At 64.5% G+C, this 52,628-nt stretch carries 68 protein-coding genes and 1 riboswitch (1 of these 69 running past the window's edge); of the genes, 58 read left to right on the top strand and 10 right to left on the bottom strand.

Annotated elements, in window-relative coordinates; translation table 11 throughout:
* From nifE to KP010_RS10740, 23 genes are all read left to right on the top strand, one after another.
* A protein-coding gene (nifE, locus tag KP010_RS10850) for a nitrogenase iron-molybdenum cofactor biosynthesis protein NifE (protein WP_142862409.1) crosses the window boundary here: on the top strand, positions 1-182 show its end. Its footprint begins 1,489 nt before the window's first position; only the last 182 of its 1,671 coding nucleotides appear in the window; its start codon lies beyond the left edge, outside the window; the stop codon is at positions 180-182.
* A gap of 9 nt (positions 183-191) precedes the next feature.
* Entirely contained in the window at positions 192-1,589 is a 1,398-nt protein-coding gene (nifN, locus tag KP010_RS10845; RefSeq protein ID WP_142862410.1) for a nitrogenase iron-molybdenum cofactor biosynthesis protein NifN, read from the top strand.
* Positions 1,590-1,604: 15 nt separating this feature from the next.
* Positions 1,605-2,015, top strand: coding sequence for a nitrogen fixation protein NifX (gene nifX, locus KP010_RS10840; RefSeq protein ID WP_142862411.1), 411 nt, complete (start codon positions 1,605-1,607; stop codon positions 2,013-2,015).
* The gene (locus KP010_RS10835; RefSeq protein WP_142862412.1) at positions 2,008-2,475 is read left to right on the top strand and encodes a NifX-associated nitrogen fixation protein; all 468 of its coding nucleotides are present in this window, start codon (positions 2,008-2,010) and stop codon (positions 2,473-2,475) included. The genes nifX and KP010_RS10835 overlap by 8 nt, the downstream gene beginning before the upstream one ends.
* 18 nt (positions 2,476-2,493) lie before the next feature.
* Entirely contained in the window at positions 2,494-2,694 is a 201-nt protein-coding gene (locus tag KP010_RS10830; RefSeq protein WP_142862413.1) for a CCE_0567 family metalloprotein, read from the top strand.
* Positions 2,694-3,011 (top strand): ferredoxin III, nif-specific, encoded by a 318-nt coding sequence (fdxB, locus tag KP010_RS10825; protein ID WP_142862414.1) that lies wholly within the window; start codon positions 2,694-2,696, stop codon positions 3,009-3,011. Before KP010_RS10830 ends, fdxB begins: the two co-directional genes overlap by 1 nt.
* A gap of 4 nt (positions 3,012-3,015) precedes the next feature.
* A complete protein-coding gene (locus KP010_RS10820; protein WP_142862415.1) occupies positions 3,016-3,693 on the top strand; it encodes a nitrogen fixation protein NifQ in 678 nt (225 codons plus the stop codon).
* 221 nt (positions 3,694-3,914) lie between these two features.
* Positions 3,915-4,235, top strand: a complete 321-nt coding sequence (locus KP010_RS10815) for an iron-sulfur cluster assembly accessory protein (RefSeq protein ID WP_109027644.1) — start codon at positions 3,915-3,917, stop codon at positions 4,233-4,235.
* A gap of 20 nt (positions 4,236-4,255) precedes the next feature.
* The gene (gene nifU / locus KP010_RS10810) at positions 4,256-5,311 is read left to right on the top strand and encodes a Fe-S cluster assembly protein NifU (RefSeq protein WP_142862416.1); all 1,056 of its coding nucleotides are present in this window, start codon (positions 4,256-4,258) and stop codon (positions 5,309-5,311) included.
* Positions 5,312-5,321: 10 nt separating this feature from the next.
* A complete protein-coding gene (nifS, locus tag KP010_RS10805) occupies positions 5,322-6,524 on the top strand; it encodes a cysteine desulfurase NifS (RefSeq protein WP_109027634.1) in 1,203 nt (400 codons plus the stop codon).
* Positions 6,525-6,537: 13 nt separating this feature from the next.
* A complete protein-coding gene (nifV, locus tag KP010_RS10800) occupies positions 6,538-7,710 on the top strand; it encodes a homocitrate synthase (RefSeq protein ID WP_142862417.1) in 1,173 nt (390 codons plus the stop codon).
* Positions 7,707-8,450 (top strand): serine O-acetyltransferase, encoded by a 744-nt coding sequence (gene cysE / locus KP010_RS10795; protein WP_109027635.1) that lies wholly within the window; start codon positions 7,707-7,709, stop codon positions 8,448-8,450. Before nifV ends, cysE begins: the two co-directional genes overlap by 4 nt.
* Positions 8,447-8,782, top strand: coding sequence for a nitrogenase stabilizing/protective protein NifW (gene nifW, locus KP010_RS10790; protein ID WP_109027636.1), 336 nt, complete (start codon positions 8,447-8,449; stop codon positions 8,780-8,782). The genes cysE and nifW overlap by 4 nt, the downstream gene beginning before the upstream one ends.
* Positions 8,783-8,822: 40 nt before the next feature.
* Positions 8,823-9,674 (top strand): electron transfer flavoprotein subunit beta/FixA family protein, encoded by an 852-nt coding sequence (locus tag KP010_RS10785; protein WP_142862418.1) that lies wholly within the window; start codon positions 8,823-8,825, stop codon positions 9,672-9,674.
* A 13-nt stretch (positions 9,675-9,687) separates the two neighbouring features.
* Positions 9,688-10,794, top strand: a complete 1,107-nt coding sequence (locus tag KP010_RS10780; protein ID WP_142862419.1) for an electron transfer flavoprotein subunit alpha/FixB family protein — start codon at positions 9,688-9,690, stop codon at positions 10,792-10,794.
* Positions 10,795-10,809: 15 nt separating this feature from the next.
* A complete protein-coding gene (locus tag KP010_RS10775) occupies positions 10,810-12,117 on the top strand; it encodes an FAD-dependent oxidoreductase (RefSeq protein ID WP_109027639.1) in 1,308 nt (435 codons plus the stop codon).
* 14 nt (positions 12,118-12,131) lie between these two features.
* Positions 12,132-12,425: a ferredoxin family protein gene (locus KP010_RS10770; RefSeq protein WP_109027647.1), complete on the top strand. Its 294-nt coding sequence runs from the start codon at positions 12,132-12,134 to the stop codon at positions 12,423-12,425.
* Positions 12,426-12,482: 57 nt separating this feature from the next.
* Complete coding sequence (locus tag KP010_RS10765; RefSeq protein WP_166142518.1) at positions 12,483-12,650, top strand: hypothetical protein; 168 nt, start codon at positions 12,483-12,485, stop codon at positions 12,648-12,650.
* Positions 12,651-12,746: 96 nt separating this feature from the next.
* Positions 12,747-12,836: riboswitch (glycine riboswitch) on the top strand.
* A gap of 149 nt (positions 12,837-12,985) precedes the next feature.
* The gene (gene gcvT, locus KP010_RS10760; RefSeq protein WP_142862420.1) at positions 12,986-14,140 is read left to right on the top strand and encodes a glycine cleavage system aminomethyltransferase GcvT; all 1,155 of its coding nucleotides are present in this window, start codon (positions 12,986-12,988) and stop codon (positions 14,138-14,140) included.
* Positions 14,137-14,514, top strand: a complete 378-nt coding sequence (gene gcvH, locus KP010_RS10755) for a glycine cleavage system protein GcvH (protein WP_142862421.1) — start codon at positions 14,137-14,139, stop codon at positions 14,512-14,514. Before gcvT ends, gcvH begins: the two co-directional genes overlap by 4 nt.
* Before the next feature lie 3 nt (positions 14,515-14,517).
* A complete protein-coding gene (gene gcvPA, locus KP010_RS10750; RefSeq protein WP_142862422.1) occupies positions 14,518-15,858 on the top strand; it encodes an aminomethyl-transferring glycine dehydrogenase subunit GcvPA in 1,341 nt (446 codons plus the stop codon).
* Positions 15,858-17,417: an aminomethyl-transferring glycine dehydrogenase subunit GcvPB gene (gene gcvPB, locus KP010_RS10745; protein ID WP_142862423.1), complete on the top strand. Its 1,560-nt coding sequence runs from the start codon at positions 15,858-15,860 to the stop codon at positions 17,415-17,417. Before gcvPA ends, gcvPB begins: the two co-directional genes overlap by 1 nt.
* 727 nt (positions 17,418-18,144) lie before the next feature.
* Positions 18,145-19,122 (top strand): bifunctional riboflavin kinase/FAD synthetase, encoded by a 978-nt coding sequence (locus KP010_RS10740; protein WP_371824206.1) that lies wholly within the window; start codon positions 18,145-18,147, stop codon positions 19,120-19,122.
* Positions 19,123-19,222: 100 nt separating this feature from the next.
* On the opposite strand, the gene KP010_RS10735 is transcribed toward KP010_RS10740, so the two are convergent.
* Together KP010_RS10735 and KP010_RS10730 are read right to left on the bottom strand one after the other, a co-directional pair.
* The gene (locus tag KP010_RS10735; RefSeq protein WP_142862425.1) at positions 19,223-19,507 is read right to left on the bottom strand and encodes a hypothetical protein; all 285 of its coding nucleotides are present in this window, start codon (positions 19,505-19,507) and stop codon (positions 19,223-19,225) included.
* Positions 19,504-20,733, bottom strand: a complete 1,230-nt coding sequence (locus KP010_RS10730; protein ID WP_246659790.1) for a multidrug effflux MFS transporter — start codon at positions 20,731-20,733, stop codon at positions 19,504-19,506. The genes KP010_RS10735 and KP010_RS10730 overlap by 4 nt, the downstream gene beginning before the upstream one ends.
* Positions 20,734-20,935: 202 nt before the next feature.
* Between KP010_RS10730 and KP010_RS10725 the strand changes: the two genes are divergently transcribed.
* Positions 20,936-21,280 (top strand): DUF952 domain-containing protein, encoded by a 345-nt coding sequence (locus KP010_RS10725; RefSeq protein WP_142862426.1) that lies wholly within the window; start codon positions 20,936-20,938, stop codon positions 21,278-21,280.
* Entirely contained in the window at positions 21,277-22,335 is a 1,059-nt protein-coding gene (locus KP010_RS10720; RefSeq protein ID WP_216280870.1) for a quinone-dependent dihydroorotate dehydrogenase, read from the top strand. The genes KP010_RS10725 and KP010_RS10720 overlap by 4 nt, the downstream gene beginning before the upstream one ends.
* A 16-nt stretch (positions 22,336-22,351) precedes the next feature.
* On the opposite strand, the gene KP010_RS10715 is transcribed toward KP010_RS10720, so the two are convergent.
* Together KP010_RS10715 and KP010_RS10710 are read right to left on the bottom strand one after the other, a co-directional pair.
* Entirely contained in the window at positions 22,352-23,380 is a 1,029-nt protein-coding gene (locus tag KP010_RS10715) for an AMP-dependent synthetase (protein ID WP_246659791.1), read from the bottom strand.
* Entirely contained in the window at positions 23,377-25,197 is a 1,821-nt protein-coding gene (locus KP010_RS10710) for an extracellular solute-binding protein (RefSeq protein WP_142862429.1), read from the bottom strand. Before KP010_RS10710 ends, KP010_RS10715 begins: the two co-directional genes overlap by 4 nt.
* 311 nt (positions 25,198-25,508) lie before the next feature.
* Here KP010_RS10710 and KP010_RS10705 point away from each other — a divergent pair, with 311 nt between their 5' ends.
* Positions 25,509-26,243: an invasion associated locus B family protein gene (locus tag KP010_RS10705; RefSeq protein WP_142862430.1), complete on the top strand. Its 735-nt coding sequence runs from the start codon at positions 25,509-25,511 to the stop codon at positions 26,241-26,243.
* Positions 26,244-26,440: 197 nt separating this feature from the next.
* On the opposite strand, the gene hspQ is transcribed toward KP010_RS10705, so the two are convergent.
* The gene (hspQ, locus tag KP010_RS10700) at positions 26,441-26,773 is read right to left on the bottom strand and encodes a heat shock protein HspQ (RefSeq protein WP_108918355.1); all 333 of its coding nucleotides are present in this window, start codon (positions 26,771-26,773) and stop codon (positions 26,441-26,443) included.
* A 107-nt stretch (positions 26,774-26,880) separates the two neighbouring features.
* A complete protein-coding gene (locus KP010_RS10695) occupies positions 26,881-27,924 on the bottom strand; it encodes a CoA ester lyase (protein WP_142862446.1) in 1,044 nt (347 codons plus the stop codon).
* Positions 27,925-28,427: 503 nt separating this feature from the next.
* On the opposite strand from KP010_RS10695, the gene rpsL reads away from it, so the two are divergent.
* The 27 genes from rpsL to KP010_RS10560 all read left to right on the top strand — a co-directional run bounded on the left by rpsL (position 28,428) and on the right by KP010_RS10560 (position 44,831).
* Positions 28,428-28,799: a 30S ribosomal protein S12 gene (gene rpsL, locus KP010_RS10690; RefSeq protein WP_003610013.1), complete on the top strand. Its 372-nt coding sequence runs from the start codon at positions 28,428-28,430 to the stop codon at positions 28,797-28,799.
* Between the two features lie 12 nt (positions 28,800-28,811).
* A complete protein-coding gene (rpsG, locus tag KP010_RS10685; RefSeq protein WP_018266642.1) occupies positions 28,812-29,282 on the top strand; it encodes a 30S ribosomal protein S7 in 471 nt (156 codons plus the stop codon).
* A 35-nt stretch (positions 29,283-29,317) separates the two neighbouring features.
* Positions 29,318-31,393: an elongation factor G gene (fusA, locus tag KP010_RS10680; RefSeq protein ID WP_142862431.1), complete on the top strand. Its 2,076-nt coding sequence runs from the start codon at positions 29,318-29,320 to the stop codon at positions 31,391-31,393.
* 44 nt (positions 31,394-31,437) lie between these two features.
* Positions 31,438-32,628: an elongation factor Tu gene (gene tuf / locus KP010_RS10675; RefSeq protein ID WP_018265311.1), complete on the top strand. Its 1,191-nt coding sequence runs from the start codon at positions 31,438-31,440 to the stop codon at positions 32,626-32,628.
* A 111-nt stretch (positions 32,629-32,739) separates the two neighbouring features.
* Positions 32,740-33,048 (top strand): 30S ribosomal protein S10, encoded by a 309-nt coding sequence (gene rpsJ / locus KP010_RS10670; protein WP_003613511.1) that lies wholly within the window; start codon positions 32,740-32,742, stop codon positions 33,046-33,048.
* Between the two features lie 63 nt (positions 33,049-33,111).
* Positions 33,112-33,825 carry a 50S ribosomal protein L3 gene (gene rplC / locus KP010_RS10665; RefSeq protein WP_108918366.1) on the top strand — a complete coding sequence of 238 codons (714 nt, stop codon included), beginning with the start codon at positions 33,112-33,114 and terminating at the stop codon, positions 33,823-33,825.
* Between the two features lie 6 nt (positions 33,826-33,831).
* Positions 33,832-34,452 carry a 50S ribosomal protein L4 gene (rplD, locus tag KP010_RS10660; RefSeq protein WP_108918365.1) on the top strand — a complete coding sequence of 207 codons (621 nt, stop codon included), beginning with the start codon at positions 33,832-33,834 and terminating at the stop codon, positions 34,450-34,452.
* Complete coding sequence (locus tag KP010_RS10655) at positions 34,449-34,745, top strand: 50S ribosomal protein L23 (protein WP_024881009.1); 297 nt, start codon at positions 34,449-34,451, stop codon at positions 34,743-34,745. The genes rplD and KP010_RS10655 overlap by 4 nt, the downstream gene beginning before the upstream one ends.
* A 22-nt stretch (positions 34,746-34,767) precedes the next feature.
* On the top strand, positions 34,768-35,607 hold the full coding sequence (gene rplB / locus KP010_RS10650; protein WP_142862432.1) for a 50S ribosomal protein L2: 840 nt from the start codon (positions 34,768-34,770) through the stop codon (positions 35,605-35,607).
* Positions 35,608-35,610: 3 nt separating this feature from the next.
* Positions 35,611-35,889 carry a 30S ribosomal protein S19 gene (gene rpsS / locus KP010_RS10645; RefSeq protein WP_142862433.1) on the top strand — a complete coding sequence of 93 codons (279 nt, stop codon included), beginning with the start codon at positions 35,611-35,613 and terminating at the stop codon, positions 35,887-35,889.
* A 5-nt stretch (positions 35,890-35,894) separates the two neighbouring features.
* A complete protein-coding gene (gene rplV, locus KP010_RS10640; protein WP_018266635.1) occupies positions 35,895-36,281 on the top strand; it encodes a 50S ribosomal protein L22 in 387 nt (128 codons plus the stop codon).
* Between the two features lie 12 nt (positions 36,282-36,293).
* Positions 36,294-37,037 (top strand): 30S ribosomal protein S3, encoded by a 744-nt coding sequence (rpsC, locus tag KP010_RS10635; RefSeq protein WP_108918352.1) that lies wholly within the window; start codon positions 36,294-36,296, stop codon positions 37,035-37,037.
* Positions 37,038-37,055: 18 nt separating this feature from the next.
* A complete protein-coding gene (gene rplP / locus KP010_RS10630) occupies positions 37,056-37,469 on the top strand; it encodes a 50S ribosomal protein L16 (protein WP_018266633.1) in 414 nt (137 codons plus the stop codon).
* An 11-nt stretch (positions 37,470-37,480) separates the two neighbouring features.
* Positions 37,481-37,696 (top strand): 50S ribosomal protein L29, encoded by a 216-nt coding sequence (gene rpmC, locus KP010_RS10625; RefSeq protein WP_108918351.1) that lies wholly within the window; start codon positions 37,481-37,483, stop codon positions 37,694-37,696.
* A gap of 10 nt (positions 37,697-37,706) precedes the next feature.
* Positions 37,707-37,949 carry a 30S ribosomal protein S17 gene (rpsQ, locus tag KP010_RS10620; RefSeq protein WP_018266631.1) on the top strand — a complete coding sequence of 81 codons (243 nt, stop codon included), beginning with the start codon at positions 37,707-37,709 and terminating at the stop codon, positions 37,947-37,949.
* 87 nt (positions 37,950-38,036) lie between these two features.
* The gene (gene rplN, locus KP010_RS10615) at positions 38,037-38,405 is read left to right on the top strand and encodes a 50S ribosomal protein L14 (RefSeq protein ID WP_018266630.1); all 369 of its coding nucleotides are present in this window, start codon (positions 38,037-38,039) and stop codon (positions 38,403-38,405) included.
* A complete protein-coding gene (rplX, locus tag KP010_RS10610; RefSeq protein ID WP_108918350.1) occupies positions 38,405-38,722 on the top strand; it encodes a 50S ribosomal protein L24 in 318 nt (105 codons plus the stop codon). Before rplN ends, rplX begins: the two co-directional genes overlap by 1 nt.
* Positions 38,715-39,407 (top strand): 50S ribosomal protein L5, encoded by a 693-nt coding sequence (gene rplE, locus KP010_RS10605; protein WP_108918349.1) that lies wholly within the window; start codon positions 38,715-38,717, stop codon positions 39,405-39,407. Before rplX ends, rplE begins: the two co-directional genes overlap by 8 nt.
* Before the next feature lie 39 nt (positions 39,408-39,446).
* Positions 39,447-39,752 carry a 30S ribosomal protein S14 gene (gene rpsN, locus KP010_RS10600; RefSeq protein WP_003613528.1) on the top strand — a complete coding sequence of 102 codons (306 nt, stop codon included), beginning with the start codon at positions 39,447-39,449 and terminating at the stop codon, positions 39,750-39,752.
* 12 nt (positions 39,753-39,764) lie between these two features.
* The gene (gene rpsH / locus KP010_RS10595; protein WP_018266626.1) at positions 39,765-40,163 is read left to right on the top strand and encodes a 30S ribosomal protein S8; all 399 of its coding nucleotides are present in this window, start codon (positions 39,765-39,767) and stop codon (positions 40,161-40,163) included.
* Positions 40,164-40,198: 35 nt separating this feature from the next.
* Complete coding sequence (gene rplF / locus KP010_RS10590; protein WP_142862434.1) at positions 40,199-40,732, top strand: 50S ribosomal protein L6; 534 nt, start codon at positions 40,199-40,201, stop codon at positions 40,730-40,732.
* Between the two features lie 11 nt (positions 40,733-40,743).
* Positions 40,744-41,106: a 50S ribosomal protein L18 gene (rplR, locus tag KP010_RS10585; protein ID WP_108918347.1), complete on the top strand. Its 363-nt coding sequence runs from the start codon at positions 40,744-40,746 to the stop codon at positions 41,104-41,106.
* A 222-nt stretch (positions 41,107-41,328) separates the two neighbouring features.
* Positions 41,329-41,901, top strand: coding sequence for a 30S ribosomal protein S5 (gene rpsE / locus KP010_RS10580; protein ID WP_018266623.1), 573 nt, complete (start codon positions 41,329-41,331; stop codon positions 41,899-41,901).
* 14 nt (positions 41,902-41,915) lie between these two features.
* On the top strand, positions 41,916-42,104 hold the full coding sequence (gene rpmD / locus KP010_RS10575; protein WP_108918346.1) for a 50S ribosomal protein L30: 189 nt from the start codon (positions 41,916-41,918) through the stop codon (positions 42,102-42,104).
* A gap of 14 nt (positions 42,105-42,118) precedes the next feature.
* Positions 42,119-42,601, top strand: a complete 483-nt coding sequence (gene rplO, locus KP010_RS10570) for a 50S ribosomal protein L15 (RefSeq protein WP_142862447.1) — start codon at positions 42,119-42,121, stop codon at positions 42,599-42,601.
* Between the two features lie 317 nt (positions 42,602-42,918).
* The gene (gene secY / locus KP010_RS10565) at positions 42,919-44,253 is read left to right on the top strand and encodes a preprotein translocase subunit SecY (RefSeq protein WP_108918345.1); all 1,335 of its coding nucleotides are present in this window, start codon (positions 42,919-42,921) and stop codon (positions 44,251-44,253) included.
* The gene (locus KP010_RS10560; RefSeq protein ID WP_142862435.1) at positions 44,250-44,831 is read left to right on the top strand and encodes an adenylate kinase; all 582 of its coding nucleotides are present in this window, start codon (positions 44,250-44,252) and stop codon (positions 44,829-44,831) included. The genes secY and KP010_RS10560 overlap by 4 nt, the downstream gene beginning before the upstream one ends.
* A 112-nt stretch (positions 44,832-44,943) precedes the next feature.
* Here KP010_RS10560 and KP010_RS10555 read toward each other — a convergent pair whose 3' ends face one another.
* A complete protein-coding gene (locus tag KP010_RS10555) occupies positions 44,944-46,242 on the bottom strand; it encodes a metallophosphoesterase (RefSeq protein WP_142862436.1) in 1,299 nt (432 codons plus the stop codon).
* Positions 46,243-46,363: 121 nt separating this feature from the next.
* On the opposite strand from KP010_RS10555, the gene KP010_RS10550 reads away from it, so the two are divergent.
* Entirely contained in the window at positions 46,364-46,654 is a 291-nt protein-coding gene (locus KP010_RS10550; protein ID WP_142862437.1) for a hypothetical protein, read from the top strand.
* Positions 46,655-46,719: 65 nt separating this feature from the next.
* Here KP010_RS10550 and KP010_RS10545 read toward each other — a convergent pair whose 3' ends face one another.
* Together KP010_RS10545 and KP010_RS10540 are read right to left on the bottom strand one after the other, a co-directional pair.
* Positions 46,720-47,421 (bottom strand): phosphatase PAP2 family protein, encoded by a 702-nt coding sequence (locus KP010_RS10545; protein ID WP_142862438.1) that lies wholly within the window; start codon positions 47,419-47,421, stop codon positions 46,720-46,722.
* Positions 47,422-47,609: 188 nt separating this feature from the next.
* On the bottom strand, positions 47,610-48,488 hold the full coding sequence (locus KP010_RS10540) for a GyrI-like domain-containing protein (RefSeq protein ID WP_142862439.1): 879 nt from the start codon (positions 48,486-48,488) through the stop codon (positions 47,610-47,612).
* Positions 48,489-48,690: 202 nt separating this feature from the next.
* On the opposite strand from KP010_RS10540, the gene KP010_RS10535 reads away from it, so the two are divergent.
* Positions 48,691-49,446: a haloacid dehalogenase type II gene (locus KP010_RS10535; RefSeq protein ID WP_142862440.1), complete on the top strand. Its 756-nt coding sequence runs from the start codon at positions 48,691-48,693 to the stop codon at positions 49,444-49,446.
* Positions 49,447-49,449: 3 nt separating this feature from the next.
* On the opposite strand, the gene KP010_RS10530 is transcribed toward KP010_RS10535, so the two are convergent.
* Entirely contained in the window at positions 49,450-50,418 is a 969-nt protein-coding gene (locus tag KP010_RS10530; protein ID WP_142862441.1) for a beta-ribofuranosylaminobenzene 5'-phosphate synthase family protein, read from the bottom strand.
* 193 nt (positions 50,419-50,611) lie between these two features.
* Between KP010_RS10530 and KP010_RS10525 the strand changes: the two genes are divergently transcribed.
* The 3 genes from KP010_RS10525 (at position 50,612) to folK (ending at position 52,359) form a co-directional block, all read left to right on the top strand.
* A complete protein-coding gene (locus KP010_RS10525) occupies positions 50,612-50,986 on the top strand; it encodes a 4a-hydroxytetrahydrobiopterin dehydratase (RefSeq protein WP_142862442.1) in 375 nt (124 codons plus the stop codon).
* 93 nt (positions 50,987-51,079) lie between these two features.
* Positions 51,080-51,853, top strand: a complete 774-nt coding sequence (gene folP / locus KP010_RS10520; protein WP_210244285.1) for a dihydropteroate synthase — start codon at positions 51,080-51,082, stop codon at positions 51,851-51,853.
* Complete coding sequence (gene folK, locus KP010_RS10515; protein WP_142862444.1) at positions 51,850-52,359, top strand: 2-amino-4-hydroxy-6-hydroxymethyldihydropteridine diphosphokinase; 510 nt, start codon at positions 51,850-51,852, stop codon at positions 52,357-52,359. Before folP ends, folK begins: the two co-directional genes overlap by 4 nt.
* Positions 52,360-52,628 lie beyond the last annotated feature (269 nt).

Here is a 52,628-nt window from a genome sequence, read left to right as displayed (position 1 = left end):
GCCACAGCGTGAATGTCGGCGCCCTCGAGGACGCGATCGCCGCCGGTTCTTTGACGACGGTCGATGCGCTGGCGGAGGCGACCCGCGCCGGCACGGGTTGCGGCGGATGTCGCGACACTTTGGAGCAGATGATCGAGGCAGCCAACGCCGGTGGCGCGGTTCCTGCATCGAAAGCCGCGTGAGGCGCTCCGATGGCTAGAGTCGAAGTTTCCAAAAAGGCCTGCGCGGTCAATCCATTGAAGATGAGCCAGCCGATCGGCGGCGCGCTCGCCTTCATGGGCGTGCAGGGATGTATGCCGCTGCTGCACGGATCACAAGGCTGCACATCTTTTGGGCTGGTGCTGTTCGTTCGGCATTTTCGCGAAGCCATTCCGCTCCAGACCACTGCGATGAGCGAGGTGGCGACGGTTCTCGGCGGGTTGGAAAATGTCGAAGAGGCGATCGTCAATATCGCCAAACGGGCGAAGCCTGAAATCATCGGCATTTGCTCGACCGGCGTGACAGAGACCAAAGGCGACGACGTCGACGGCTATATTCAGCTCGTGCGCCAGCGTCACCCCGAGCTCGATCACATGGGAATTGTCTATGTATCGACGCCGGATTTCAAAGACGCGTTTCAAGACGGCTGGGGCAAGGCGGTCGCCAAGCTGATCGAGGTTTTCGTTCCTGCGAGCGAGGCGCCGGTTCAAAGAGCGCCTCAGCGAGTCAATGTTTTGCCGGGCTGTCATCTCACCCCCGGCGACATAGACGAATTGCGCGACATCATCGAGAGCTTCGGGCTGGAGCCGACGTTTCTCCCAGATCTCTCCGGGTCGTTGGATGGGCATCTGCCGGAAGATTTCACGCCGACGACGCTCGGCGGCACATCGCGCGACGCTATGGCCGCTATGGGATCCGCCGCGTGGACGATCGCGGTCGGCGAGCAGATGCGTCTGGCGGCGACGACGTTGGAGCGACGGAACGGCGTTCCGTTCGTGTTGTTCGATCGTCTTACCGGTCTCGCGCCCAATGACGAGCTGATCGGCTTCTTGTCGAAAATCAGCGGGCGGCCGGTTCCTCAAAAATACAAACGGCAGCGTGGCCAGCTCGTCGACGCGATGCTCGATGGGCATTTCCATTTCGGCGGAAAGAAAGTGACGATCGGCGCCGAGCCGGATCTTTTGTTCGCGATCGGCTCCTGGCTGACGGAGATGGGCGCGCATCTGCAAGGCGCTGTGACGACCACCCATTCGCCGGTGTTGGAGAAGCTCGCGATCGAAGAGGTTCTCATCGGCGATCTGGAGGATCTCGAGAATAGGTCGAAAGGCGCCGATCTCATGATGACGCATTCGCACGGGCGCCAGGCGTCCGAGCGCTTGGGGGTGCCGCTCTTTCGGCTCGGGCTGCCGACTTTCGATCGATTGGGGGCGGGGCACGAGCTGACAGTTGGTTATAGAGGCACCCGAACGCTCATCTTCAACATCGGCAATATGTTCATCTCGCAGGCGCATGAGCCCGATCCGGACACATGGCGCCGGGATGACGAAAACGTCACGCATTTCGGCGACGAGCATAAACCCGAGCTCGTTCAAATCACCGCGATGGCCTGACCACGAGGAGGCAGTATGAAAGTCGCATTCGCCACGCAAGACCTCGTAAGAGTCGACGCCCATTTCGGCTGGGCGAAGAATATCGCTCTCTATGAACTCACCGCCGAGGGTTACAGCTTCATCGAAGCGATCGAATTCCAGGGCGATCTGCAGGAAGACGGCAACGAGGACAAGCTCGCGCCGAAACTCGATGCGATCAAGGACTGCGCGATATTGTACGTCGCCGCGATCGGCGGCTCCGGGGCCGCCCGCGTCGTGGCGTCCGGCATACACCCGATGAAGGTTCCGCAGCCCGAGAATATTGTCGATCTGCTGGAGAAGCTCAAGGTGGTTCTGCAGGGCGCGCCGCCGCCGTGGTTGCGCAAGGTCATGACGAAGGGCCAGGAAAGAACCTTCGATTTCGAGGAAGAGGCTGCAAATGGCTGAGACGGAGACGATTACGGCGAATGACGCGGCTGAGAGCGTCTTCATCAAGGAACTCATCAAGCAGTGGCGTGCGCAGGATACACACGGCACCTGGGAGAACAAGAAAGACCTCGATCTCATCAAGCCCTACATCGTCGATAAGGAAGCCCGTAAGGCGCTGCCGCTGATCGGCGATCCGGATCCCGAGATTCTTTGGCGCGTCGAGCTTTTCTACAACGCGGTCGCGCTTTCGATCGAGCGCGCGACGGGCGTCATGGTGCAGCCGATGATCAAGATGAGCCACGAGGGCTTTGGTCGCCAAGTGCTCATCGCAGGTCGCCTCATCGTCGTGAACAAGCAGCTGCGCGACGTTCATCGTTTCGGCTTCGACTCGTTGGAGAAGCTCTCCGACGAAGGCACGAAACTCGTGACCGCCGGAGTCGAGATGATCGAGAAGTTCCCGGAAGTCGCGCGTTATTGATATCGAAGGAGAGAAAAAATGAGCTCCGTCGACGAACTGAAGGCCGAGATCAAGAAGCTCTCGGCCAAGGCGACGAATATGAAAATGAATCTGCACGATCTCTCGGAAGAGCTGCCGATCAATTGGGGCACGATTCTCACGATCGCGCAGGACACCTATGACGCGTATGCGGCTCTCGAAGCCGCGCGCCAGAAACTCAAGGATTTGGAGACGGCGTGATGGGGGCGTTCAAAACCAGAGGCGGCGCCGATTGGACGCCGTCCTATTTGACCAATATCAATCCGGCGACATGCATCGGCTGCGGGCGATGCTTCAAAGTGTGTCCGCAGGACGTCATGGCGCTCTACGGCGTCGATGCGGAAGGAACGATCCTCGGGATCGTAACCGACGACGACGATGACGATTTCGACGGCGAGCTCAACCGCAAGATCATGAAGGTCGAGCGCGAGCAGGATTGTATCGGGTGCTCGGCGTGCTCGAAGGTCTGTCCGAAGGACTGCCAGACGCACGTTCCCGTCGACCAGCTGGTCGGCTGAACCGATGGCCTTTCTCTCCGAAGATCGCCGATCGGAGAGCGGGCTCCGGCCGCCGAAGCCGGATCCGGCGGACATTTACGTGCGGTTACGGTCGCGTCCGAGTGATTTCGGACGCGACGATCCTTTCACGGCGCATGTCTTCTGCTGTGTGCTCGCGCTCGGCGTGAGCGAAGCCGAGGGCCGGCCCGGCGCGCTCGGGCAATCGCTGGCGCTGGGAAGGGCCGAACTCGAACATCTGATCGATCGGTGGGCGCCCGAAGCGCGCGCCATGGTCGATCTTTCTATGGAAGCCGAGATGGTCGGCCTGGATGACGAGGAAGACCAGATCCGCCAGCTTCTGCGGAGATTTAAGGGTGACGCGTCCGAAGAGACGAGCTGGTTGGCCTCCATATTGACCAAACGCGCGATGTCGCCCCGTCATTTATGGCAGGACCTCGGTCTGACCAAGCGCGACGAGCTCGGCCGTTTGATGCGAGAGCGCTTTCCCGGCCTCGCCGAGCGCAATGTCGATCACATGAAATGGAAGAAATTTTTCTATCGCTCTTTGTGCGAGATGGAAGGTTTCGTGCTCTGCGCGGCGCCGACCTGCCGTGAATGCGGCGATTTTCACGATTGCTTCGGCGATGAGACCGGCGAGAGCGCTCTGGCCCGGCTATCGCGCGCCAAGCCTTCCGACTCCTGACTGTCTCGAGTTTTACTCCCATTCGACGCCGCCCGAGCGATCGTTTCGGGCGGATTTCTGCGTATTTCGAAGCAGAATCGCCATCCATGTCGGAACTCTGACATTGTGGGAATGCGAACAGCCATCGGCCCCCCAAATCGACTGATTCACGATAGCAATCCATTTTGGCATAGCGGTTGCTTTCCTCACCACGGGTGATTTTCCGGGAAGAGGTTAAGCAAATGATCGAACTCACAGACAACGCCCTGAACGCGGTGCGTTCGGCAATTGCGGGCGCCGGGCAGGAAGTCGAGGGGCTGCGGATCATGGTCGAGGCCGGGGGGTGCGCCGGTTTCCAATACACCATGGGTCTCGTCAACGAATCCAATCCCGCGGACCATGTGTTCGAGCGCGATGGCGTCAAAGTGTTCGTGGAGGAGGGCTCGTTGGCCTATCTCGACGGGACGCGCGTCGATTTCGTCACCGGGCTCGAGGGTTCGGGATTCACTTTCGAGAACCCACAGGCGAAGTCGAGCTGTTCCTGCGGCAAATCTTTCGGTTGATCGTCTTCGGGAGAGCCGCGATGTGGGAATATTCCGACAAGGTCATGGAGCATTTCTTCGATCCGAAGAATGCGGGCGTCCTCGACGGAGCCAATGCGATCGGCGAGGTCGGGGCCCTGGCTTGCGGGGACGCGCTCAAGCTGATGCTCCATATAGACCGTGTGACGGAGATCGTTCTCGAAGCCAAGTTCCAAACCTATGGCTGCGGTTCGGCGATCGCCTCGTCCTCGGCTCTGACCGAACTCGTGATCGGCAAGACGCTCGAGCAGGCGGGCGCGATCAGCAATCGGGACATCGCGGATTTCCTCGGCGGCCTGCCGCCCGAAAAAATGCATTGCGCGGTCATGGGTCATGAGGCGCTTCAGGCTGCGATCGCGAATTTTCGCGGCGAAACGCGGCGGCCGATGCGTGAAGACGCGCCGCTGGTGTGCAAATGCCATGGGATCGACGCCGTCGTCATCGAGCGCGCGATCAGGGACAATGGGCTGTCGACCGTCGAGCAGGTGAGCGCGCACACGAAAGCGGGAACCGGCTGCACGACCTGTTACGAGCAGATCGAGGACATTCTGCTGCGCGTGACGTCGGAGGTCGCCGCGGCCGCCGCGGTCGCCGTGGAGGCCGCAGAAAGCGCTCGCGCCGAAAAAGCGGCGACGTCGGCGCCGAGGGCGGAAGTCGCCGCCTCTCGCGCGGGCTCGGTCAATCTGTTCACCGCGCCGGTGCGATCGGCGCCCGCGCCCGCGGCGACGGTGCGTCCGGGCGCTTCTGTTCGGCCCCCGGCCGGGGCGTCGCCTTTGTCGCCGGCTTCTCCTCTGCCGCCGCCCTCTGCGGGCATGACCAATTTGAAGAAGATTCGGCTGATCGAAGAGACGATCGAAGATCTCCGCGTCTATCTCCGCAAGGACGGCGGCGACTGCGAGCTGATCGACGTCGACGGCTCCAATGTGCTCGTCAGCCTCACAGGGGCTTGCGTCGGCTGTCAAATGGCGAGCGTCACCGTGTCGGGAATCCAAGAGCGGCTCATCGCCAAATTGGGCGTGCCCGTTCGCGTGATTCCCGTCGGGCGCAACGCTCACTGAGGAGTTCGTCATGAAGGCGATTTATCTCGACAATAATGCGACGACCCGAGTCGATCCGCTCGTGGTGGAGGCGATGCTGCCCTTCTTCACGGAGCATTTCGGCAATGCGTCTTCCGCTCATTCTTTCGGCGCCGAGGTGGGGACGGCGGTGAAGGCGGCGCGGCAGCAGCTCCAGCAGCTGCTGGGCGCAGCGCATGATCACGAGATCATCTACACCTCCGGCGGCACGGAGAGCGACAACGCCGCGATCCTCTCCGCGCTGGAGGCGTTGCCGGATCGCAATGAGATCGTGACCTCCAAAGTCGAGCATCCTGCCATTCTCTCGCTGTGCGAGCATCTCGAGAAGATCGGGCGCGCCAAGGTGCATTTCATCGGCGTCGACAAGTCCGGCCAGCTCGATATCGAAGCCTATCGCGCAGCTCTGTCCGACAAGGTGGCGATCGTTTCGCTGATGTGGGCGAACAATGAGACGGGCACGATTTTTCCGGTCGAAGGGCTCGCGGAGATCGCCAAGGAGCATGGCGCGCTGTTTCATACGGATGCGGTTCAGGCCGCTGGCAAGACGCCGATTTCTCTCAAGGACAGTGCGATCGACATGCTGTCGCTCTCCGGCCACAAGCTGCACGGGCCGAAGGGAATCGGCGCGCTCTATGTGAAAAAAGGCGCGCGTTTCAAGCCGCTCATCCGAGGCGGCCATCAGGAGCGCGCCCGTCGCGGCGGAACGGAGAATGTGCCGGCGATCATAGGTCTCGGCAAGGCGGCGGAACTCGCGCTTCAGAACATGGCGGATGAGCAGGGCCGCGTTCGCGAATTGCGGGATCGCCTGGAAAAGGCGGTTCTGCAACGCATTCCCAATTGCATCGTCAACGGCGATCGGCACGATCGTTTGCCGAACACGTCGAATTTGGCGTTCGAATATGTCGAGAGCGAAGCGATCCTGCTGCATCTCAATCGCGGCGGCGTCGCCGCTTCGTCGGGCTCGGCCTGCACATCGGGGTCGATGGAGCCGAGCCATGTGCTGAAAGCGATGGAGATTCCCGAGGCGGCGCTGCATGGCGCGGTGCGCTTCTCCTTCTCGCGGGACAATGCCGCAGAGGATGTCGATCGCGTGATCGAGGCGCTGCCCGGCATCGTCGAGAAGCTGCGCGAAATGTCGCCCTTCTGGGCGGAGGCCGAGAAGAAGACCTACGACTCCAAGCAAGTGTTTGCGTGAAGGCGCGATTCCCGTGAACAGCGATCAACCCCGCATCTTCATCAACGACACGACGCTGCGCGATGGCGAGCAGGCGCCGGGCGTCGCCTTCACAGGGGCGGAAAAGCTCGCGATCGCGCGGGCGCTGGCGAGCCTCGGCGTCGATGAGATCGAAGCGGGGACGCCGGCCATGGGGCGCGACGAGATCGAGGCGATCGCCGCCATAGCGGCGGACGGCTTGCCTTGCCGCGTCATGGCCTGGTGTCGGCTGAGCGAAAGCGACGTCGACGCCGCGGTCGCCGCCAATGTCTCGCATGTGAACGTCTCGTCGCCAATGTCGCGATTGCAGATCGGCGTGAAGCTCTCGACCGATGTCGAAGGCGCCGCGGCGCGCGTCGAGCGCGTCGTCGCCTATGCGCGATCCAAGGGGCTGACTGTCGCTCTCGGCGGCGAGGATTCCTCGCGCGCCGATCCGCGCGACATCGGCCGGATCGCCCGTGCGGCGGCCGCGGCTGGGGCGACGCGGTTTCGCTTCGCGGACACGCTCGGCACGCTCGATCCTTTCGCGACCTACGAGTCGATTCGTCGCGTGCGCGAGGAGACGGATCTGCCGATCGAATTTCACGGCCATGACGATGTCGGCCTCGCCACCGCCAACACGCTCGCCGCAGTGCGCGGCGGCGCGACCCATGCGTCGGTCACCATGCTCGGTCTCGGCGAGCGCGCCGGCAATGCCGCGCTGGAGGAGGTCGCCGTCGCGCTCGGCCATGTCGCACACGGGCGCACGAATGTCGATCTCAAGCGCCTGCAGGGCGTCGCTCGGCTGGTCGCCGCAGCGGCGCGCCGCAAGATCGGGCGCGCCAAGGCGATCGTCGGCTCCGACATATTCACGCATGAATCGGGCATTCACGTCGCCGCGCTGATGAAGGATGTGCGCACCTATCAGGGGCTCGATCCCTCGCGGCTCGGACGACGGCATCGCATCGTCATCGCCAAACATTCGGGCTTGAGCGCCATTCAGAAGAAATGCGCCGAGATCGGCGTCGATCTCGATCGCGATACGGCGGCGCGGCTCCTCGATCATGTGAAGCGTCGCGCTCTGGACCAGAAGAGGCCGGTCAATCGCGGCGAATTCATCCGCCTCGTCGATCGGGCGCAGGCCGAGGCCGCCCTGGCGGCGCGGCACGACGTCGGAGGCGTGTCATGAGCCCCGTTTCGATCGTCGCGACGCCGAGCGTCGCGGCCAGCAAGAGCCTTTTCGCGCTGATCCGCGAGGACGTCGGCTGCGTCGCACAGCGCGATCCGGCGGCCCGCAGCACTTTGGAAGTCGTGCTGCTCTATCCGGGCGTTCACGCTCTGATATGGCATCGCATCGCCAATCGCTTGTGGCGCGGCGGCCATAAATTCGCGGCGCGGGCGCTGTCGTGGTTCGGCCGTCTCGTCACCAATATCGACATTCATCCGGGCGCGACGATCGGCGTGCGTTTCTTCATCGATCATGGCGCGGGCGTGGTGATCGGCGAAACGGCGACCATAGGCGATGATGTGACGATGTATCATGGCGTCACGCTCGGCGGCACTTCCTGGTCGGTCGGCCGTCGGCATCCGACGGTGGGCGACGGCGTGCTGATCGGGGCCGGAGCGAAAATTCTCGGCCCGATCAGCGTCGGTCCGCGCGCGCGCATCGGCGCCAATTCCGTCGTCATCGAGGATGTTCCGCCAGAAATGACGGTGGTCGGCATTCCGGGGCGTGTGGTGCGAGAGCAGCGTCGCCGATCGGGAGCGGACGGGCGCATCGACCTCGAGCACCACCTCATTCCCGATCCGGTCGGAGATGCGATTTCCGTGCTCATCGACCGCATCGATTTTCTCGAAGCGCGGCTCGCGCATCTGCAAGTGCGCGTCAGCGAAGGCTCCCATCGGCAAGTCGGAGACAACAAGCCATGAGCATATTGGACGATCTGCGCAAATTGTCGGCGGCCGAGGAATTCTTCGACCTTCTCGGCGTCGAATACGACCCCAACATCGTGCGACACTCGAGGCTGCATATCCTGCGACGCATGGGCGAGTATCTTCACAAGGCGGCGCCCGAGGGCGCGTCCGACGACGAGGTGCGCGAAGCCTGCCGCGAGTTTCTCGCGAAGGCCTATCAGGATTTCACGAAATCCTCGCCGATCGAAGAACGGCTTTTCAAAGTGCACAAGGACGCGGTAAAGCCGAAAGAGGAGCCGAAGAAGCCCTTCGTGCCGCTCAGCACGGTCACCACGTCGAACGGATGACAATCGAACGATAGGTCGGGATGGCGAGAGGAAGAATCTCATGAAGATACTGGTCTGCATCAAGCAAGTTCCCGACAGCGCCCAAATCCGCGTGCATCCGGTCACCAACACGATCATGCGCCAGGGCGTGCCGACGATCATCAATCCTTATGATCTCTTCTCGCTGGAAGAGGCGTTGAAGCTGCGCGACAAATTCGGCGGCGAGGTCACGACACTGACCATGGGGCCTCCCATGGCCGCCGATGCGCTGCGCAAGACGCTGGCGATCGGCGCCGATCGCGCCATTCTGCTCACCGATCGCTTCTTCGCCGGCGCCGACACTCTGGCGACCACCTATGCGCTCGCGCAGGCGATCAACAAGATTCAGAAGTCCTGGGGCGATCTCGATCTCGTCTTCACCGGCAAGCAGACGATCGACGGCGACACGGCGCAGGTCGGTCCGGGTGTGGCGAAGCGTCTCAACCTTCTGCAATTGACTTATGTCTCCAAAATCGTGGAAGCCGATGAGGAGAAGCGCGAGGTCGTGATCGAGCGTCGCGCGGAAGGCGGCACGCAAGTCCTCAAGACGAAAATGCCCTGCCTCATCGCCATGCTCGAGGGCACGAACGAAGTGCGTCGTGGCTCCATCTCGGATTCGCTGCGCGCCGCGCGCGCCGAGATCATCACCTGGAGCGCGAAGGACGCCGAGATCGAAGACCTCGGCAAATGCGGACTGAAAGGATCGCCGACGATCGTGAAGAAGGTCTTCGCTCCTCCGGTGCGGACCGATCGCGCCGCCTTCGTGGAGCCGGGCAAGAACGCCGGCGAGTCCGCCGACGCGCTGATCGAGGCGATCTTCAAGCGCCATACGGCGCTCGAGGAAGACATGACGAAATTGGCCAGTGGGTTCTAAAGGAGAAGCGCAAATGTCCGACAAGCCCGCCCCCGCCGCGCCGCAGCAGAGCCGCGCCAGCGCGAAAAAGGAGCTCCCGGAGCATTTCCGCGGCTACAAGCACGTCTGGGTGTTCGTCGAGCTGGAGCGCGGCGAGGTGCATCCGGTGTCCTGGGAGCTGCTCGGCGCCGGCCGCAAGCTCGCGGATCAGCTGAAGGTCGATCTCGCCGCCGTGGTGCTCGGCGCGCCGGGCGAGGCGACGCGCAAGGCCGTCAACGAATCCTTCTTCTATGGGGCCGATCTCGCTTATCTCGTCGAGGATCCGATCCTCGGCGATTATCGCAACGAGCCCTATTCCAAGGCGGTGACGCAGCTCGTCAACACGCATAAGCCGGAGATATTGCTGCTCGGCGCGACGACGCTCGGCCGCGATCTCGCCGGCTCGGTGGCGACGACTCTGCTCACCGGCCTCACCGCCGATTGCACCGAGCTCGCGGTCGACGCCGACGGCTCGCTGGCCGCGACGCGTCCGACCTTCGGCGGTTCGCTGCTCTGCACGATCTATACGTTGAACTATCGGCCGCAGATGGCGACGGTGCGTCCGCGCCAATTGCCGACGCCGTCGCGCGACGAATCGCGCTCCGGCCGCGTGATCGAGTTCAAGGCCGAGCTCGACGAAGAGACGATCATCACCAAGCTGCTGAAGTTCATCCCCGACCGCGAGTCGGCCAAGAGCAATCTCGCTTTCGCCGATGTCGTCGTCGCCGGCGGGCTCGGCCTGCAGAGCGCGGAGAATTATCAGCTCGTGCGCAATCTCGCCTCTGTGCTCGGCGCGGAATTCGGCGGCTCGCGTCCTCTGGTGCAGAAGGGCTGGATCACCTCCGATCGTCAGATCGGCCAGACCGGCAAATCGATCCGTCCCAAGCTCTATATCGCCGCCGGCATTTCCGGCGCGATCCAGCATCGCGTGGGCGTCGAAGGCGCCGATTGCATCGTCGCGATCAACACCGACAAGAATGCGCCGATCTTCGACTTCGCGCATATCGGCATAGTGACCGACGCCATTCGTCTGCTTCCGGCGCTGACGGAAGCTTTCCGCAAACGTCTCTCGCCCGAGAACGCAGACCGGCTCGCCGGCTAACCCGAGGAGATCATCATGATCGAAGAGAAATTCGACGCGATCGTCATCGGGGCCGGCATGGCCGGCAACGCCGCCGCCTATACGATGGCCTCGCGCGGCTTGAACGTTCTGCAGCTGGAGCGCGGCGAATACGCCGGCTCCAAGAATGTGCAGGGCGGCATTCTCTATGCGGACATGCTGGAGAAGATCATTCCCGATTTCCGCGAGGAGGCTCCGCTGGAGCGCCATCTCATCGAGCAGCGCTTCTGGATGATGACCGATCGCTCGCATACGGGGATGCAATATCGTTCGGACGACTTCAACGAGGAGAAGCCGAACCGCTACACCATCATCCGCTCGCAATTCGACCGCTGGTTCAACAAGCAGGTGCAGGCCGCGGGCGCGATCGTCATCAGCGAGACGACGGTCACAGAGCTCGTCAGCGACGCCTATGGCAAGGTGATCGGCGTGCGCACGGATCGCGCCGGCGGCACTGTCTTCGCCGATGTCGTCGTGCTGGCGGAAGGCGTCAACGGCCTGCTCGGCGCGCGCGCGGGGCTGCGTCCGACGCCCAAGCCCGAGCATGTCGCGCTCGCCGTCAAGGAAATGCACTTCCTGCCGCGCGAGACGATCGAGGCGCGTTTCAATCTGCATGGCGACGAAGGCGTCGTGATCGAGGCCGCCGGCACCATCTCCAAGGGGATGACCGGCATGGGCTTCGTCTACACGAACAAAGAGAGCATTTCTGTCGGGATGGGCTGCCTCGTGTCGGATTTCGCCGAAAATGACGAAACTCCGTACGGAATGCTCGAAGTGTTCAAGAAGCATCCGTCGATCGCGCCGCTGCTCGAGGGCTCGGAAGTGAAGGAATATGCCGCGCATCTCATTCCCGAGGGCGGCTACAACACGATTCCCGAGCTGTTCGGCGATGGCTGGGTCGTCGTCGGCGACGCCGCGCAGCTCAACAACGCCATCCATAGAGAAGGCTCGAATCTTGCTATGACGTCCGGCAGGCTCGCGGGCGAGGCGATTTTCCAAGTGAAGTCCCGCCGCGATCCGATGACGAAGCAGAATCTGGCGCTCTACAAGAAACTCCTCGATGACAGCTTCGTCATGAAGGATTTGAAGAAATACAAGGATATGCCGGCGTTGCTGCATACGCAGGCGCAGAATTTCTTCCTCACCTATCCGACGCTCGTGTCGAAGGCGATGGAGAATTTCCTACGCGTCGACGGCACGCCGAAGCTCGAGAAGGAAAAGGCGTCGGTCCGCGCTTTCCGTGAGAAGCGCTCGCTGACGGGATTGTTCGGAGATGCATGGCGTCTGGCGCGCGCCTGGCGCTGAGAGGAGGAATCGCGATGTCGACGCAAGCTGCGCGAGTCGAGGAGAAGCTGTTCCAGAACCGCTATCTCGTCGACCAAGGAAAACCCCATATCGTCGTGCAACCGCACACCACGCCATCCAAGAATCTCTTGGCGATGACGAAGGTCTGTCCGGCGGGCTGCTATGAGCAGAACGCTTCCGGTCAGGTCGAGATCACGCCGGACGGCTGTCTCGAATGCGGCACATGTCGCGTCCTCTGCGAGCCGCAGGGCGACATCGTGTGGAATTATCCGCGCGGCGGCTATGGCGTGCTGTTCAAATTCGGCTGATCGTGAGACCGACGCGCCGCGTGTCGGCGCGTCGGAAAGTAGACGCGAGGATGTTCGATGACGGTCGCGCAATTGATCGAATTGCTGAAGGACATGCCGAGCGAAGCCGTGGTGATCCTCGAGGGAGACGGAGCCTTGGCCCGTCTCGTCGGGGTGAATTTGGAAAAGAGCGTTATGGCGGGACTGCCGGACGAGGTCGTCCTGTCCACCGATTGCGAAGAATGAGGCCGCCCCGAGCGGGGCGCGACCGACCGACGCAGCAGCTCGTAGCCGGCGAGGCTTGACGGGCGCGCGTTTCGATCTCATCTTTTATTCGTCTCGATGATCTTCGCGGGAGAGGCCGGCGCGCGCGCCGGAGCCGAAGGCGCAACCGCCCCGGAAACGCTCAGGCAAAAGGACCGCGAGGAAAGAGACACTCTGGAAAGCGGCGCGGCCTATCCGCGCCCACCGAAGGGCGTAACCTGCGCAGCAGGGAAATCTCTCAGGTCTCCAGACAGAGGGGGCGCGAGCCGGGCGGAGAAATCCGCCCAATGCGGAACGCCGTCTGTCGGGAGCGCCCTTTGAGCGAAAGCTTCGCCCCTCGCATTCCCACACCGCTGGAGAAGACGCCGCTCGATGCGCTGCATCGTCGTCTCGGCGCGCGCATGGCTCCCTTCGCCGGATATGAGCTGCCGCTGCATTATCCGTCCGGCGTCGTCGCGGAACATTTGCATACGCGCGATAAGGCCAGCCTGTTCGACGTCTCCCACATGGGGCAGGCGATCCTCTCCGGCCGCGGCGCCGCGGAAAAGATCGAGGCTCTGGTTCCCGCCGATGTGAGGGATCTCGCGCCGGAGCGCACACGCTACAGCCAGCTCCTCGCCGAGGACGGCGGCGTGTTCGACGATCTGATGATCACGCGCCTCCCTGGGCGCGACGAGCGATTGCTGCTCGTCGTCAACGCCGCAGCGAAGCGACAGGATTTCGACTTTTTGCGGCAGGAGCTGCCCGAGCTCGGCCTCGCCGTGCTCGCCGGCCGAGCCCTGATCGCATTGCAGGGGCCGCGCGCCGCCGCCGCGATCGCGACGCTTCTCCCGAATGTCGCAGAATTGCCCTTCATGGCGTGGCGCGCCGCGGAGTTTCGCGGCGCCGGGCTCTTCGTCTCGCGCTCGGGCTATACGGGCGAGGACGGTTTTGAAATCTCCGTGCCCGACCATCTCGCCGAGCCCTTTGCGGAGGCTCTGCTGGCGCATCCCGACGTCGCGCCCGCCGGCCTCGCGGCGCGCGATTCGTTGCGGCTCGAGGCGGGCTTCTGCCTCTATGGCCATGATCTCGACGTGACGACCGATCCGGTCGAGGCAGGGCTCGCCTGGTCCATCGGCAAGCGCCGGCGCGAGCAGGTCGGCTTTCCCGGTTATGAGCGCATCCGCGCTGCTTTGATCGAGGGGCCCGCGCGCAAGCGCGTCGGCCTTCTTCCTCGAGGCCGCGCCCCTTTGCGCGAAGGCGCGACCTTGGCGGCCCCGGACGGACGAATCGTCGGGCGCCTCACCTCGGGCGGCTATTCGCCGACGCTCTCGCGTCCGATCGCCATGGGCTATGTCGAGACGCCCTTCGCCACGCCCGGCGTCATGCTGGAGAGCCGGCTTCGCGGCAATCTGGTCGCGGTCGAGGTCACGTCCCTGCCTTTCGTCCCCCATCGCTATTTTCGCGGCCCTGCCGGAAAGGACAGATCATGAGCGGCGAACGCTACACCAAGGATCATGATTTCGTGCGCGTCGAGGATGATGTCGCCTTTGTCGGAATCACCGATTTCGCGCAGTCGCAGCTCGGCGACATCGTCTATGTCGAGCTGCCTCTGCCGGGAAGGCGCGTCGCCAAGGGCGAGCAGCTGGCGACGATCGAGAGCGTCAAAGCGGCGAGCGAAGTCTATGCGCCGATTTCCGGCGCGGTGCTGGAGGTCAATGAGCGGCTCGTAACCTCGCCCGATCTCGTGAACAAGGAGCCGCTCGGCGAAGGCTGGCTGCTGACCTTGCGCGTCGCCGACGCCGCCGAGCTCGAGGAGCTGATGGACGAAGACGCTTATCGCGCCTTTGTCGAAGGCGAGGGATGAGCCATGCGCTATCTGCCATTGACGAAAGCCGACCGCGCAGAGATGCGCGCGGCGATCGGCGTCGATCATGTCGACGCGCTCTACGCGGATGTGCCGAAGGAACTGCGGCTCGAAGGGCTGCTCGATCTCCCGCGCGCAAAATCGGAGATGGAGGTGGAGCGTCTGCTCTCCGCCATGTCGAAGCGCAATCTCTCGGCCGCGAGCGCGCCTTTCTTCATCGGCGCCGGCGCCTATCGCCATCATATTCCCGCGAGCGTCGATCATCTGATCCAGCGCTCGGAGTTTCTGACCAGCTACACGCCCTATCAGCCGGAGATATCGCAGGGCACGTTGCAATATCTCTTCGAGTTCCAGACCCAGGTCGCCATGCTCACCGGCATGGAGATCGCCAATGCGTCGATGTATGACGGCTCCACCGCCTGCGCCGAGGCAGCGCTGATGGCGCATCGAATCACCAAGCGGCGCAAGGCCGTGCTCTCCGGCGGTCTGCATCCACATTATGCGCAGACGCTTCAGACGATCTCGCATTTCGCTGGCGACGAGATCGTCGCTCTCGCGCCGGATGTCTTCGCGCGTGAAGATTTCGCCGCGGCGATCGACGATAGCGTCTCCTGCGTCATCGTGCAGACGCCGGATGTCTTCGGCAATCTGCGCGATCTCACGCCCATCGCCGAAGCCTGCCATCGTCACGGCGCTCTGCTCGTCGCCGTCTTCACCGAGGCGGTCTCGCTCGGCCTGCTGACGCCCCCCGGCGAGATGGGCGCGGATATCGTCGTCGGCGAAGGCCAGTCGCTCGGCAATCCGCTCTCCTTCGGCGGCCCTTATCTCGGCTTGTTCGCGACGCGGCAGTCCTATTTGCGCCAGACGCCGGGACGCCTCATCGGCGAGACGGTCGATGCGGATGGGCGCCGCGGCTATGTCGCGACGCTCTCGGCGCGCGAGCAGCATATTCGCCGCGACAAGGCGACGTCCAACATCTGCACCAACTCCAATCTCTGCGCGCTCGCCTTCAGCATTCATCTGAGCCTGCTCGGAGAAGCGGGCCTGCGCCGTCTCGCACGCGCAAATCATGCGAGCGCCGTGGATCTCGTCGACCGGCTCGCGGAGGTTCGCGGCGTCGAGACGCTGAATGAGAGCTTCTTCAACGAATTCACGCTGCGCGTTCCATGCGACGCCGCGCGGCTCGTCGAGGATATGGCGGAGGTGGGCGTGCTCGCGGGCGTTCCCGTCTCGCGACTGCTGCCGGATGCGGGGCTCGATGATCTCCTCATCGTCGCCAGCACAGAGGTCGATACGGCGGAAGATCGCGAGGCTTTCGTCGCGGCAATGAGAGGAGCGATTTGATGCTCGATCATCCGGAAGAAGCCACTTTCGAGACCTTCTCGAAAAATCGCGGGCTCGATCAGGAGGAGCCGCCCATCTTCGAGATCGGCCGCACGGATACGAGCGGCGTCGACATAGAAGAGCCGGCGCATTTGGAGCCGCGTCTCGGCGCGCTCGAGCGCAAAGGGCCGATCGGCCTGCCCGGCCTCTCCGAGCCGGAGGCGATGCGGCATTATGTGCGTCTGTCGCGCAAGAATTATTCGATCGACGCCGGCCTCTATCCGCTCGGCTCCTGCACGATGAAGCATAATCCGCGTCTCGATGAGAAAATGGCGCGGCTCGAGGGTTTCGCCGATCTGCATCCGCTGCAGCCGCAATCGACCGCGCAAGGTGCGCTGGCGCTGATGGAGGAGTTGTCGCGCTTTCTGCTGACGCTCACCGGAATGAGCGCCATAGCGCTCTCGCCGAAAGCCGGCGCGCATGGCGAGCTCTGCGGACTCATGGCCATAGAGGCGGCGCTGGAAGCGCGCGGCGAAGCGGCGACACGCAAGGCGGTTCTCATTCCGCAATCGGCGCATGGCACAAATCCGGCGAGCGCCGCTCTGCTCGGCTTTCAGCCGCGCGTGATCGAGGCGGGCGCCGATGGCGTGGTGAGCGAGGAGGCCGTCGCCAGAGCGCTCGGCCCCGATGTCGCGGCGATCATGCTCACCAATCCCAATACGTGCGGCTTGTTCGAGCGCAATATCGTCGCCATTGCGCGGCGCGTGCATGAGGCGGGCGGCTATTTCTATTGCGACGGCGCCAATTTCAACGCCATAGCCGGGATCGCGCGGCCCGGCGACATGGGCGTCGACGCCATGCATCTCAATCTGCACAAGACCTTCTCGACGCCGCATGGCGGCGGCGGGCCGGGCTCTGGTCCTGTCGTCTTTTCCGAACGTCTCGCGCCTTTCGCGCCGGTTCCGTTCCTGCTGCGCGAGGGCGAGACATTGCGTCTCGTCGAACATGCGCGCGGAACGCGGAGCTTCGGCCGGCTCGCGGCCTTTCATGGACAATTCGGGACCTTCGTGCGCGCGCTCGCCTATAGTCTGTCGCATGGCGCCGACGGGCTCGCGCAGGCGTCGCGCGACGCCGTGCTCTCGGCCAATTATCTGCGCGCGGCGTTGCGCGACGTGATGACGCAGCCATTCGGCGATCGCGCCTGTATGCACGAAGTTCTGTTCGACGACGCTTTCCTCGAGGGCACGGGCGTCTCGACTCTCGATTTCGCCAAGGCGATGATCGACGAGGGCTATCATCCGATGACGATCTATTTCCCGCTCGTCGTTCACGGCGCCATGCTGATCGAGCCGACCGAATCGGAGTCGAAACGCTCGCTCGATCTCTTCGTCGCGACATTGCGCAGCCTCGTCGCTGCGGCGAAGCGCGGCGAGACGCGGCGCTTCACGCAGGCGCCGCGCTACGCCCCGCGGCGCCGTCTCGACGAGACCGCCGCCGCGCGCAAGCCGAGGCTGTGCTGGAGCGCCGCTCGATCCTCGGAGCGGGTCGAAGCTTCCCTCACGGGGCGATCGGGCGAATGAGAATCGGCGCCTGGTAAGGCGTTTCCACCTCCCCCTCGAGGGGCAATCGAATGCACACATCCTCCCCACCCCGCGACGTCTCGGCCAGGACGGCTGCGCGACGGCAAAAATAGGATTATCATCTGCCCGCGCCGAAGCGCCCGGCGCCTCGCGGCGGCGGGGGAGGAGGGGCGGTTCGGGACGCTCCGGCCCCTTCGGCCGCAGCGCTATGAGATATGTGTCGGTTCCGGAGCGTCCCGAAACGCGGCTTTGCCTTCTCGTCGACGTCCCGAGGCGCATTCAGACCCGCGAATCCTGGGCTTTCGCATTCAAGATCCGATCGCTTCCGAAGGCTTGGGCTCACGGAACGGCTCTCGCTCTTCCCTATGGACGGGAGAGAAACGCCGTTCCGGCGACGCGCCGCCTGTCCATGGACGGGGGTCGCCGTCCCGGATGGAGCCGGCCCCCGCCCGCGTTCCCTGACCCGAGAAACGCGCCCTTGCGTCGACGGGAGCGAGGAAGAGATAGGAATATTTTCAGTACATGTCAAGGTCGGGTGAGAGACTATCGGATGCTCACATCCTCCTCGCCTCACGGCGTCCTGGCCGGGCTCATCCCGGCCACCCATGTGGCGCACTTTCGGCGCTCGCCCGATCGCCATGGCTTCCCTCCGCCTCGCTCTGGACATGGCGCGGCTTCCGAACCAAAGTGAGCCGGCTCCCGCATCGCACGAGCCTTGGACGCCGCCTTGTCTTCCGCGCCTTCTTTCATCGTCGCCCGCGATCCGCTCGCCCCGCCGCCGGGGCTCGAGGGGGCTGTCGTCGCCATCGGCAATTTCGACGGGCTGCACCGCGGCCATCGCGGCGTCATCGCCCATGCGCAGGCTCTGGCGCAAAAGCTCGGCAAGCCCTGCGCTCTGCTCACTTTCGAGCCGCATCCGGCCGATTGCTTCGCCGGAAAATCGGTCATATTCCGCCTCACCCCGCCGGACGCCAAGGCCGCGATGCTCGCCCGCCTCGGCCTGGATGGAATGGTGATCCTCACTTTCGACAAGGACTTCGCCGCGCGCCCGCCGCGAGAGTTCACCGAGGAGATTCTCCACAAGAGGCTCGGCGTCTCGGCGGCGGTGGCGGGCTATGATTTCTGCTTCGGCGCCATGCGCGCCGGCAATCCCGCGTTTCTGCGCGCCGAGGGCGATCGGCTGGGCTTTACCGTCGAGATCGTGCCGCGAATCACGCAGGACGAGGCCGGCAGCCTCGAGGCGGTCTCCTCCACCGCGACGCGCGAGGCGCTCGCCGCCGGCGATGTCGCGCTGGCGGCGAAGCTGCTCGGCCATCCCTATTTCGTCGAGGGCGTCGTCGGGCGAGGCCGCCGGCTCGGCCGCACGCTGGGCTTTCCGACCGCCAATATCGCGCTCGATCCTTCGAGCAAGCTGCGCCACGGCATTTACGCGGTGACGCTGGAGGCGGACGGCATGCTGCGCGAGGGCGTCGCCAATTTCGGCCGCCGGCCGACGGTGGAGGCCGAGGGCGCGCCCCTGCTCGAGGTCTTCGTCTTCGATTTCGACGGCGATCTCTATGGCAAGACGGTGGAGGTCGCCTTCATCGGCTTCATCCGCGGCGAGGCGAAATTCGATTCGCTCGACGCGCTCACCGCGCAAATGCGCGCGGATGCGGCGAAGGCGCGGGAGATTCTTTCTCTGAGACAAACAGCCCCCTCATCCTGAGGCGCTTTTTGCGCAGCAAAAAGCCTCGAAGGATGCTCCAGAAGGCGGGGCGTCCGACCCTTCGAGACGCCGGCTCCTCAGTATGAGGGGCCGATCCATTTCATCCGAGCAGAGCGGCGAGAATCGTCTCGAATTCTTGCGAGAGCGGACCGATCGCGGCCGGTTTGCCAGCGCGGGCGTACCAATAGCCGGCGTTGCCGAGATCGCCTTCCGCGCGATGCAGAAAGGCGTGCACCCACATGGCGTTCGCCTCGCTGGAGCTGTCGACGCATTTATGCGCCGCGCCCCAATCTCCTCTGGCGTTTTTCCACAGAGCGAGCAGCGGCGGCGAGAGGGCGGGGGGCGTCTCTGCGGCGAGGGAGGCGTGGAATTGGGCTGGGGTCATGGCGCCGACGCGGGCTCGTGATGGCGCTCTCGCGTCAGAGCGGAAGGCGCCTTCGGAAAGGCGGTGAACGCCAGGATACATGCGGCGGTTCCGCAAGCGGCGATAGCGGCGATCATCGGTAGAGCCGCGCCATTGGCCGTCGCGCCGACGATGAAGGAGGCGAATGTTCCGGCGCCGAACTGAAGCGCTCCCAGCAGGGCCGACGCCGTGCCGGAGATCGCGCCATAGGATTCGAGCGCCATGACGCTGCAAATGGGCATGACGACAGCCCTGGCGGCGATGATGACGAAGAGCGACGCTGCGAGCACAGCGAAACTCGCGCCGCCGGCCATATCGACCGCCGCCAGCGAGACGGCCGTCGCGGCATAGACCGCGACGGACGCGCGCACGATCGTTTGCGGCTGGAAACGGCCCATCAGCCACGGCGCGGTCTGCGCGGCCGCCATCAGGCCGATGGAATTGACGGCGAAGACAGCGCTATAGGCGGCGGGCGTCAGGCCATGCAGCGAAATGAAGACGAAGGAGGAGCCGGCGAGATAGGCGAAAAATCCAGCCTGCGAGAATGCCGTCACCGCCACATAAGGGAGAAAGCGGCGGCTGGCGAGAAGATGCGCGTAGTTTCGCGCGGCGTCGAGCGGGCGGCTGGCGGCGCGAAGCTCTTCCATGCGGGTCTCCGGCAAGGCGATCCACACCAGGACGAGATCGGCGACGCCGAACAGCGCCAGCGCGCCGAACAGAGCCTGCCATGGCGCGACGGCGATGATCGCCGAGCCCAACAGAGGCGCGAGAATCGGCGCGACGCCGAGGACGAGCATCATCATCGCGATGAGCTTGGCGGCCGTCTGCCCCGTGTACAGGTCGCGCACGATGGCGAGGCCCATCACCATGCCGGCCGAGCCGCCGAGCCCATGGATGAAGCGCCAGGCGGCGAGCTGCTCTGCCGTCGTGGCGGTGATGCTGCCGATGGAGCCGACAACGAACAAGAAGAGCCCGGCGTAGATGACCGGCTTGCGGCCGATGGAGTCGGAGATCGGGCCGTAGAAGAGCTGGCCGATCATGAGACCGGCGAAGAAGGACATGAGGCTGAACTGCACCTGTCCTTCGCCGACATTCAGACTCGCCGCGATCTGCGGCATGGCCGGCAGATACATATCGATCGACAACGGCCCAAGAGCGCCGAGAGCCCCGAGAATGGGCGCTATGCGCCTGGAAGATGTGTCTTGCATGAGTGGAGTTTCACCTCTTCGCTCGGCGCGCGTTGCGTCCGCGCCGAGTTCGAAGGCTCGAGGAATGGATCGAGCCGAAGCTTTGGAATGGCAGACCGTTAGTGTTTAGAGCGATCTAAGATATATCTTTATATCGGCAGGGGTCAAGCCTTTCATTCCAGCCCCCTACCGCGGCGCCCCGAACGCCTGCTATCTCTCCAACATGACCCTCATCTACAAGCTCCTCCCCGCTTCCCTCTGGCGTGAGGCCGAGGCGGCGGGCGTTTTCGCCGGCGCCGGGATCGATCTTGCCGACGGCTACATTCATTTCTCGACCGGCGCGCAGGTCGAGGAGACGGCGGCGCGCTATTTCAACGGCGTCGCCGATCTTCTGCTCGTCGCCGTGGAGGCGGAGCCGCTCGGCGACGCGCTGAAATGGGAGCCCTCGCGCGGCGGCGATCTCTTCCCCCATCTCTATGGAACGCTGCCCGTCGCCGGCGTCGCCAAAGTGACGGCCTTGCCGATGCGCGCGGATGGCGGCCATGATTTCGCGGGGCGTCTCGAATGATCGAGGTTCTTTTCGGCGATCTCGCCACCTCGCTGTTTCGCCGTCTGCCGCCGGAGACGGCGCATCAGGCGACGATCGTCGCTCTGCAGCTGATGCCGGCGCCGAAGCCGCCGCGCGACGATCCGCGCCTCGCGGTGCGCGCCTTCGGCCTCGATTTTCCCAATCCGATCGGCCTCGCCGCCGGCTTCGACAAGAACGCCGAGGTTCCCGACGCCATGCTGGCCATGGGCTTCGGCTTCGCCGAGGTCGGCACGCTGACTCCGCGACCGCAGGCCGGCAACGCCCGCCCGCGCGTGTTTCGGCTGGCGGAGGATCGCGGAATCGTCAATCGCTACGGCTTCAACAATGTCGGCCATACGCTCGCCTATGAGCGGCTGCTGGCGCGGCGCTCGCGCGGCGGAATCGTCGGCGTCAACATCGGCGCCAATAAGGACGCCGCCGACCGCATCGCCGATTATGAGCGCGGCATTGCGGTCTTCTCCGAGCTGGCGAGCTATTTCACCGTCAACGTCTCCTCGCCCAACACGCCGGGCCTGCGCGATCTGCAGGAGAAGAACGCACTTTCCGAGCTTTTGGTGCGCGTTCTCTCGGCGCGAGAGCGAGCGCGGCGCCGGCGCCCCGTTCTGTTGAAGATCGCGCCGGATCTCTCGCTCGAGCAACTCGACGATGTGGTGGGCGTCGCCCGGGCGCGGGAGATCGACGGAATGATCGTCTCCAACACGACGTTGGCGCGGCCGCAGACTTTGGCATCGCCTTTCGCGAGAGAGGCGGGCGGCCTCTCGGGCGCGCCGCTCTTCGATCTCTCGACGAAAATGCTCGCCGAGACGTTTCTGCGCGTCGAGGGGCAGTTTCCGCTCATCGGCGTCGGCGGCGTCGATTCGGCCGCGGCGGCGCTCGCCAAGATCGAGGCGGGGGCGAGCCTGGTGCAGCTCTATAGCGCGCTGGTCTATGAGGGGCCGGGGCTGGTGCAGCGCATCAAGAGCGGAATTTTGGAGGCGCTGGAGCGCGAGGGCGAGACGCTGGCGGCGCTCGTCGGACGGCGGGCGCGCGGATAGGGTCGGGGAGGGCCGCTCAATAGACGGAGCGGCCGACCGGCGCGCGCGCGGGCGCGCGCAGGGCGCCGTCGGCGCCGATCTCGACGATCGGGCAGGAATAGGGATGCGAGGGCTCGAAGGCGGGCGCCTCCTCGCCGGCGCGGTGGACGGCGACGCAGGCGAGAAGCGCGCCGCTGGTCAGCAAGCCGGCGGCGTCGAGCTCGGACATGACCGCGCGCGGCGCGACGAGGCGGACCGGGCCGATGGCGTCGAGCGTGGCGAGGAAAGCGGCGCCGTCGAAGGGCGCGAGGAAATGCAGCGCCGCGCCGGAGAGCAGCGCGGCGAGCGGTCCCGCGACGAGCCCGCCGATCGACCCCGGCGAGACCAGCGACAGCAGCGGCGCCGAGCCATTGACATGCGCTTTGGCGATGAGGCCGAGGCTGGCGGAAATGAGCCCCGCCTGCTCGTAGAAATGCGGCGCGCCATATTGGTCGAGCGCGCCGAGCAGCACTTTCTTGGCGGGCGCGGCGCGCGTCGCCGCAAGAGAATCATTCTCGCTGTGCGAGCGCGGGCCGAAATCGACGGCGCCGTCTATGGTTCCGTCGAGTGAGCCGATGAGCCTTATCGAAGGCGCTTGCGAGGCGACGCCGAAGACCAGCTCCTCGAGGCTCTCGCCGCCGATCGAGGCCGGCGCGATGAGCGCCGCGGCGGCGACGGCGCGCGCGCCCGCCGCCAGCGCGCCGATCGAGAGTCCGAGCGGCGCTGCGACGGGCTCGAGGCCGGCGGAGATGATTCCGATGAGCGCGACCAGCGTCGCCATATTCGGCGCGGCGAAGAGCATGATGCGCTCGCCGGGCTGAAAATCGAAGCTGCGCAGATCGGCGCGAAAGGCGGCGACGCGCCGGTCGAATTCGGCGTGGTCGATCTCCGCGCCGCTCGCGGCGTCGGCGGCGGCGAGACGCGCGGGGCGCAGCCGCGCCGCGCCGGCGATCAGCGCGTCGAGACCGAACATGGTCAGCGGATGCGCGCGCGTGAGCGTGCGGCCGGAATTGTCGGCGAGAGTCACGGCTCCGTCCTCCACCATGTCTCGAGCGTGGCGCCAAACAAGGGAGAGTAGCGGGGCAATTTCGACGGCCTCGCGATTTTCGTCGAATGAGCGATCCATTGCGTCGAAGAGTGATAGAGCGGCACGATGTAGAAACCGGATAGCAGCGCGCGGTCGTAGGCGCGCACGGCGGCGACGAAATCCTCGCGCCCGCGGGCGGACAGCAGCGCTCTTATGAGAGCGTCTATCGCCGCAGAGGAGGCTCCGGCGAGATTATAGGAGCCTTCTTGCGCGGCGCTTGCGGAGCCCCAGCGCATCCGCTGCTCGTTTCCAGGCGCGGCCGAGGCGGTCCAGGTCCCGAACATCATGTCGAAATCGAATTTTTGCCGGCGCCGCTGATATTGCACCTCGTCCACGAGGCGCACGCTCGCCGCGACGCCGATACGCTGCAGCGAGGCGGCGAAGAACAGCGCCAGCCGCTCCTGATCGCGATTGGCGACCATGATCTCGAAGGAGAGCGGATCGCCGTTCTTCGCAAGCCGATTGTCGACGAGCCTGTAGCCGGCCTCGCCGAGCAGCTCCAGCGCGCGGCGGGCGGGCTCGCGATCACGGCCGGTGCCGTCATGGACGGGCGGGCGCCAGCGTCCTTCCAGAATGTCCTCGCGCACCGCGCCGGGGAAGGGGGCGAGCAGCGCGCGCTCCGCCTCGCTGGCCGGGCGGCCCGTGGAGGCGAGCTCCGATTCGTCGAAGAAGCTCTTGGTGCGCGTGTAGAGGCCGGAATAGAGATTGGCGTTGATCCATTCGAAATCGAACATCAGGCCCAGCGCCTCGCGCAGCCGCGCGTCCTGGAACATGGGCCGCCGCGTGTTGAAGACGAAGCCCTCCATGCCCTTGGGGCCGGGGCTCGGCAGCGTCTCCACGGCGACGCGCCCGTCGCGCACGGCCGGGAAGTCGTAGCCGCTCGCCCAGCGCGTGGTGCTCGACTCCTCGCGATAATCGACGACGCCGGCCTTGAAGGCCTCGAACAGCGAATTGGCGTCGCGGAAATAATTGACGTCGATCTGATCGAAATTATAGAGCCCGCGCTGCATGGGGATATCCTTGCCCCAGTAGTTCGGGTCGCGCTTCAGCACGAGCCGTGCGCCAGGCTCGACATCCTCGACCATATAGGGGCCGGAGCCGATCGGCGGCTTCAAAGTCGCATCTGTGAAATGCTCGACATCTGTGGCGTGCTTGGGCAGCACGGGTAGAAAGCCGAGGATCAACGGCAGCTCGCGATCATCGGCGCCGGTGAGATCGAAGCCGATCGTCTGCGCGTCCGGCGTCTCGACGCGCTTCACCAGCCCATAGGCGCTGCGCTGCTGCGGACGGCCCTTGGCCTTCAGCAGCTCGAAGGAGAAGCGCACATCCGCCGAGGTGAGCGGCGCGCCATCGGAGAAGCGGGCGCGCGGATCGAGACGAAAGGTCACATGCTCGCGCGAATCATCGACCTCGATCGAGCGCGCGAGCACGCCATAGACGGTGAAGGGCTCGTCGAGCGAGCGCGCCATCAGCCGCTGAATGACATTGCCCTCGAGACCCTGCGCGGTGGAGCCGGCCTTGAGGTTGAAGGGATTGAGGCTGTCGAAGGCGCCCTGCAGGCCGATTCGCAGCCGTCCGCCCGGCTTGGCCTGCGGATCGGCATAGGGAAGATGGTCGAAATCGGGCGGCAGAGCCGGCTCGCCATGCATTGCGAGGCCATGGCTCTCGGCCGCAAAGGCCATTGCGCCTTGCGCCCCTGCGAAGAACAAGGGGAAAAGCGTAGCGAGAACTGCGGCGCGAATCGCTCGAATCGTCATGGGCAGACCATATTTCAGGGCGGGCGGACCGGGACAAGACGTCTCCGACGAACTCGGGATAATCACATATGTTCTTGGAAATACGAGGGCTGCACAGGCTTGGGCGTTCCGTTTTCGCGTTTCCCGAGCTTTCGCTCGAGCTGCGATGCGCCCGCTGGAATTCGGCGCGTCGATTTTGTATGAGGCTAGCCGTCTACCTTTCGCCCCGTCCCAGGGCGAAGACCGAGGACGGGGAGGTAAGAGGCTCTTTCCTCGCGGCGAATGACGCCCCGTGCGCCCACTCGATCGTGCACTACTCGAAAGGACGACTTATGCCAATTCAATTTCCGCGGATCTTCGCTGCGGTTCTGACGGGGGCCCTCCTCGTTACGGCGGGCGTGGCGCAGGCTCAGCAAAAGCCGCCGGCTCACAAGCCCGCCGCTCCGGCTCCGGCTCCGGCCCCTGCGCCCGCTCCGGCGCAGCAGCCGGCTCAGCAACAGCAGCAGCCTCAGGGGCCGATCAAGGCCGATCTCGTCCCCGTGCAGCCGGAATGGACCAAGGTCTGCGGCGCGGACCAGCAGTCGAAGAAGGAAATCTGCTACACGACGCGCGATTTCGGCGCTCAGGCCGACCAGCCGTTGCTGGCGCTCGCGGTCTATGACCCCAAGGGCGACGATTCCAAGATCATCCGTCTGCTGCTGCCGCCGGGCCTGCTGCTGAAGCCGGGCTTCCGCTTCGCCGTCGGCGCCGGCGCGCTCGAGGCCGGCGAGTTCGAAATCTGCTTCCCCAATGGCTGCTTCGCGCAGGCCAAGGTCAAGACGGCGCTCATCGACCAGATGAAGAAGGCCGACAAAATGACCATAGTGGTCAAGAACCAGGTCAATAATGAAGTGACCTTCCTTCTGCCGCTGTCGGGCTTCGGCAAGTCCTATGACGGCCCGCCCGTCGATCCGAAGGTGCTCGAGGAGCAGCAGAAGAAGCTGCAGGAAGAGCTGCAGAAGAAAGCCGACGAAGAGCGCAAGAAGCTCGAGAGCCAGCAGAAGCCGGCCGCGCCCGCCGGGAAGTGACATATGCGGACACCGGCGTTTCGATCTCCCGATGGGGCGAGCGCCGGGGTTCGTCCTCCTCGGACAATTTGCGAGGAGCGAGCGACGAGACGATCCAGGGGCCGCCTCGCGGCTCTGGATCGCTCTGCTCGCAATGACGGAGCTGGATCGAATTCGTCGTCATTCCCGCGGGCGGAGCCGATCGGGAGTCGTCTCTCTCAGTGCCGCTTGACCGATTTCACGCGATAATAGCCGTCGGGCGCCCGCTCGAATGTCTCCTCGACCTGCGGATGCCGCACCGGATCGCCGGAGTTGTCGGGAATGAGATTCTGCTCCGAGACATAGGCGACATATTCCGTCTCCGAATTCTCGGCGAACAAATGATAGAAGGGCTGGTCCTTGCGCGGCCGGACTTCCTCCGGAATGGACAGCCACCATTCTTCGGTATTGGCGAATTCCGGGTCGACGTCGTAGATCACGCCGCGAAACGGATAGCGGCGATGCTTGACGACCTGCCCGATCGCGAATTTGGCGCTACATTCTCTCGTCATAGGATCGACGCCGTTGTTACGCTTCACACCGTTCGAAACGGTAGCGCAGCGCCGCGGCTCGCGTCAACGGCGGAACGCGCGGGCGGCGAACCGCCCGCGCGAGGAGATCAGAAGCCGTAGATCGCCGCGAATTCCGGATCATTGGCGGCGACCTGGCGAGCGAGGTCGACGACGACCTTGCATTGCTTCCAGGTGGCGTCGTCCTGCATTCGGCCGTCGATCATCACCGCGCCGGCGCCATCCGGCATCGATTCGAGAACGCGCAGGGCGAAGGCCACTTCCACGGGATCTGGTGAGAAGACGCGCTTGGCGATGGCGATCTGCGTCGGATGCAGCGACCAGGCGCCCGCGCAGCCGAGCAGGAAGGCGTTGCGGAACTGCGACTCGCAGGCCGGCGAATCCGAGAAATCGCCGAAGGGGCCGTAAAAGGCCTTGATGCCCGCCGAGGCGCAGGCGTCGACCATTTTCGCGATGGTGTAATGCCACAAATCCTGCTGATAGGCGGCGCGCAGGCCCTGGCCCGGATCGGCGTCGGCGAGCACGCGATAGTCCGGATGGCCGCCGCCGACGCGCGTCGTCTTCATCGCGCGCGAGGCCGCGAGATCGGCCGGGCCGAGGCTTATGCCATGCATACGCGGGCTCGCCGCGGCGATGGCGTCGACATTCTTCACGCCCTCGGCGGTCTCCAGAATGGCGTGAATGAGAATGGGTTTGGTCACGCCATTGCGCGCTTCGAGCTGGGCGAGCAGCTGATCGAGATAATGAATGTCCCAGGGGCCCTCCACCTTGGGCAGCATCACCACGTCGAGCTTATTGCCGACGGCCGCCACGATCTCGATGAGATCGTCGAGAATCCAGGGCGAGTTCAGCGAATTGATGCGGGTCCAAAGGCCCGTGGAGCCGAAATCCGTGGACTTGGCCATTTCGATGAAGCCTTTGCGCGCCGCCTCCTTGGCGTCGGCGGGAATGGCGTCCTCGAGATTGCCGAGCACCACGTCCACTTGGCGGGCGAGCTCCGGCACTTTGGCGCGCAGCTTCTCCAAATGCGGCGGAACGAAATGGATCATCCGCTCGACCTTGACCGGAAGCTCGCGCAGCGGCGCCGGCGCGCCGATCGCGAGCGGACGGTAGAATTGATTGGGAAGTTTCATCGTGCGGCTCTTTCTCGTATGGGAGTGGCCGCAGCGATAGCCGGTCTTTTCGGTCGAGGGAATAGGGGGCGCGTCGCGCATGGTCCGATCTCGCGAGGGGAGGCGGATGGCGAGGCTTTCGCCTTAATTTCATTGAATGCTAATTTTCTTCTACATGACACAATCTGCGCTTGACGCGGCGATGGAGCGCCATTAGGTTCCGCCCACTTTCGACAGGCCGTAAGTTCATGTCGTCGCAAGCGCCGCGCTCGCGATCCTTCGAACTTATACGCTGTCGGCCTCACCTGAGACTGCCACGCAGTTGGTAATCATGAGGCGCGCGAGCGTCTCCCAGGAAGGCACGATCCCGGAAACGGGGTCCTCTGCATGAGGAGCGCCTTGGGCCGAAGGGCCGAGGGCGCTCGGCTCGCTTGCGTTCTCGCGAACGTCTGCGGGCGAACGATTATTCGCCAATTCGCCGGGCGCACGAACACATGCGCCTGATCTGGAGCGAAGGAACTGGAATGCCGACGATCAGCCAGTTGATCCGCAAGCCGCGGCAACCGAAGACCTACCGCGAGAAGTCCCGCCATCTCGGGGCCTGCCCCCAGAAGCGCGGCGTCTGCACGCGCGTCTATACGACGACGCCGAAGAAGCCGAACTCGGCTCTCCGCAAGGTCGCCAAGGTGCGCCTGACCAATGGCTTCGAGGTCATCGGCTACATCCCCGGCGAAGGCCATAACCTCCAAGAGCACTCGGTGGTCATGATCCGCGGCGGCCGCGTGAAGGACCTTCCCGGCGTGCGCTATCACATTCTGCGCGGCGTGCTCGACACGCAGGGCGTCAAGGACCGCAAGCAGCGCCGTTCGAAATACGGCGCGAAGCGTCCGAAGTAAGGAGCGAGACAGATGTCGCGTCGCCATCGCGCCGAGAAGCGGGAAATCATCGAGGACGCCAAGTTCGGCGATTCCGTCGTCACCAAGTTCATGAACTCGATCATGTACGACGGCAAGAAGTCGGTCGCCGAGGCGATCGTCTACGGAGCCTTCGACATCATCGAGGCCAAGGCCAAGAGCGATCCTCTGCAGGTGTTCAAATCGGCGCTCGAGAATGTCGCGCCGGCGATCGAGGTTCGTTCGCGGCGCGTCGGCGGCGCCACCTATCAGGTGCCGGTCGAGGTTCGCAACGAGCGCCGTCAGGCGCTGGCGATCCGCTGGATCATCACGGCGGCGCGCGCCCGCAACGACAAGACGATGGTCGATCGTCTTTCGGCGGAGCTGCTCGACGCCTCCAACAACCGCGGCAATGCGGTGAAGAAGCGCGAGGACACGCACCGCATGGCGGAAGCGAACCGCGCCTTCTCGCACTATCGCTGGTAACCCTTTTCGTCGCCCTCTGATCGAGGACATCTCAAATGCCCCGTAGCCATCCCATCGAAGACTATCGCAACTTCGGCATCATGGCCCACATCGACGCGGGCAAGACGACGACGACCGAGCGTATTCTGTACTACTCCGGCAAGAGCCATAAGATCGGCGAGGTGCATGAAGGCGCCGCGACGATGGATTGGATGGAGCAGGAGCAGGAGCGCGGCATCACCATCACCTCGGCCGCGACGACGACCTTCTGGAACGGCAAGCGCCTGAACATCATCGACACGCCCGGCCACGTCGACTTCACCATCGAGGTGGAGCGCTCGCTGCGCGTGCTCGACGGCGCCGTCTGCGTTCTCGACGGCAATCAGGGCGTCGAGCCGCAGACCGAGACGGTGTGGCGTCAGGCCGACAAATATGCGGTTCCGCGCGTCGTCTTCGTCAATAAGATGGACAAGATCGGCGCCGATTTCTATCGCTGCGTCGACGATATCGTCACCAAGGTCGGCGGCAAGCCGGTCTGCTTGCAGCTGCCGATCGGCGCCGAGAATAATTTCAAGGGCGTTGTCGATCTCGTCCGCATGAAGGCGGTGGTCTGGGACGACGAGGGTCTCGGCGCGAAATATCATGACGAGGATATCCCGGCCGATCTCGTCGAGAAGGCGAAAGAGTATCGCACCACGCTGATCGAGGCGGCGGTCGAGCTCGACGACGACGCCATGGCCGCCTATCTCGACGGCCAGGAGCCGAGCGAGGAGACGCTGAAGAAGCTCGTCCGCAAGGCTGTTCGTTATACCGCCTTCCATCCGGTGTTCTGCGGCTCGGCCTTCAAGAACAAGGGCGTGCAGCCTCTGCTCGACGCGGTCGTCGACTATCTGCCGTCGCCCGTCGATCGCGAGGCGATCAAGGGCGTCGACATGAACACCGGCGACGAGCTCGTGCGCAATCCGTCCGACAGCGAGCCTTTCTCCATGCTCGCCTTCAAGATCATGGACGATCCTTTCGTCGGCACGATCACCTTCTGCCGCGTCTATTCCGGCAAGATCGAGTCGGGCACGACCGTGCTCAACTCGACCAAGGACAAGAAAGAGCGCGTCGGCCGCATGTTGCTGATGCACGCCAATAATCGCGAGGATATCAAGGAAGCCTATGCGGGCGACATCGTCGCTCTCGCCGGCCTCAAGGAGACCCGCACCGGCGACACGCTCTGCGACACTCTGAAGCCTGCGATTCTGGAGCGCATGGAGTTCCCGGAGCCGGTCATCGAGATCGCCATCGAGCCGAAGTCCAAGGCCGATCAGGAGAAGCTCGGCATCGCGCTCCAGAAGCTCGCCGCCGAGGATCCGTCCTTCCGCGTCTCGACCGATCAGGAGAGCGGCCAGACCATTCTGAAGGGAATGGGCGAGCTGCATCTCGACATCAAGGTCGATATTCTGAAGCGCACCTATAAGGTCGACGCTAATATCGGCGCCCCGCAGGTCGCCTATCGCGAGCGGCTGACGAAGCGCGTCGAGATCGACTACACGCATAAGAAGCAGACCGGCGGCACCGGCCAGTTCGCCCGTGTCATCATCATTTTCGAGCCGAACGAGCCCGGCGCCGGCAATGCCTTCGAGTCGAAGATCGTCGGCGGCTCGGTGCCGAAGGAATATATCCCCGGCGTCGAGAAGGGCATCAACAGCGTGATGGGATCCGGCATTCTCGCGGGCTTCCCCGTCGTCGACGTCAAGGCGACTCTGATCGACGGCGGCTTCCACGACGTCGACTCGTCGGTGCTGGCCTTCGAAATCGCTTCGCGCGCCGCCTTCCGCGACGCGCTGCAGAAGGGCGGCTCGGTGCTGCTCGAGCCGATCATGAAGGTCGAGGTGGTGACGCCCGAGGAATATACGGGCTCGGTCATCGGCGACATCAACTCGCGGCGCGGGCAGATCCAGGGTCAGGACATGCGCGGCAATGCGGTCGTCGTCGATGCGATGGTGCCGCTCGCCAATATGTTCGGCTATGTCAATCAGCTGCGTTCCTTCACCCAGGGACGCGCGAACTACACGATGCAATTCGATCACTACGACCAGGTCCCCGAGGCGGAGTCGAAGAAGGTTCAGGCCAAATACGCCTGATCGTCTCAACGTCGCGGAATCAGTCTTCTCTAAGGAGTGTGGCCATGGCCAAGGAAAAATTCTCACGCACGAAGCCGCATTGCAACATCGGCACGATCGGTCACGTGGACCATGGCAAGACGTCGCTGACGGCGGCGATCACCAAGGTTCTGGCCGAGACGGGCGGCGCGACCTTCACGGCCTATGACCAGATCGACAAGGCCCCGGAAGAGCGCGCCCGCGGCATCACCATCTCGACGGCGCACGTCGAGTATGAGACCGCCAATCGCCATTACGCCCATGTCGACTGCCCCGGCCACGCCGATTATGTGAAGAACATGATCACCGGCGCCGCGCAGATGGACGGCGCCATCCTCGTCGTCTCCGCCGCCGACGGCCCGATGCCGCAGACCCGCGAGCACATCCTGCTCGCCCGCCAGGTCGGCGTGCCGGCGCTCGTCGTGTTCCTGAACAAGGTCGACATGGTCGACGATCCGGAGCTGCTCGAGCTCGTCGAGCTCGAGGTTCGCGAACTGCTGTCGAAATACGAGTTCCCCGGCGACGATATTCCGATCACCAAGGGCTCGGCCCTGGCGGCGCTCGAGAACAAGACCCCCGAGATCGGCCATGACGCGATCCTGAAGCTGATGCAGACTGTCGACGAATACATCCCGCAGCCGGAGCGCCCGAAGGATCAGCCCTTCCTGATGCCGGTCGAGGACGTGTTCTCGATCTCGGGCCGCGGCACGGTGGTGACGGGCCGCGTCGAGCGCGGCATTGTCAAGGTCGGCGAGGAAGTCGAGATCGTCGGCATTCGCCCGACGGTGAAGACGACTGTGACCGGCGTCGAAATGTTCCGCAAGCTGCTCGATCAGGGCGAGGCGGGCGACAATATCGGCGCGCTGCTGCGCGGCACCAAGCGCGAGGACGTGGAGCGCGGTCAGGTTCTGTCGAAGCCCGGCTCGGTGAAGCCGCACACCAAGTTCAAGGCGGAAGCCTATATTCTGACGAAGGAAGAGGGTGGCCGTCATACGCCGTTCTTCACCAACTATCGTCCGCAGTTCTACTTCCGCACGACGGATGTGACCGGCATTGTGACGCTGCCCGAGGGCGTCGAGATGGTGATGCCGGGCGATAATGTGGCGATGGAGGTGAACCTCATCGTTCCGATCGCCATGGAGGAGAAGCTGCGCTTCGCCATCCGCGAAGGCGGCCGCACCGTCGGCGCCGGCGTCGTCGCCTCGATCATCGAATAAGGAATTTGGACCGCGGGGCGTCTCGCCTCGCATTCGTAGAAACGGCCTGCGAGCCTTCACGGCTCGCGGCCCAGAGCGCGCCGCGGCTCGCGGTCCAAGAGGAAGACGCTGATGAACGGACAGAATATCCGGATTCGCCTCAAGGCGTTCGATCACCGGATTCTCGATACGTCGACGAAAGAGATCGTCTCCACCGCCAAGCGCACGGGCGCTCAGGTGCGCGGTCCGATCCCGCTGCCGACCAAGATCGAGAAGTTCACGGTGAACCGCTCGCCGCACATCGACAAGAAATCGCGTGAGCAGTTCGAGATCAGGACTCACAAGCGCGTGCTCGATATCGTCGATCCGACCCCGCAAACCGTGGACGCGCTGATGAAGCTCGACCTCGCCGCCGGCGTCGACGTCGAAATCAAGCTCTAAAGAACAGAAATGAACCGGGCGCCTCTCGCCAGTAGAGCGATGCGCCTTTCGAAGGAAGAGATCATGCGGTCTGGCGTCATCGCGCAAAAGGTCGGAATGACCCGCGTCTTCACCGAAGCGGGCGAGCATGTGCCGGTCACGGTGCTGAAGCTCGACGGCTGCCAAGTCGTCGCCCATCGGACCATGGAGCAGAACGGCTACACCGCCGTGCAGCTCGGCATCGGCCGCGCCAAGGTGAAGAACGTCTCCAAGGCCGAGCGCGGCCGCTTCGCCGTCGCCAAGGTCGAGCCGAAGCTCAAGCTCGCCGAGTTTCGCGTCGCGGAGACGGAGCTGCTTCCCGTCGGCGCCGAGATCACGGCCGATCATTTCGTCGTCGGCCAATTCGTCGACGTGACCGGCACGACGATCGGCAAGGGTTTCGCCGGCCCGATGAAGCGTTGGAACTTCGGCGGTCTGCGCGCCACCCACGGCGTGTCGGTGTCGCATCGCTCGCATGGTTCGACCGGCGGTCGTCAGGACCCCGGCAAGACCTTCAAGAACAAGAAAATGGCCGGCCATATGGGCGTCGACCGCGTGACCACGCAGAATTTGCGGGTCGTGCAGACCGATGTCGAGCGCGGCCTGCTGCTGGTCGAGGGCTCCGTGCCCGGACATGCCGGCGGCTGGATTTTTGTGCGCGACGCGGTGAAGCGGGCGCTGCCGGCCGAGGCGCCGCAGCCCGGCAAATATCGTCTGGCGGAAGCTCCCGCCGCGCAAGAAGACAAGAAGGAGGACTGAGCCGTGGTGCAGATCAGCGTCACGTCGTACGACGGCCAGGAAGCCGGCTCGATCGAGCTGGCGGACGAGATTTTCGGGCTCGAACCGCGCCAGGATCTCATCTTCCGCATGATCCGCTGGCAGCTCGCCAAGCGGCGCGCCGGCACCCATGCGGTGAAGAACCGCGCCGACATCGCCCGCACCGGCAAGAAGCTGCACAAGCAGAAGGGCACGGGCGGCGCTCGTCACGGATCGCGGCGCGCGCCGCAATTCATCGGCGGCGGCCGCGCCTTCGGTCCGGTGGTGCGCAGTCATGAGCACGATCTGCCCAAGAAGGTGCGCGTCCTCGCTCTGAAGCACGCGCTCTCAGCCAAGGCCAAGGATGGGGCGATCGTCATTTGGGAGAACGCCGATCTGGCCGAGCCCCGGACGAAGCTGTTGAAAGCCGGTTTCGACAAGACCGGGCTCTCGAGCGCGCTCATCATCGACGGCGCCGAGCCGCAGGTGAATTTCGCGCTGGCGGCTCGCAATCTGCCGCGGATCGACGTGCTGCCGGTCCAGGGCGTCAACGTCTACGACATTCTGCGCCGTGAGAAGCTCGTGCTCACCCGCGCCGCGGTCGATGCGCTGGAGGCGCGCCTGAAATGAGCAAGGATGTGCGCCATTACGACGTGATCGTCTCCCCGGTCATCACCGAGAAGGCGACGATCGCTTCGGAGCAGAACAAAGTGGTCTTCAATGTCGCCAAGACCGCCACCAAGCCGCAGATCAAGGCGGCGGTGGAAGGCTTGTTCGACGTGAAGGTCGAGGCCGTCAACACGCTGCTGCGCAAGGGCAAGCTGCGCGCCTTCAAGGGCGTGCGCGGCCGCCAGTCGGATGTGAAGAAGGCGGTCGTCACGCTGGCCGAAGGCCATAAGATCGACGTGACGACGGGACTCTAAAGGCAGGCTCGAGGACAAAACCATGGCGCTGAAGACATTCAAGCCGGTCACGCCGAGCCTTCGCCAGCTCGTCATCGTCGACCGTAGCGGTCTCCACAAGGGCAAGCCCGTCAAAACCCTGACCGAGGGCAAGACGTCCAAGGGCGGCCGCAACAATAACGGCCGCGTGACCGTGCGCTTCCGCGGCGGCGGCCACAAGCAGGCCTATCGCCTCGTCGACTTCAAGCGTCGCAAGCTCGATGTCGTCGGCAAGGTGGAGCGGATCGAATATGATCCGAACCGCACGGCCTTCATCGCGCTCATCCGTTATGCGGATGACGAGCTGTCCTACATTCTCGCGCCGCAGCGTCTTGCGGTCGGCGACGAGGTGGTGTCGGGCGCCCAGGTCGACGTGAAGCCCGGCAACGCCATGCCGATCGGCAATATCCCGGTCGGCACGATCGTCCACAATGTCGAGATCAAGATCGGCAAGGGTGGCGCGATCGCGCGCTCGGCGGGCAATTACGCGCAGATCGTCGGCCGCGATCAGGGCTATGTGATCCTTCGCCTGAACTCGGGCGAGCAGCGCCTCGTTCATGGTCAGTGCTTCGCGACCATCGGCGCGGTGTCGAATCCGGATCACATGAACATCTCGCTCGGCAAGGCGGGTCGTTCGCGCTGGCTCGGCCGTCGCCCGCACAATCGCGGCGTCACCATGAACCCGGTCGACCATCCGCACGGCGGCGGCGAAGGCCGCACCTCGGGCGGCCGTCATCCGGTCACGCCCTGGGGCAAGCCGACCAAGGGCAAGAAGACCCGCACGAACAAGAAGACCGACAAATTCATCGTGTCCTCGCGGCACGCCAAGAAGAAGAAGGGCTGATCCATGGCTCGCTCTATCTGGAAAGGCCCGTTCGTCGACGGCTATCTGCTGAAGAAGGCGGAGACCGCGCGCGCCTCGGGACGCAACGACATCATCAAGATCTGGAGCCGCCGCTCCACCATTCTGCCGCAGTTCGTGGGTCTCACCTTCGGCGTGCACAATGGCCACAAGCATGTGCCCGTGTCGGTCAGCGAAGACATGATCGGGCACAAGTTCGGCGAATTCTCTCCGACGCGCACCTTCCATGGTCATGCGGCGGACAAGAAGTCGAAGAGGGGCTGACGAACATGTCCAAGCCGAGCAATCCGCGCGCGCTGGCCGACAATGAGGCGAAAGCCGTCGCCAACACGCTGCGCGTCTCCCCGCAGAAGCTCAATCTTCTGGCGCAGCTCATCCGCGGCAAGAAGGTCGATCGCGCTCTCGCCGATCTCGAATTCTCGCGTAAGCGCATCGCTCACGAGGTCAAGAAGACCCTGGAGAGCGCCATCGCCAACGCCGAGAACAATCACGGTCTCGACGTCGACGATCTGATCGTCGCGCAGGCCTTCGTCGGCAAGTCGCTGGTGATGCGGCGCTTCGCGGCGCGCGCCCGTGGCCGCTCGAGCCGCATCGAGAAGCCGTTCGCGAATCTGACGATCATCGTCCGCGAAGTCGAAACGCCGGCGAAAGCCTAAAGGGAGCCAACGATGGGTCAGAAGGTCAATCCGATCGGGCTGCGCCTCGGCGTCAACCGCACCTGGGATTCGCGCTGGTTCGCGAGCAAGGGCGAATACGCCAAGCTGCTGCACGAGGATCTCGCCATTCGCGCCGCGGTGACGAAAAATCTCAAGCAGGCTGCGGTGTCGCGCATCATCATCGAACGCCCGCACAAGAAGTGCCGCGTGACCATCCACTCGGCTCGTCCGGGCGTGGTCATCGGCAAGAAGGGCGCGGATATCGACAAGATCCGCAAGCTGGTCGGCAAGCTCACCGGCAGCGAAGTGGTGATCAACATCGTCGAGGTGCGCAAGCCCGAGGTCGAGGCGACGCTGGTCGCCGATTCGATCGCGCAGCAGCTCGAGCGCCGCGTCGCCTTCCGCCGCGCGATGAAGCGCGCCGTGCAGTCGGCGATTCGCCTCGGAGCGCAGGGCATTCGCATCAATTGCTCGGGCCGTCTCGGCGGCGCGGAGATCGCGCGCCTGGAATGGTATCGCGAGGGCCGCGTGCCGCTGCATACGCTGCGCGCCGACGTCGACTATGGCGTCGCCACCGCGCATACGGCTTACGGCGCTTGCGGCATCAAGGTCTGGATCTTCAAGGGCGAGATCCTCGAGCATGATCCGATGGCGCAGGACAAGCGTCTGGCCGAGCAGGCCGCCGGCGGCGGTGAGCGCGAACATCATGGCGAGCGTCGCCGTCGCGAGCCGCGCGAGCCGCGCGACGCGGCCTAATTTCGAGAGTTCGACATCATGTTGCAACCCAAACGCACCAGGTTCCGCAAGGCCTTCAAAGGCCGCATTCACGGAAACGCCAAGGGCGGCTTTTCGCTGAATTTCGGGCAGTTCGGCCTCAAGGCTCTCGAGCCGGAGCGCATCACCGCGCGCCAGATCGAGGCGGCCCGCCGCGCCATGACGCGCCATATGAAGCGCGCCGGCCGCGTCTGGATCCGCATCTTCCCCGATGTGCCGGTCTCCAAAAAGCCGACCGAAGTGCGCATGGGTAAGGGCAAGGGCGCGCCGGAACTCTGGGCCGTGCGCGTCGCCCCGGGCCGCATCATGTTCGAGGTCGACGGCGTCTCCGGCGAGCTCGCGCGTGAGGCGCTGACGCTCGCCGCTGCGAAGCTGCCGATCAAGACGCGCTTCATCGAACGCATCGCCGAGTGAGGATTGCGACCATGAGCACGAACAAGCAACGCGTCTCCGATCTTCGCGCGCTCTCTCTCGATCTGCTGGACGAGGAAGTGCTGAAGCTGAAGAAAGAGCAGTTCAATCTGCGCTTTCAGCGCGCGACGGGACAGCTCGAGAACACGGCGCGCGTGCGCGTCGTTCGCCGCGACATCGCCCGCGCCAAATCCATCGCCGCGCAGAAGCGCGCTGAACAACAGAGTTGAGAGAGCGCCAATGCCGAAGCGAATTCTTCAGGGCGTCGTCGTCAGCGACAAGCAGAACAAGACGGTGGTCGTGAAGGTGGAGCGCCGCTTCACCCATCCGCTGTTCAAGAAGACCGTTCGTCGCACGAAAAATTATCATGCGCATGACGAAGCGCAGACTTTCAAGGTCGGCGACGAGGTCACGATCGAGGAGACGGCTCCGATTTCGCGGCTGAAGCGCTGGCGAGTGGTCGAAGCCGCCGACAAGGCCTGAGGCCACAAGAGACGAGACGAGTGGAATGGTTTTCTCGGACGAAGTCGGGGAACCGAAACCAGACCGAGACGAAAGGCGGGTTGAGCCATGATACAGATGCAGACAAATCTCGATGTCGCCGATAATTCTGGCGCCCGCCGCGTCATGTGCATCAAGGTGCTGGGCGGCTCCAAGCGCAAATACGCCGGGGTCGGCGACATTATCGTCGTCTCGATCAAAGAGGCGATTCCTCGCGGTCGCGTGAAAAAGGGCGACGTGCTCAAGGCGGTCGTCGTGCGCACGGCCAAGGACATCAAGCGCGCCGACGGCTCGGTGATCCGCTTCGATTCCAACGCAGCGGTTCTGATCAACAATCAGAAGGAGCCGATCGGCACGCGCATCTTCGGACCCGTGCCGCGCGAGCTGCGCGCCAAGAACCATATGAAGATCATCTCGCTCGCGCCGGAGGTGCTGTAATGGCCGCGAAAATCAAGAAAGGCGACAAGGTCGTCGTTCTCACCGGCCGCGACAAGGGCCGCTCGGGTCAGGTGATTCAGGTGCTGCCGACCGAAGGTCGCGCCGTTGTCGAGGGCGTCAATCTCGTCAAGCGCCATCAACGTCAGACGCGCACGCAGGAAGCGGGCATCGTCACCAAGCCGGCGGCGCTCGACCTCTCCAACATCGCGATCGCCGATCCCAAGGACGGCAAGCCGACGCGCGTCGGTTTCAAGACTCTCGATGACGGCCGCAAGGTCCGCATCGCCAAGCGTTCCGGAGAACAGATCGATGGCTGAGGAAAAGAAGCCGAAAGCCGCCAAGGCTCCGAAGGCGGAAGGCGAGGCCAAGAAGGCCGGCAAGTCGAAATCCGCTCCCTCCGCGGCGTCGCATGACGGCGAGGGACGTTCCGCCGGACCGAAGACGCTTCCCGAGGGACCCTATGAGGTCCGGCTGAAAAAGCACTATGAGGAAGTGGTTCGCGCCAAGCTCATGGAAGAGTTCGGCTATAAGAACGCTTTCGAGGTGCCGGCGATCGAGAAGATCGTGCTGAACATGGGCGTCGGCGAGGCGGTCAACGACAGCAAGAAGGTGACGGCCGCGGCCGGCGACCTCGCGCTGATCGCCGGCCAGAAGCCGGTGGTGACGCGCGCCCGCAAGGCGATCTCGACCTTCAAGGTCCGCGAGAACATGCCGATCGGCGCCAAGGTCACGCTGCGCAAGACGCGCATGTATGAATTTCTGGACCGCCTGATCACGATCGCGCTGCCGCGCGTTCGCGACTTCCGTGGCCTCAATCCCAAGTCCTTCGACGGACGCGGCTCCTACGCCCTCGGCATCAAGGAGCATATCGTGTTTCCCGAGATCGACTATGACAAGGCCGAGTCGATCCTCGGCATGGACGTCATCGTCGTGACGACGGCGAAGACGGACGACGAGGCGCGCGCGCTCCTGCGCGCGTTCAATTTCCCGTTCCGGCAGTGAGACGATAAGTCTCAAACGCGGAAACCGAAGGCATAGAAAATGGCCAAGAAGAGTTCGATCGAGACCAACAAGCGCAGGGCGAAGCTCGCCAAGGCCTATGCCGGCCGCCGCGAGCGGCTGAAGGCGAAGGCGAATGACGAGGCGTTGACGGCGGAAGAGCGGTTCGAGGCGCGCCTCAAGCTCGCCGAGCTGCCGCGCAATTCCGCGGCGATTCGCATTCGCAATCGCTGCGAGGTTTCGGGACGTCCGCGCGCTTTCTATCGCAAGCTGAAGCTGTCGCGCGTGGCTCTGCGCGAGCTCGGCTCGCGCGGCCTCATCCCCGGTCTCGTGAAGTCCAGCTGGTAAGGGAGAGAGCGAATGTCGATCAGCGATCCGTTGGGCGATCTGCTCACCCGTATCCGCAATGCGCAGATGCGCCGCAAGGACAAGGTCCAGACGCCGGGCTCGCGCCTGCGCGGCCATGTTCTCGACGTGCTGAAGGAAGAAGGCTACATCCGCGGCTACACGACCACGGATTTCGGCAATGGCCGCACCGAGTTCGAGATCGAGCTGAAATATTTCGACGGCGAGCCGGTCATCAAGACGATCGAGCGCGTCTCGCGTCCGGGCCGCCGGGTCTATGCGGGCGTCGATAAGACGCCGCGCGTGGCCAATGGCCTCGGCATCACCATCGTGTCGACGCCCAAGGGCGTCATGGCCGATCACAAGGCCCGCGAGAACAATGTCGGCGGCGAGGTGCTTGCCAAGGTCTTCTGACCGAGGCTCGCAGGAATTGGGATAGGACTTCAACCATGTCTCGTATCGGCAAGAAGCCCGTCATCGTGCCGGCCGGCGTGACCGCGAAGGTCGACGGCCAGCTCGTCCAGGTGAAGGGCGCGAAGGGCGAGCTGCAGTTCCGGGTTCCCGACGATGTCGCGGTGACTCAGGACGGCAATTCGATCAAGGTCGACCCGCGCTCGAGCAGCAAGCGCGCTCGCGCTCTGTGGGGCACGTCGCGCGCTCAGGTGAATAATCTGGTGATCGGCGTCACCAGCGGCTTCGAGAAGAAGCTCGAGATCAACGGCGTCGGTTATCGCGCCGCGGTCGCCGGCAAGAATCTGCAGCTCGCGCTCGGCTATTCGCACGACGTGAACTATCCGATCCCGGCCGGCATAGCGATCGTGACGCCCAAGCCGACGGAGATCACCATCTCCGGCGTCGACAAGCGTCAGGTCGGTCAGGTCGCCGCGGAGATTCGTGCGTTGCGCGGCCCCGAGCCCTATAAGGGCAAGGGCGTGAAATACGCCGGCGAATTCATCTTCCGCAAGGAAGGCAAGAAGAAGTAAGGACGCGAGCCATGGCAAAGGACGTAAATGCAGCCGCCCGGCGCAAGGCCCGGGTCCGTCGGAGCATTCGCGCGCGCGCCTATGGCCGCCCGCGTCTGTCGGTGTTCCGCTCTTCAGAGCAGATCTATGCGCAGATCATCGACGACGAGAAGGGCGTGACCATCGTCTCCGCCTCGACGCTCGAGAAGGCCAATCGCGAGACGCTGAAGACGGGCGCCAACAAGGAAGCGGCGCATCTCGTCGGCAAGCAGATCGCGGAGCGTGCCGTCGCCCAGGGTATCACGGAAGTGGTGTTCGATCGCGGCGCCTATATCTATCACGGCCGCGTGCAGGCGCTGGCCGAGGGCGCCCGCGAGGGCGGCCTGCAGTTTTAAAACCCTTCTCCTGCTCTGCGGGAGAAGGTGTCGCCGCCATAGGGCGTTTGCAAGACGCCCGTCTTTCGGCGGCGACGGACGAGGGCCGTTGCGACTTGGTCGGAAAAAGGGCGCGGGCCCTCACCCGACCTCGCTTCGCGAGGCCACCCTCTCCCGCAGGCGAGAGAGGGAAAAGGACCCCAAGCGAGCGGCGATATTGCCGCGTAAGTGACGGAAGAGAAAATGGCTCGTGAACCTGAAGGCGGCCGCGGCCGCGACCGGGATCGGGACGATCGCGACAATGAGTTCGTGGATCGTCTGGTCCATATCAACCGCGTCGCCAAAGTGGTGAAGGGCGGTCGGCGTTTCGGCTTCGCCGCGCTCGTCGTCGTCGGCGATCAGAAAGGCCGCGTCGGCTATGGCCACGGCAAGGCGCGCGAAGTGCCGGAAGCGATCCGCAAGGCCACGGAAGCCGCCAAGCGCGCGCTGATCCGCGTGCCGCTGCGCGAAGGCCGCACGCTGCATCACGACGTCAACGGCCGCCATGGCGCGGGCCGCGTCGTGCTGCGCGCCGCGCCTCCCGGCACCGGCATCATCGCCGGCGGCCCGATGCGCGCCGTGTTCGAGACGCTCGGGGTTCACGACGTCGTGGCCAAGAGCCAGGGCTCGTCGAATCCCTACAACATGATCCGCGCGACGTTCGACGCGCTCGAGCGCGAGGATTCGCCGCGTTCGGTCGCGGCGCGCCGTTCTCTCAAGGTTTCCGCGCTTCAGGCGCGCCGTCAGGGCGCCGAGGCCGAAGCCGTCGACGCCTGAGGGGAGGGCTTGCGATGAGCGAGAAGAAGATTACCATCGAGCAGACCGGCAGCGCGACCGGCCGTCCGGATCGTCAGCGTAGGACGCTGACGGGCCTCGGCCTCACCCGCATCGGCCGTCGTCGCACGCTCGAGGACACGCCCGCCGTGCGCGGGATGATCGCGAAAGTCGCGCATCTCGTCAAAATCGTCGACGAGAAGTGAGGGCCGGGACAATGGTGAAGCTCAACGATCTCTCCGACAATCCCGGCGCCAGCAAGAACCGTATGCGCGTCGGCCGCGGCATCGGCTCCGGCAAGGGCAAGACCGCGGGTCGCGGCGTCAAGGGTCAAAAAGCCCGCACTGGCGTCGCTGTGAAAGGCTTCGAGGGCGGCCAGATGCCGCTGCATCGTCGTCTGCCGAAGCGCGGTTTCTACAACCCCTTCTCGACCGACTATAATGAGGTCAATCTCGGCCGCATTCAGCAGGCTGTGGAGGCCGGGAAGCTCGACGCCGCCACTCCGGTCACGCTCGAGACGCTGATCGCCGCCGGCGTGATCTCCAAGCCGCGCGACGGCGTGAAGATCCTCGGCAATGGCAAGCTGGAGGCGAAGCTCGCGTTCGAGGTCGCGGCCGCTTCGAAATCGGCGCTGGCTGCGATCGAGGCCGTCGGCGGCTCGATCAAGCTGCTCGTCGTGGCGGAAGAGCCCGCCTCGGCCTGAGGCGCGGCGCGGCTCGCGCGCCGCGGGAAGAGCGAACGATAAATCGAGGCGGCGTATTTTGCCGCCTCGAAGTTAGTCGTATCGACCAAAAAACTGGCGATCCGCCCATCCGTCGTGATACGGAGTCGCCTGTTCGAGCCGGCGAAAAGAGGCTAGACTTTTTTTTCGCCGACATCGTGCGATAGACATGCGCCGGGTCCGGCCCCTTCGACAGGGCTTGGCCGAAAACGGAGCGCGGCGTCGCGGCGGGCAGCGCTGCGTCGCTTCGACGCTCGCTTAAAAGAAACCGCGCGGCGCGCGACGAGGGAGCCTCGCCCATGGCATCGGCAGCCGAACAGCTTGCGGCCAACGTCAATTTTTCCGCTTTCAGCAAGGCGGACGAGCTCAAGAAACGCATCTGGTTCACGCTCGGCGCGCTGATCGTCTATCGTCTCGGCACTTATGTGCCGTTGCCGGGCATCGACCCGGACGCCTTCGCCAAGAGCTTCTTCGGCCAGTCGAAGGGCGTGCTCGAGCTGTTCAACATGTTCGCCGGCGGCGCGGTTCAGCGCAGCGCGATCTTCGCGCTGAACATCATGCCCTATATCTCCGCCTCCATTATCATTCAGCTGCTGACGACGGTCATTCCCTCGCTCGAGCAGGTGAAGAAGGAGGGTGAGCAGGGCCGCAAGGTCCTCAATCAATATACGCGCTATCTCACCGTCATTCTGGCGACCTTCCAGGCCTATGGCATGGCCATCGGCCTCGAGGGGCAGCAGGGCGTCGTCACCGAGCCGGGGCTGTTCTTCCGCCTCACAACCGTCGTCACTCTGGTCGGCGGCACCATGTTCCTGATGTGGCTGGGCGAGCAGATCACCTCGCGCGGCATCGGCAACGGCTCCTCGCTGATCATCTTCGCGGGCATTGTCGCGGCCTTTCCGGCCGCGGTTCTGAGCACGCTCGAGCTCGGCAAGCAGGGCGCGATTTCGACCGGAATCATCCTCGGCGTGATAGCCATGTCCTTCTTCGTCATCGCCTTCATAGTCTATATGGAGCGAGCGCAGAGGCGATTGCTGATCACCTATCCGAAACGCCAGCACGGCAATCGCGTCTATGAGGGCCAGACGTCCTTCCTGCCGCTCAAGCTCAACACCGCCGGCGTCATTCCGCCGATCTTCGCCTCCTCGCTGCTGCTGCTGCCGACGACGATCGCGAATTTTTATCAGACGCAGGGCACGGACAATATTTTTGCGACCATCTCGGCCTATTTCGGGCACGGACGGCCGCTCTACATGCTGTCCTATGTCGGGCTGATCGTCTTCTTCGCCTTCTTTTACACGGCCATCGTCTTCAATCCGACGGAGACGGCGGACAATCTCAAGAAGCATGGCGGCTTCATCCCCGGCATTCGTCCCGGCGAGCGGACGTCGAAATTCATCGACGACGTGCTGATGCGCATCACCGTGCTCGGCGCCGCTTATCTCGCGGTGATCTGCCTGCTGCCGGAGATGCTGATCTCCTACGCCAATCTGCCCTTCTATTTCGGCGGCACCTCGCTGCTCATCGTGGTGAGCGTGACGATGGATACGGTGGCGCAGATCCACGGTCATCTCCAGGCTCATCAATATGAGGGCCTGATCCGTAAGACGAAGCTACGCGGGCGACGCAAATGAGGCTGGTTCTGCTCGGACCGCCGGGCGCGGGCAAGGGCACGCAATCGGCTCGGCTGGTCGCGAAATATGCGATCCCTCAGCTTTCGACCGGCGACATGCTGCGCGCCGCCGTCGAGGCCAGGACGCCGATCGGCCTCGAGGCCAAGGAGATCATGGATCGCGGCGCGCTGGTGCCCGACGCTGTCGTCGTCGGCATCATCGGTCAGCGCATCAAGGAGAAGGACGCCGCCAAGGGCTTCATTCTCGATGGTTTCCCGCGCACCGTGGCGCAGGCGCAGGCCTTGGACGATCTGCTCGTTCGCGAGGGGCTGAAGCTCGACGCCGTCATCGAGCTCAGCGTCGACGAGAATGCGCTGCTCGCGCGTATGCAGAATAGAGTCGACGAGACGCGGGCGCGCGGCGGCGACGTTCGGGCGGACGACAATCCGCAAGCGTTCAAGACGCGTCTCGACGCCTATCGGACGCAGACAGCGCCCGTTTCGCATTATTACGCCGGCAAAGGCGAGCTGAAACAGGTGGACGGCATGGCGCCGGTCGACGCAGTCAGCGTCGCGATCGAGCAAGCTCTGACGCGCTGAGCTCGGGCCCGTCCTTCGTTATCTTCGTGGTCGCGGAAGCCGCGAAGACCAGAAGGGCGCCTCTTTGGGAACTGCGTCGACGGCGGAGCGCGGCGACGCAGCCGACGTCGCGTCACTCGCAATCGAGCTTGCGCCCGCGCAAATGGCAGCGCAGCAGCGGCGCCGCATGGGCGTCGTAATTGGTGACGATCCATTCGCCTTCCCCGCGCTCGAAGATCGCAAAGCCGAATTTGGCGGCGATCCCGCGGCCGTGCTCGACTGTGGCCTCGCCGATCGTCGCGCCATCGAAACGGTCTGGAATATGCGGATCCATCGCCGTGCCGCCGACGCCGACGACGAATTGCGCCGGCCGATCGTCACGAAAGCCGATGGCTTCGAAGGCGTGCAGATGACCCGATAGTATCGCTCGAACATTCGCCGGCAGCGTGTCGTGAGCGGCGGCGGCCAGCGTCTCGTTGACGCCGAGAGTCTCGCCGAGCCGCGAGCGGAACAGCGAAAATATCGGCTTGTGAAACGCATACCAGACGGGGCCGGGAACATTCTTCGCGACGGCGAGCTGCGTGCGCAGAAAGGCCGCCTGCTCGCCGACGACGGTTCGTTCCTCCGCCTCTGTCGTGTCGAGGATGAACAACGTCGGATCGTCGATGTCGACGCGATAGGCCGGCTCGCGTTCGGCGCATTTCGCGTCTTCCGCCGGCGGCAGCGGCGACAAGGCGCGGGTCCATCCTTCGCCGGCGCGCTTGCATATCTCGTGATTGCCTCGGACCATCGCCCAGGGGGCGGCGCGCAGCAGAGCGGCGCCGGGGTCGAAGAAATCGGCTTTCCACGTCTCCCAATTGTCGCCATGCGGCGAGCCGGCGCAGCCCTTCATTCCCGGCGGACAGGCGCTTTCGCGATAGTGATAGTCTCCGACATGGATGACGAGATCGGGCGCGAATTCGGCGGCTATATCCGCCGTGAGGCGAAAGGGCCAGGCGCGGATCGAATTGCAGTCCTGTAGAAATATGCCTTTGAGCCGGCAGCCGGTGTCGCCGAACACGAGAATCCTGTCCACGCGGGCCGGGGGCGGGGCCAATGGCGCGCCGTCTATGGCGAGGCTTTTCGCGCCTTTCGGCACATCCACCGCGCAAATGACGATGGGGAAACCTTCGCCCGCTCGGGCGCGCGGCGTCATTGCGACAGGGCGTCCGTCGATCTCTGCGCTCGGACAGGCGTCGGTCTGCGTGATGGCGCGGGCCTGCCAGCCGCGGGTCGTCGCTTGCAGCCAGCGGTAGGAATCGCCGGCGCGCGCTGGCTCGACCCATGACAAAAAGGCGAGCGCGAGGCCGGGCATGACCAGCATTTTTGTAGCGAGTCCGCGAGCCGCGACGAAAATGTGGGATTTATAGGGATTTGCGTCGATAGGTGTCATCTTTTCGCCGGTTTCCGAAAGTTGTCTCGGGCTCGGCTGCTGCGAATCGCGCGTCGTGTTTTGACGAATTCGCCGCGGGCCGGGCGCCTCGCATGGGCTCACACGGGGGAAGGGACACTCCATGAAGAAGATTTTGGTTCTGGCGGCGGCGTTGGCCATGGCCGCGCCGCTCGCCGGCTGCAATACGCCCGGCGAACGCGCCGCGGGCGGCGCCCTCATCGGCGGCGCGGGCGGAGCGGCGATCGGCGCCGCGGCCTCCGGCGGCCGCGCGGGCGGCACGCTGGCAGGCGCGGCGATCGGCGCGGCGACCGGCGCCGTCGTCGGCGCGGCGACCGCCCCGCCGCAGCGATGCGCCCGCTGGGGCTGGGATTATTACGGCAATCGCGTCTGCGTCGCCTATTACAATTACTGAATGAGAAAGGACGCGGAGCTGCGCGCTTCGCGTCCACTGTTTTTGTGCGGTCGTGTCCGGCGGCCTCAATGCGCCGCCGCGAGGCCGAGCGCGCCGCGCAGCTCGGCGCGAGCCGCCGCCACCTCTTTTTGATAGCTCGGATCGAGCTCCATGATCGCGTGGACGGCATAGGCGACGAGCCGCGCCGCCGCCACATCGCTCGGGAAATGCACGCCGCAGACGAGACGATTATGGCCGTAAGCCTCCGCCCGCGCGAGAATTTCGTCGCGTCGCTCGGGCGCTATGTCGATCAGCGCCAGACCCATCAGATAGCCGACGGTCGTGTGGCCGCTCGGATAGGAATCGTCCTTCGTCTTGGTCTTGCAGACCGGATGCAGCGTCTTGTCGACATTATAGGGTCGGATGCGACGGAACGCCTCCTTGGCGGCGCCCGTATTGGCCGATTCGTCCGCCTTCAGCCGCGCGCCCAGCGCCGCCACCGCCGGCAAATTCTCCTTGCTGAATTTTTCACCGAAGACGGTTTTGAACAGGAAGATCGTCTGGTTCTCGTCATCGGCCTGGGCGCTCGCGACCTGCTCGGCCGTTCGCACGCTTTCGATGCGATGCAATTCGGCGAGCTCGGCGTCGCTCGTCGCGGAATGCGGCGCGGGCGGCGTGGGGAGTATCGCGAGAGGATGGCTCTGTTCCGGCGTGACGAAGCCCTCCCGCGCGGCGGCTGGCGCGCAGAGCAGGGCGAGAAGGATGATCGTCGCGGCTGTCGTCTTCATTCGAGCGGGTTCCGGCGGCCGTCATTGCATGTCGCGCGCGATCGCGGGGCCGCCCGGCCGCGCGCTCGGGTCGGAGCTTTCTAGCCGAAATTTCGTTTCGGCGCGATGACGGCGCGCGGCTTTCCATCGAGCGGCCGCGCGCGGACGAGCCTCGCGACGGCGGTCGTCGGAATGAGCCGGACGCGGCGTCAGATGATCGGCAGGAACAGATCGGTGATCGTCTCATGCTCCGGCGCATCGGGATAAAAGCCGATCCGCTGGCAGAACAGCGGAAAATCGCGCGGCTCTTCGCCGCTCGCCGGCAGCCAGTCGCGATAGAGGAAGAGCGCCGGCCGTTCCAGATTCTCGCTGGAGCCGATGACGCGCAGAACCGCGCAACGTCCGCCCGGCAGCAGCCCGGCGGTCACGCCGAGCGCATTGGCCTCTATCGGGCGATTTGTGGCGGCGCAGAGGTCGAGGCGAAACTCTTCCAGCGGCGTTGTGCGCGGGTCGCAGGGAAAGGTCGTGAATGTCGCGGCGATCTCGCGGCCGAGCCCCGCGGCTCTGCGCCAGTCGATGAAGCGCCGCACCGTCTCATAGACTCGGCCCGGATCGCCTCTATGGGTCAGAATGGCGACGGGCGTCGCGGGAAACTCTCTCACGGTCACATCGTTCAGAGAATAGGTCATCTTCGCGCTCCTGACACGGTCCAGCGGCTCCAAGGCCGCGAGCCACGACTCCCAATCGGGAGATTTGCGGAAGGCCGAAGGCGCCTGCCCGACGCATTCCCGAAAGGCGCGGGCGAAAGCGTCCGGCGCCTCATAGCCGGCGTCGAGCGCGATTTCCGTCACATTGGCGTCGTGGCGAAAGGCCAGCCGATAGGAGGCCCGCTTCATGCGGGCGAGCTGGACATAGCGATGCGCCGACATGCCGAAAGTCGCGCCGAACTGCCGGTGGAAATGATGTTTCGAGAAAGCCGCAACGCCGCTGAGAATGTCGAGGCTCAGATTTTCGTCGAGATGCCGATCGATATGATCCAGCACGCGCCGCATCCGGGCCTGATAATTCTCGAGCGCCGTCTTCGTCATCGTTTCCTCCGTGGCGCTCTCTTCTTGGAGCGCGCCGCGCCGGCGCGCTCGACCGATCTTGCTGTCTCGCGAGCAATTTTTTTCTCGAGGATGAAACGCGAGACAGGCGATCCTCGAATGTCACGCTGCGGCGTAGGGCGTTCTCCTATGAGGGGAAGACGGGCGGGTCCGCGCCCGTGCGCCGATTTGCGGAGAACAGGTCATGAAGTTCGTCAAAATCGTTCTGCTCTTTCTCGTCTTCGCGGCCTCCTCGGGGCTGGCGCGCGCCGAGACCCCGACGGCGCCGCGCTATAAAGCGGTCGCTTTCGATTTTTTCGTGCTCTTCGACGCCAATTCTGTCGTTCCGGCGGTCGAGGCCGCCTTTCCCGGCAAAGGCGCGGAATTCACGAAGCTCTGGCGCGCCAAGCAGTTCGAATATTGCTTCTTGCGCTCGCTCACCGGCCGCCACGCAGATTTCTTCGAGGTGACGGGCGACGCGCTCGCTTTTGCGGCGCAGGCGATGAAGCTCGATCTTCCGCCGGAAAAGCGCGAGCGCCTCATGAACGCCTATCTGACGCTCGGCCCCTGGCCGGATACGCTGGACGCGTTGCGCCGGCTCAAAGCCGCGGGCGTGCGCATCGTCACACTGGCGAATTTCAGCGGTAGAATGTTGCAGGCCAATGCGGAGCGCGCCGGCCTCGCCGGCTATTTCGAGGAATTGTTGAGCACGGAGGTCAATAAGACCTTCAAGCCCGATCCTGCGGCCTATGCGCTGGGCCCGCAGCGGCTGAAGCTCGCCAAGGAGGAGATTCTCTTCGCCGCTTTCGGCGGCTGGGACGCCTATGGGGCCAAGGCCTTCGGCTATCCGACCATTTGGGTGAACCGCTTCGGCCTGCCGGCGGAAAAACTCGGCGTCACGCCGGATGCGGTCGCGTCGGATATGAAAGGGCTGCTGGAGCTGGTTCTGGGCCGTTCGTGAGGCTCAGGCGATCTTTGCATAGACCGCGTCTATGCGCGCGCCCCGATCCGCGCCGGCGACGACGGCGAGCGTCAAGCCGCTCGCCTCGGCCTCGGAGCGCGCCAGAGCCTCCAGCCGGCGCGCCTCGGCCTCATTGGGCGCGAAGGCGAAGCCGGTCGGTCCCCAGGACGTCTGGCCGAGGCCGGCCGCGCCGGCGTCCGCCAGCCGCGCCAGCAGCCTCTCGACCGCGGCGCTGGTGAAGCGCCGCCCACCCTGCGCCGGCGCGAAATAATCCCCGACGATCGCCTGAATCGCGGCGATGGCCGCGCCGAAAGCGGCGAAATTTCTTTCCGCCACGGCGGGCAGCGCCTGCATCAGCACCAGTCGGCACAATCGCCCGGCGTTCTCCTCCGACAGCGGCGGCAGCTCTGCGAAGGCCTTGCGCTCCGCGGCGCCGTGCAGGCCGATCGAGCCCGGGTCGGAGACGAGCAGAATGCGCCACTCCTCGGGAAAGGCGAGGCGGGAGACGATCGGCGGAGTCGTCGTCTCGGCGCCGCGGCCGCCATCGACCACGAGACCGCCGCGCGTGAACAGCCCCGCCCCGAGGCCGGAGCGGGCGCCGCGTTGCAAAAGGGCGGCGTCCGCCTCCACATCCTGCGGCAGATCTTCGATGCGGCGCAGCGCGGCGCCGATGGCCAGCGCGAGCTGCGTGCCGGAGCCGAGACCCGAATGGGGAGGAATCGCCCGCTCGATCGCCAGACGATAGCGCTTGCCGGGCGCGAGCGCGGCGCCCGCCTTCTCGAGCAGAGCGAGGGCGCGTTCGGCGTCCGGACCGAAAGCCTCCATCTTTTCCGCGGGCCGCAGCGTCAGCCGCGTCGCCGGCGCGTCTATGGAGAGGCCGAGCCCGCCGAATTTGCGGCCGAGCGCACCATTCATGTCCAGGAAGCCGAGATGCAATCTCGCCGCGGCGACGACGCTCACGCTGATCGGCATGGAGCCTCATTTTCGGACTTTACGCGGAATATCCGCTATATCTCGCTTCCCGGCGCGGTTTCACGCCGGCGTCGACGGGGCGCGCGCATATTCGTCTAGGCCGAGTAAGGCGCCGCGCGCGCGAAGGCAAGAGCCCGTCTGAAGGGGAGCCCGTTTGGAGAACTCCTCCGGGCGAGCGAGAGAGGGGGATGTCATGGCCGCCGAGGAGCGCAGCTATTCGCAAGAAGAGATCACCGCCAGGCTCGCCGCCGAGCTGCCGCATTGGCGGTTCGAGAACGGCTGGATTCGCCGCAAATACAAGACTCATGGCTGGAAAGGCACGCTGATGGTCGTCAATACGGTCGGCCATCTCGCCGAGGCCGCCTGGCACCATCCCGATATCGCCGCTTCCTACGCTTTTGTCGAAGTGAAGCTGATGACCCATACGGCCAAGGGCGTGACCGACAAGGATTTCGCGCTCGCCCACAAGATCGAGGAGGTCGTCTGCTGGCGTCCGGGCGAAGAGGGCGGCGCGCTCGAGGGAACGCCCGAGACCGACCAGCGCTTCGCCTATATCAAATACGACTGATCGAGACACGATCTACTGGAGACGAGAGTGACGACGACGATAGAATCGTCGCGCGAGCGGTTCTTTTCGCTCGTCGCGGCGCGGCCGGTCATCATGGGCATCGTCAATGTGACGCCCGATTCCTTTTCCGACGGCGGCCGCTTCTTTTCGCCCGAGGCGGCGCTGGCGCAGGCCAAGAAGCTCGCCGAAGAGGGCGCCGATATCGTCGATGTCGGGGCCGAATCGACGCGGCCGGGCCATACGCCCCTGACGGCGGAGGAGGAGTGGGCGCGGCTCGAGCCGTTGTTGCGAGCCCTCGTGTCGCAATGCGGCGTTCCCGTCTCGATCGATACTTATAAGGCGCAGACGGCGCGCCGCGCGCTCGCGGCCGGCGTCACGATCGTGAACGATATCTGGGGTTTGCAGCGCGATCCCGATATGGCCCCGGCGGTCGCCGAGGCCGGCGCGGGCGTCGTCGCCATGCATAATCGCGCCGAGGTCGCGCCACAGATCGACATCGTCGCCGACATGCTCGGCTTTTTCGAGCGGTCGCTGGAGATAGCGGCCGCGGCGGGCGTGCCCGAATCCCGCGTGATTCTCGACCCCGGCGTCGGCTTCGGCAAGACGCGGGAGCAGGATTTCGAGGCTCTGCGCGCGGTTCCGCAGCTCATGCGATTCGGGCGGCCGGTGCTGATCGGCGTGTCGCGGAAGCGCCTCTTCGGCGCGCTGCTCGGCGCCGAGGTCGATGCGCGCCTCATCGCCACAGTGGCGGCCAATCTCATCGCGGCGATGAATGGCGCGCGGATTTTCCGTGTCCATGACGCCGCCGAGCACAGAGCGGCCTTCGCCGTGCTCGACACTCTGACACAGGGAAAAGGACGCCTATGACGACGGTCGAGACGAGAGTCGGCTTTGGTTTGGGCAGCAATCTCGGCGACCGGCCGGCCAATATAAGGCGGGCGATCGCATTGATCGGGGAGCGCGGAATCGCTCGTCTCGACGCTGTCTCCCGCCTCTATCGAACGCCGCCCTGGGGAGATGTCGATCAGGGCGATTTCGCCAACGCCTGCGCGCTCGGCTGGACCAGCCTGTCGCCCTATGAGCTTCTGGCCGCGGTCAAGACCATAGAGGCCGATATGGGCCGCACGCCGACGCGGCGTTGGGGGCCGCGGCTCATCGATGTCGACATTCTGTTTTTCGGCGATCACACAATGGACGATCCGGAACTCACCTTGCCGCATAAGGAGCTGTTCGCGCGAGCGTTCGTGCTGAAGCCGCTGGCCGAGATCGGCGGCGATCTGACGCTCGACGGCGTGTCGGTGGCGCAGGCCGCCGCCGAGGTCGTCGCGGATGGGATCGGAATCTGGGAGGAAAAGTCCACCAACCCCCGATGAGCTATGACGCCACAGTCCGAAGAGGTGGTGATATGGTCCATATGGGCGGGGGTCGATAAGGGGATCGAAAATACCGCATAAGCTACTGATAAAAAATAATATATAGATTCATAGAAAATTTCTATCAATGCGCTTATGGGTAGGTATATGGCTCACTTATCCGGGGCCGTGCCTGCCCTAAAAACTTTTTGTGACCATTCAATAGACTGACATAACCCACCCTATTGGATATTGTCATTAGGCAGCGGAACGGAAATGGTTGCGGCTCG

The organism is Methylosinus sp. KRF6 (assembly GCF_018887255.1).
GTDB classification, from domain to species: Bacteria; Pseudomonadota; Alphaproteobacteria; order Rhizobiales; family Beijerinckiaceae; genus Methylosinus; species Methylosinus sporium.
This window is presented reverse-complemented; position numbering and strand designations above follow the sequence as displayed.

What these genes read in the sequence shown, in the direction of transcription:
- nifN (WP_142862410.1), top strand. Translation starts at nt 192, where the DNA reads ATGGCTAGAGTCGAAGTTTCCAAAAAGGCCTGCGCGGTCAATCCATTG.
- nifX (WP_142862411.1), top strand. Translation starts at nt 1,605, where the DNA reads ATGAAAGTCGCATTCGCCACGCAAGACCTCGTAAGAGTCGACGCCCAT.
- KP010_RS10835 (WP_142862412.1), top strand. Translation starts at nt 2,008, where the DNA reads ATGGCTGAGACGGAGACGATTACGGCGAATGACGCGGCTGAGAGCGTC.
- KP010_RS10830 (WP_142862413.1), top strand. Translation starts at nt 2,494, where the DNA reads ATGAGCTCCGTCGACGAACTGAAGGCCGAGATCAAGAAGCTCTCGGCC.
- fdxB (WP_142862414.1), top strand. Translation starts at nt 2,694, where the DNA reads ATGGGGGCGTTCAAAACCAGAGGCGGCGCCGATTGGACGCCGTCCTAT.
- KP010_RS10820 (WP_142862415.1), top strand. Translation starts at nt 3,016, where the DNA reads ATGGCCTTTCTCTCCGAAGATCGCCGATCGGAGAGCGGGCTCCGGCCG.
- KP010_RS10815 (WP_109027644.1), top strand. Translation starts at nt 3,915, where the DNA reads ATGATCGAACTCACAGACAACGCCCTGAACGCGGTGCGTTCGGCAATT.
- nifU (WP_142862416.1), top strand. Translation starts at nt 4,256, where the DNA reads ATGTGGGAATATTCCGACAAGGTCATGGAGCATTTCTTCGATCCGAAG.
- nifS (WP_109027634.1), top strand. Translation starts at nt 5,322, where the DNA reads ATGAAGGCGATTTATCTCGACAATAATGCGACGACCCGAGTCGATCCG.
- cysE (WP_109027635.1), top strand. Translation starts at nt 7,707, where the DNA reads ATGAGCCCCGTTTCGATCGTCGCGACGCCGAGCGTCGCGGCCAGCAAG.
- nifW (WP_109027636.1), top strand. Translation starts at nt 8,447, where the DNA reads ATGAGCATATTGGACGATCTGCGCAAATTGTCGGCGGCCGAGGAATTC.
- KP010_RS10785 (WP_142862418.1), top strand. Translation starts at nt 8,823, where the DNA reads ATGAAGATACTGGTCTGCATCAAGCAAGTTCCCGACAGCGCCCAAATC.
- KP010_RS10780 (WP_142862419.1), top strand. Translation starts at nt 9,688, where the DNA reads ATGTCCGACAAGCCCGCCCCCGCCGCGCCGCAGCAGAGCCGCGCCAGC.
- KP010_RS10775 (WP_109027639.1), top strand. Translation starts at nt 10,810, where the DNA reads ATGATCGAAGAGAAATTCGACGCGATCGTCATCGGGGCCGGCATGGCC.
- KP010_RS10770 (WP_109027647.1), top strand. Translation starts at nt 12,132, where the DNA reads ATGTCGACGCAAGCTGCGCGAGTCGAGGAGAAGCTGTTCCAGAACCGC.
- KP010_RS10765 (WP_166142518.1), top strand. Translation starts at nt 12,483, where the DNA reads ATGACGGTCGCGCAATTGATCGAATTGCTGAAGGACATGCCGAGCGAA.
- gcvH (WP_142862421.1), top strand. Translation starts at nt 14,137, where the DNA reads ATGAGCGGCGAACGCTACACCAAGGATCATGATTTCGTGCGCGTCGAG.
- gcvPA (WP_142862422.1), top strand. Translation starts at nt 14,518, where the DNA reads ATGCGCTATCTGCCATTGACGAAAGCCGACCGCGCAGAGATGCGCGCG.
- gcvPB (WP_142862423.1), top strand. Translation starts at nt 15,858, where the DNA reads ATGCTCGATCATCCGGAAGAAGCCACTTTCGAGACCTTCTCGAAAAAT.
- KP010_RS10735 (WP_142862425.1), bottom strand. Translation starts at nt 19,507, where the DNA reads ATGACCCCAGCCCAATTCCACGCCTCCCTCGCCGCAGAGACGCCCCCC.
- KP010_RS10730 (WP_246659790.1), bottom strand. Translation starts at nt 20,733, where the DNA reads ATGCAAGACACATCTTCCAGGCGCATAGCGCCCATTCTCGGGGCTCTC.
- KP010_RS10725 (WP_142862426.1), top strand. Translation starts at nt 20,936, where the DNA reads ATGACCCTCATCTACAAGCTCCTCCCCGCTTCCCTCTGGCGTGAGGCC.
- KP010_RS10720 (WP_216280870.1), top strand. Translation starts at nt 21,277, where the DNA reads ATGATCGAGGTTCTTTTCGGCGATCTCGCCACCTCGCTGTTTCGCCGT.
- KP010_RS10710 (WP_142862429.1), bottom strand. Translation starts at nt 25,197, where the DNA reads ATGACGATTCGAGCGATTCGCGCCGCAGTTCTCGCTACGCTTTTCCCC.
- KP010_RS10705 (WP_142862430.1), top strand. Translation starts at nt 25,509, where the DNA reads ATGCCAATTCAATTTCCGCGGATCTTCGCTGCGGTTCTGACGGGGGCC.
- hspQ (WP_108918355.1), bottom strand. Translation starts at nt 26,773, where the DNA reads ATGACGAGAGAATGTAGCGCCAAATTCGCGATCGGGCAGGTCGTCAAG.
- KP010_RS10695 (WP_142862446.1), bottom strand. Translation starts at nt 27,924, where the DNA reads ATGAAACTTCCCAATCAATTCTACCGTCCGCTCGCGATCGGCGCGCCG.
- rpsL (WP_003610013.1), top strand. Translation starts at nt 28,428, where the DNA reads ATGCCGACGATCAGCCAGTTGATCCGCAAGCCGCGGCAACCGAAGACC.
- rpsG (WP_018266642.1), top strand. Translation starts at nt 28,812, where the DNA reads ATGTCGCGTCGCCATCGCGCCGAGAAGCGGGAAATCATCGAGGACGCC.
- fusA (WP_142862431.1), top strand. Translation starts at nt 29,318, where the DNA reads ATGCCCCGTAGCCATCCCATCGAAGACTATCGCAACTTCGGCATCATG.
- tuf (WP_018265311.1), top strand. Translation starts at nt 31,438, where the DNA reads ATGGCCAAGGAAAAATTCTCACGCACGAAGCCGCATTGCAACATCGGC.
- rpsJ (WP_003613511.1), top strand. Translation starts at nt 32,740, where the DNA reads ATGAACGGACAGAATATCCGGATTCGCCTCAAGGCGTTCGATCACCGG.
- rplC (WP_108918366.1), top strand. Translation starts at nt 33,112, where the DNA reads ATGCGGTCTGGCGTCATCGCGCAAAAGGTCGGAATGACCCGCGTCTTC.
- KP010_RS10655 (WP_024881009.1), top strand. Translation starts at nt 34,449, where the DNA reads ATGAGCAAGGATGTGCGCCATTACGACGTGATCGTCTCCCCGGTCATC.
- rplB (WP_142862432.1), top strand. Translation starts at nt 34,768, where the DNA reads ATGGCGCTGAAGACATTCAAGCCGGTCACGCCGAGCCTTCGCCAGCTC.
- rpsS (WP_142862433.1), top strand. Translation starts at nt 35,611, where the DNA reads ATGGCTCGCTCTATCTGGAAAGGCCCGTTCGTCGACGGCTATCTGCTG.
- rplV (WP_018266635.1), top strand. Translation starts at nt 35,895, where the DNA reads ATGTCCAAGCCGAGCAATCCGCGCGCGCTGGCCGACAATGAGGCGAAA.
- rpsC (WP_108918352.1), top strand. Translation starts at nt 36,294, where the DNA reads ATGGGTCAGAAGGTCAATCCGATCGGGCTGCGCCTCGGCGTCAACCGC.
- rplP (WP_018266633.1), top strand. Translation starts at nt 37,056, where the DNA reads ATGTTGCAACCCAAACGCACCAGGTTCCGCAAGGCCTTCAAAGGCCGC.
- rpmC (WP_108918351.1), top strand. Translation starts at nt 37,481, where the DNA reads ATGAGCACGAACAAGCAACGCGTCTCCGATCTTCGCGCGCTCTCTCTC.
- rpsQ (WP_018266631.1), top strand. Translation starts at nt 37,707, where the DNA reads ATGCCGAAGCGAATTCTTCAGGGCGTCGTCGTCAGCGACAAGCAGAAC.
- rplN (WP_018266630.1), top strand. Translation starts at nt 38,037, where the DNA reads ATGATACAGATGCAGACAAATCTCGATGTCGCCGATAATTCTGGCGCC.
- rplX (WP_108918350.1), top strand. Translation starts at nt 38,405, where the DNA reads ATGGCCGCGAAAATCAAGAAAGGCGACAAGGTCGTCGTTCTCACCGGC.
- rplE (WP_108918349.1), top strand. Translation starts at nt 38,715, where the DNA reads ATGGCTGAGGAAAAGAAGCCGAAAGCCGCCAAGGCTCCGAAGGCGGAA.
- rpsN (WP_003613528.1), top strand. Translation starts at nt 39,447, where the DNA reads ATGGCCAAGAAGAGTTCGATCGAGACCAACAAGCGCAGGGCGAAGCTC.
- rpsH (WP_018266626.1), top strand. Translation starts at nt 39,765, where the DNA reads ATGTCGATCAGCGATCCGTTGGGCGATCTGCTCACCCGTATCCGCAAT.
- rplF (WP_142862434.1), top strand. Translation starts at nt 40,199, where the DNA reads ATGTCTCGTATCGGCAAGAAGCCCGTCATCGTGCCGGCCGGCGTGACC.
- rplR (WP_108918347.1), top strand. Translation starts at nt 40,744, where the DNA reads ATGGCAAAGGACGTAAATGCAGCCGCCCGGCGCAAGGCCCGGGTCCGT.
- rpsE (WP_018266623.1), top strand. Translation starts at nt 41,329, where the DNA reads ATGGCTCGTGAACCTGAAGGCGGCCGCGGCCGCGACCGGGATCGGGAC.
- rpmD (WP_108918346.1), top strand. Translation starts at nt 41,916, where the DNA reads ATGAGCGAGAAGAAGATTACCATCGAGCAGACCGGCAGCGCGACCGGC.
- secY (WP_108918345.1), top strand. Translation starts at nt 42,919, where the DNA reads ATGGCATCGGCAGCCGAACAGCTTGCGGCCAACGTCAATTTTTCCGCT.
- KP010_RS10560 (WP_142862435.1), top strand. Translation starts at nt 44,250, where the DNA reads ATGAGGCTGGTTCTGCTCGGACCGCCGGGCGCGGGCAAGGGCACGCAA.
- KP010_RS10555 (WP_142862436.1), bottom strand. Translation starts at nt 46,242, where the DNA reads ATGACACCTATCGACGCAAATCCCTATAAATCCCACATTTTCGTCGCG.
- KP010_RS10550 (WP_142862437.1), top strand. Translation starts at nt 46,364, where the DNA reads ATGAAGAAGATTTTGGTTCTGGCGGCGGCGTTGGCCATGGCCGCGCCG.
- KP010_RS10545 (WP_142862438.1), bottom strand. Translation starts at nt 47,421, where the DNA reads ATGAAGACGACAGCCGCGACGATCATCCTTCTCGCCCTGCTCTGCGCG.
- KP010_RS10540 (WP_142862439.1), bottom strand. Translation starts at nt 48,488, where the DNA reads ATGACGAAGACGGCGCTCGAGAATTATCAGGCCCGGATGCGGCGCGTG.
- KP010_RS10535 (WP_142862440.1), top strand. Translation starts at nt 48,691, where the DNA reads ATGAAGTTCGTCAAAATCGTTCTGCTCTTTCTCGTCTTCGCGGCCTCC.
- KP010_RS10530 (WP_142862441.1), bottom strand. Translation starts at nt 50,418, where the DNA reads ATGCCGATCAGCGTGAGCGTCGTCGCCGCGGCGAGATTGCATCTCGGC.
- KP010_RS10525 (WP_142862442.1), top strand. Translation starts at nt 50,612, where the DNA reads ATGGCCGCCGAGGAGCGCAGCTATTCGCAAGAAGAGATCACCGCCAGG.
- folP (WP_210244285.1), top strand. Translation starts at nt 51,080, where the DNA reads ATGGGCATCGTCAATGTGACGCCCGATTCCTTTTCCGACGGCGGCCGC.
- folK (WP_142862444.1), top strand. Translation starts at nt 51,850, where the DNA reads ATGACGACGGTCGAGACGAGAGTCGGCTTTGGTTTGGGCAGCAATCTC.